Here is a 57,671-nt window from a genome sequence, read left to right on the forward strand (position 1 = left end):
TGACGCCAGGGGCCCGACGCGCGCGGTGGAGAGCGTCGTACCGCCCGCCGCAGCGAGCGCGGGGCCGCCAGATGTTGCAATCCGACCGAGGAAGGCCGATAGCTGTGGCTGAACGCACGACACGTCGACGGGGATACCGCGAGGGTCTCGGCGGCGAAATGCTCGCCGAATTCCTGGGTACCTTCGTACTCATTCTCCTGGGCGTCGGTTCGGTGGCCCTGACGGTCACCGGCCTGCCCGGGTCCGGGCGCCAGACAGACCCCTTCGGCGCCGCCGACTGGATCATCATCTGCTGGGGCTGGGGTCTCGGAGTGGTCTTCGGCGTCTATGTCGCCGGTGGCGTGAGCGGCGCGCACCTGAACCCGGCGGTCACGCTGGCCTTCGCCGTCCGGCGCGCGCTGGGCTGGCGGAAGGTGGGTCCGTACTGGCTCGCCCAGGTGATGGGAGCCTTCGTGGCCGCCGCACTGGTGTACGCGTCGTACCGGTGGGCGATCGACTTCTTCAACCAGAAGGAGGGGCTGGCCCGGGACGAGTCGCTTCCCACCTTCTCGATCTTCGCCACCTTCCCCGCCGAGTACTTCGGGGACTCCTGGTGGGGTCCGCTGCTCGACCAGATCGTCGGCACCGGCATTCTGCTCCTCCTGATCTGCGCGGTCACCGACAGCCGGAACATGGCACCACTGGCCAACCTCGCCCCCTACATCACCGGTCTCATCGTCGTGGCGATCGGAATGACCTTCGGGACGAACGCCGGGTACGCGATCAATCCCGCCCGCGACTTCGGGCCCCGGCTGTTCGCGTACTTCGAGGGCTGGGGCGACATCGCGTTGCCGGGCACCTTCGACTGGTACAGCGGCTACTGGTGGATCCCCATCGTCGGACCGCTCATCGGCGGAGTCATCGGCATGTTGGTCTACGACCTGATCATCAGCCCGTTGGTCAAGGTGCGGAGCGGCCCGGAGCAGGAGGGCCGCGTCCCCGACAGGCCGACGGCGGAGGGCTGACCCCGGCGGCCCGGGAGCGGTCACGCAAGGAAACCGGTCCGATCGCGGACCTCAACACCAGGAGAAGGGACGGCAGCGATGCCGGAGTTCATCGGCGCGGTGGATCAGGGGACCACCAGCACCCGTTTCATGATCTTCGATCACGCAGGTAACGAGGTGGCCCGGCACCAGCTTGAGCACGACCAGATCCTGCCGCGGTCGGGGTGGGTCGAACACGACCCCGTGGAGATCTGGGAACGCACCAACACGGTGATCCAGAACGCCATCCGGACCGGTGGCCTGAAGGCGTCGGACCTCAGGGCGATCGGGATCACCAACCAGCGGGAGACCACGGTGGTCTGGGACCCGCGCACGGGACGCCCGTACTACAACGCCATCGTCTGGCAGGACACCCGCACGGACAGCATCGCCGCAGCCCTGGAGCGCGACGGTCACGGGGAGGTCATCCGGCACAAGACGGGCCTGCCGCCCGCCACCTACTTCTCCGGCGGCAAGATCAAGTGGCTGCTCGAGAACGTGGACGGGCTCCGCCAGGAAGCCGAGGCGGGCAACGCCCTGTTCGGGAACACGGACGCGTGGGTGCTGTGGAACCTCACCGGCGGGCCGAACGGCGGTGTGCACGCCACCGACGTCACCAACGCCAGCCGCACGATGCTGATGAACCTGGAAACGCTGGACTGGGACGACGAGCTGCTGGGCATCTTCGGGATCCCGCGCGCGATGCTGCCGAGCATCCACCCCTCGTCGGACGCGGAGTCCTACGGCACCGCCCGTACGTCACGGCCGCTGAACGCCGCCATTCCGATCACCGGTGTCCTCGGCGACCAGCAGGCGGCCACGGTCGGCCAGGTCTGCTTCGCGCCGGGCGAGGCCAAGAACACCTATGGCACCGGCAACTTCCTCGTCCTCAACACCGGGACGGAGCTGGTGCGTTCGCGCAGCGGCCTGCTGACCACCGTGGCCTACCAGTTCGGCGGGAGCCCGGTCGTCTACGCGCTGGAGGGCTCCATCGCCGTCACCGGCGCGGCCGTGCAGTGGCTGCGCGACCAGCTGAAGATCATCAGCACCGCTGCGGAGAGCGAGCCACTGGCCCGGTCGGTGAAGGACAACGGCGGGATGTACTTCGTACCCGCCTTCTCCGGGCTGTTCGCACCCTACTGGCGCTCCGACGCGCGAGGCGCGATGGTGGGCCTGGCCCGCTACAACACCAACGCGCACATCGCGCGCGCCACCCTGGAGGCCATCTGCTACCAGAGCCGCGACGTGGTGGACGCGATGGAACAGGACTCGGGCGTGCACCTGGACGTGCTCAGGGTCGACGGCGGCGTGACCGCCAACGACCTGTGCATGCAGATCCAGGCAGACGTGCTGGGCGTGCCGGTGAGCCGCCCGGTGGTCGCCGAGACCACGGCGCTCGGCGCGGCCTACGCGGCAGGGCTCGCCACCGGCTTCTGGAGCGACACCGACGAGCTGCGCTCCCACTGGCAGGAGTCGAAGCGCTGGGAACCGAAATGGAGCGAGGAGCAGCGCCAGGAGGGGTACGAGGGATGGAAGCGGGCCGTGGAGCGCACCCTGGACTGGGTGAAGGTGAAGACCGACTGATTGCGCGGTGACGCCTGCTTCGCTCGGTCCGTGAGCCGTCGGCCGACGGCTCACGGACCGAGAACCGTCGGCCGACGACGCCGTGGGCGGCACCGGGGACCTTGGCCCCCGGCGCCGCCCACGGCGTTTCGACGCACCGGGCGGGCCGCGGTCCGCGTCCGCGTTCCATCCGTGGTGCAGGACACCGGGCACACGGCGCGTCACCGACGGCACAATGGGTGCATGCCGATACCCAGCCGCGCTGCCCTCGTCGAGCACCTCGTCCGCACACGTATCGCGGGCGACGTCGCCACCCCCCGCGACAACAACCTCTCCCACTACCGCCAGCTCGCCAACGGCAACCGCCATTTCTGGCTGGGGCTGGAGCTCGGTGACCGCTGGCTCGACGAGCAGGACGTGCTGGCCGTGATGGCCGAGAGATGCGGGGTGATCGACGATCCCGAGCACCGGCAGGGGCAGGACACCATCGACCCGGAACTGACGGTCGACGCCCTCGACCGGATGGCCGCCCGGCTCCGGAAGGCGGCGGCGGACGGGGAACGCGTGCTGTTCGCGACCGGGCACCCGGGCGGGCTGCTCGACGTGCACCGGCAGACCGCGAACGCCCTGCGGGCCGCCGGCTGCGAGATCGTACGCATCCCGGGCGGCCTGATGGCGGACGAGGGCATGGTCTTCCAGTTCGCGGACGTCGCCGTACTGGAACGCGGTGCGACCCTCTGGCACACGCACTCACCTGCCCCGATGGCCGCCGTCCTGGACGGCCTGGAGCGCGAGGGCCGGCCGCAGCCCGACCTGGTCGTGGCCGACCACGGCTGGGCCGGGTGCGCGGGACAGCGCGGGATCGACTCGATCGGCTACGCCGACTGCAACGACCCCGCGCTGTTCCTGGGCGAGGCGGAGGGCACCCTCCAGGTCACCGTGCCGCTGGACGACCACGTCACCGACCCGCGCTACTACGACCCGATGACCGACTACCTGCTGGACGCCGCCGGGCTGCTCCCCTCCGTCGAACGGGAGTGAGCGTGCGGGCCCTCGCGCCGGCGCGCGCGGACGGTCGGTGACCGGCGGCCGTCGCCGGATGGTGACGGCCACCGGGCCCACCACCGCGTCCCGCCCTTCCGGAGCCGCGCCGGACAGGGGCGGGTGTGCGTGACCGGGCGTCCTGGCCCGGCTCAGCCGCCGGAACGTGTTGCCGCGCGCTGGGCGCGTCCCGGTGTCGGATCCAGGTACACGCGCTGGATCGACGGGTACCGCTCCCGCAGTTGCTGCTCCGCCTCCTCGCACGCCCACTCGACCTGTGCGGCCGTCGACGCGTCCCGGAAGTCGATCTTCGCGGCGACCAGCAGCTCCGAGGGGCCCTGGATCAGCGTGGTCAGCTCCAGCACCTCGACGATGTGCGGCACGGAGAGCAGCTCCTCGCGCACCCCGGCCCTCATCTCCGCCGGGAGGGGCCTGCCGATCAGCAGCTGGGCGTTGGACCTGCAGAGCACCCACGCCACGTACACCAGCAGCACGCCGATGAGGACCGAGGCGATGCCGTCGTAGACCCCCGAACCGGAGAGCTGCCCGCCCAGCAGGCCGCCGGCGGCCAGCAGCAGCCCGGCCAGGGCCGCCGAGTCCTCCATCACCACGGCCTTGACCGCCGTGTCGGGGGTGCGGCGCAGGTAGCGCGGCGCGGGCATCCGGAGCCTTGCGGCGTCGCCGCGCACCTGGCGCACACCCGTACGCAGCGAGAAGCCCTCCAGCAGGAAGGCGACCGCGAGCACGAGGTACGAGACGAGCGGATCGCCCAGCTCCTCGCCCCTCAGCAGGGTGTGGATGCCGTCGTACAGGGAGAACACCGCGCCGCCCACGAAGGTCGCGACGGCCGCGAGCATCGCCCAGACGTACCGCTCCGGGCCGTAACCCAGCGGGTGGTCCTCGTCGGGCGGCTTCTCGCTGCGCTTGAGCGCGGTGAGGAGCATGAGCTCGGTGACGGTGTCGGCCACCGAGTGCGCGGCCTCCGAGAGCATCGCGCTCGAACCGCTGATCAGCCCCGCCACCAGCTTCGCCACCGCGATCCCGAGGTTGGCGGCCGCCGCGACGACGACGGTGAACGTGGACTCGCCGCCCCCGCTCCGATCGTCACTCCTGGCGTCACTCATGAGGGGCAGTATGTCCGAATGTGCGGCTTCAGTCCCTCGGGACGCGGACCATGCCCTCCTGGATGACCGTGATGGCCAGCTTCCCGTCCGCCGCCCAGATCCTGGCCTGGCCGAGACCCCGCCCGCCGGACGCGGACGGCGACTCCTGGTCGTACAGCAGCCACTCGTCGGCCCGGAAGGGGCGGTGGAACCACATCGCGTGGTCCAGGCTGGCGCCCACCACGTCGCCGACCGACCAGCCGCCGCGCCCGTGGGCGAGCAGCACCGAGTCGAGCAGGGTCATGTCGGAGACGTACGTCGCCATGCAGACGTGCAGCAGCGGGTCGTCCGCCAGCTTGCCGTGGGTCCGGAACCAGACCTGGGAGCGTGGCTCGCGCGGTTCGCCGGCGGTGGCGAACGGCGGGGCGTCGACATACCGCAGGTCGACGGCGGCCCGGGCCTCCAGCAGCCTGTCCACCATGCGCGGGTCGGTGAAGCGGTCCGCGTACCGGGGCAGCATCTCCGCCGCCGTCGGCAGGGTCTCCGGGTCCGGGGCGTCGGGCATGACCGCCTGGTGGTCCATGCCCTCCTCGTACACCTGGAACGACGCCGAGAGGTGGAAGATCGGCTTGCCGTGCTGGACGGCGACGACCCGGCGGGTGGTGAACGACCGGCCGTCGCGGATCCGGTCCACGCTGTAGACGATCGGCGCGCCCGGGTCCCCGGGACGCAGGAAGTACGCGTGCAGGGAATGGGCGCCCCGGTCCTCGGGGACCGTGCGCCCGGCGGCGACCAGGGCCTGGGCCGCGACCTGGCCGCCGAAGACGCGGGGCACGACCGCCGAACGGCTCATGCCCCGGAAGATGTCCTGCTCGATCCGCTCGAGGTCGAGCAGATCGAGCAGGGAGTCAAGTGCTGCGCTCATGGAGGAGAAACGTAGCCGTTCTCAGAGGCCCATGGACTTGGCGATGATCGACTTCATGACCTCGCTGGTGCCGCCGTAGATGCGGTTGACCCGGTTGTCCGTGTAGAGACGGGCGATCGGGTACTCGTTCATGAAGCCGTAGCCGCCGTGCAGCTGGAGGCAGCGGTCGATCACGCGGTGCGCGACCTCGGTGCAGAACAGCTTCGCCGAGGCTGCCTCGGCGGGCGTGAGCTCACCGGCGTCCAGGGCCTCGATCGCGCGGTCGCAGACCGCCTCGGCCGCGTCCACCTCGGCCTTGCAGGCGGCCAGCTCGAACTTGGTGTTCTGGAAGGACGCGACGGTCTTGCCGAAGACGGTGCGGTCCTGCGTGTACTGCTGGGCGAAGCGCACGGCGGCGGCGGCCTGCGCGTACGCGCCGACGGCGATGCCCAGGCGCTCCTGGGGGAGGTTCTGGCCGAGGTAGGAGAAGCCCTTGTTCTCCTCGCCGAGGAGGTCGTCGACGGGCACCTTGACGTCCACGAAGGCCAGCTCGGCGGTGTCGGAGACCTTGAGGCCCAGCTTGTCGAGCTTGCGGCCGACCGAGTAGCCCTCGGACTTGGTGTCGACCACCAGGAGCGAGATGCCGTGGCGGCGGTCGTCGGCCTTGGGGGCGTCCGTGCGGGCGCAGACGATGACCTTGTCGGCGTGCACACCACCGGTGATGAAGGTCTTCGCGCCGTTGAGGACGTAGTGCGTGCCGTCCTCGGAGAGCTTGGCGGTCGTCTTCATGCCGGCCAGGTCGGAACCGGTGCCCGGCTCGGTCATGGCTATCGCGTACATGGACTTGCCGGAGACGAAGTCCGGCAGCCAGCGCTTCTTCTGCTCCTCGGTGGCGTACGCCTTGAGGTAGGGCAGGCAGAGCAGGACGTGCACGCCGGAGCCGCCGAAGGAGATGCCCGCCCGCGCGGTCTCCTCGTAGAGGACCGCCTCGAACTTGAAGGACTCCTCGCCCGCGCCGCCGTACTCCTCGGGCACCTCGATGCCGAAGATGCCCAGCTCGGCGAGCTTGTAGTAGAAGTCGCGAGGCGCCTGGCCCGCCGCGAACCACTCGTCGTAGACGGGGACGACCTCGGCCTCGATGAAGGCGCGGATGGTCTCCCGGAACGCCTCGTGGTCCTCGTTGTAAACCGTACGGCGCACGGGGTGCCTCCTGGTGTCAGCTTCGGCTTCGGTCGCAGTGGCTAAGCGCTTGCTCAGTCCTGGTCAAAAGTTACCCGGCGGTCACGGTGGCTGTCCAGGGTGATGCTGAGCACGCCCGCCGCCCGTCCCGGTCTCCGGGCCGTAGGGCAACGACCGGCGGGCCCGGCTGCGCCGGCCGGGCTCTTGGCGGGAGAACCCGGCGTTAGGAAGGCGGAGTTCGAGGAGGCCGGTGGCGGGATCGGCGCGGTCGCGCACGAGGGGACCGGCGAGGTGCTGTCCGGGGGCGCGGGCCGCCGCGCCCCCGGACAGGGAGGTGAGGGCTGGTTCCTGACCCTCACCGGTGATTCGGAGCCGGTCCGTCCCCGGATTGGTGGTGCGTCCGAAGGTGGCGGAGAGTGTCGACGCGGAGCGCTGTGTCACCCCGATGGCGGCAGGTGGCGGGCGGGCGCACAGTGAAACGAGGGGCCGGTGAGAAACGGGCCGGCCTGTCGTACCAACCCTCTGCGAGGCAGTCATGGCTGACATGGACGGGAACACGGGACAGGGCGGACGCGGCACGACCACCATCTCCGACAACGTCGTCTCCACCATCGCGGGCATCGCCATCCGCGACACGGACGGCGTGCACGCGGTCGGCAAAGGGGCGTCGAAGGCGCTGGGAGCCGTCACCGGCCGGGTGTCCGGGTCCTCCGCGGCGGGACGCTCCGTCAAGGTGGAGGTGGGCGAGAAGCAGACGGCGATCGACGTCGACATCAAGGTGGAGTACGGCGTGCCGATCCACGAACTCGCCGACCGGGTCAGGACCAACGTGACGGACGCGGTCGAGACCATGACCGGTCTGGACGTCGTCGAGATCAACATCAACGTCTTCGACGTCCACATTCCTGGCGACGACAGCGACGAGGACGACGACGGCGGCGGCCGGTCGTCCGCCCGCGTGCAGTGAGCCCGCGCCGGGTCCGGGGCCCGGCGCCGGCCGCCTGTCACCGGGGGCGTGACAGGCGCGCCGCCTACTGGGGCTTGAAGGAGCGGATCTGGTAGCTCCCCTGGAGGTTGCCGCCCTGCCCGGCGAGCGTGGAACCGACGCGCGAGTTGAAGTTGGTCTGCGTGTAGTACTGCACCCGGTGCTCGGTCTTGTTCCACACCGACAGGACGTTCCGCCCCTCGCGGATGAACGAGCAGTTGTCGGCGGTGTTCCGCATCTCGCGGGCCGTCCACTGGCAGCGGGTCCCCTCGCCGTTCCAGCCGTCGAAGGCGCAGAAGTAGCCGTGCGTGCACCGGGTGAACGCGGCGGCCGGAGCGGCGGGCCTGGTCTGTCCGGCGGCCGTGCGCGCGTCGGCGTCCGTGGCCGAGACTGGGCTCGTACCCAGTCCGAAGGCCAGGACGATCGCGGTGGCGGCAAGTGCGGTGATGCGGTTCACGGTGAAGACCTTTCGCTGTTCGTCGGCGGGGCGATGCCCGTGATCAAAAGCAGCGTGGCACCCCGATGACCTGCGTAGACAGGTCCGAAAGGGGGGCGCGCGAGGTCAGCGCGACGGGTGTGAACGCGCCTGTGCGCACCGGCGTGCGGCCCGCGTCCGGCGACGGAGGGCCGCGCCGCCGCGGGAGCGACGCGGCGGGCGACTGCCCGCCGCCGTCACCGGCTCTCCGCGCCCGGCCGGGTCGGTCCTGCCGTCACCGTGAGCCGCGCCTCCTGGGTGCGGTCCGACGACGGGCCCGTCCCGATCGCGAACTCGGCGGGCTCCACGGCCCATTGACCCGACTGTGTGAACGAGGCCAGGGTTCGGGCATCCACCTGGAAGGTGACATCGGTGCTCCCGCCGGGCTCCAGTTCCACCTGTGCGAAACCGCGCAGTTCGCGCACCCGGGGCCACGAGGTCCCGCCGAGCACCCGGCGTACGTAGAGCTGGACCGTCTCCCGCACCGGTCGCGTGCCGGTGTTGGCGACGCGGACCACACAGCTCACCGGTGCCGGTCCGTCGAACCGGTCCACCGCCAGGGACGGAGGCGACAGCCGGGGCGCGCCGTACTCGACCGTCGTGCAGGACAGCCCGTGGCCGAAGGGATGACGGGCCGTGGCGGGCTGGTCGACGTACCCCCGGTAGCCGTGGTCCTTCCCGTTGTAGAAGACGGGCAGTTGGGCCGCCGAGCGTGGCACGGACACGGGCAGCCGCCCCTGCGGCTGGGCCGCACCGAACAGCACGTCCGCGACCGCCCTCCCGCCCCACGGACCCGGATACCAGGCACTCAGTACCGCGGCCGCCGTGCCGGACAGGTCCGGCAGGGCGTGGGGGCGGCCCTGGACGATCACCACGACCACCGGGGTCCCGGTCGCGGAGACGGCGTCCACCAGGGCCGACTGAGCTGCGGGCAGGGCGAGTTCGGCGAGGTCGACGCCCTCGCCGCACGTCATCTCCACGGGGTTCCCGGAGGCGACGACGGCTGCCCCGTTGGCGTCGAAACGGGTTCCTGACTCGCGTGCGCTCGATCCGCCGAGGACCAGCACGGCCACATCGGAGGCGGAGGCGAGCGCCACCGCCTCGGGCAGGCCCGACAGATCCCCGCCCACGAGGCCGCAGCCGCGGGCGTACGTGACGTCGGTGCCCTCCGGCGCGGCGGCCCGAATGCCGGCGAGCACACTGCTGCCCGTGCCGGGCCGTTGCGGCGCGGTGTAGTCGCCGATCTGCTGTGGCACGGAATCGGCGTTCGGCCCGATGACCGCGACGGTCCCGATACGCCGGCCCGCGAGCGGCAGCGTCACCCCGTCGTGTTCGAGGAGGGTGACGGACTGGCGGGCGATGCGCTCGCTCAGCCGCTCCATGCGTGCCCGGTCCGGCTTCCGCGCCCCGGCCCGCCCGGCGGTGTACGGGTGCTCGAAGAGGCCGAGGCGGAACTTCAGCGCGAGGACGCGTCCCACCGCGGTGTCGAGCGTGGACTCCTCGACGAGACCGCGCCGGACCGCCTCCGCCAGCCGGGGGTAGCAGTCGTCCCACAGGCTCAGGTCGGTCCCCGCCCGCAGCGCCAGCGCACCGGCCGCCGCCGGGTCACCCGCCATCCGCACCAGGCGGTCGACCGCGAGCCCGTCGGCCATCACCAGGCCGCCGTAGCCCCACTGCTCCCGGAGGATCCCCGTCAGCAGATGGTGGTTCGCCGCGCACGGCACGCCGTCGAACTCGTTGTAGGCGGCCATGAGGCCCGCGGCCCCGGCCCGTACGCCCGCCAGTGCCGCCACGAGGTGGATCTCGTGCAGTTCCCTCGTACCCAGCTCGGTGGCCGCGCTGTTGCGGCCCCCGACCGTGGCGCCCTGCCCGGCGAAGTGCTTGAGGACGACGGCCGCGCGGTCCGGCCCGATGCGCTCCCCGGCCGGGCCCTGCACGCCGCGTACGAGTGCCTCGGTGAACCGCGCCGCGAGGTACGGGTCCTCGCCGTAGCACTCCTCCGCGCGACCCCAGCGCGGATCCCGCACCAGGTCGAGCGCCGAGACCAGCGCGACATGGCCGCCCCGTGCCCGGAGTTCGGCGGCCGCGAGGGCGGCCGCCTCCTCGTACAGCTCCGGGTTCCAGGTGGCGCCGACCGCCAGGTTCACCGGCAGCACGGTCCCGTCCAGGGCCTGCAGGCCGTGCGGCATCTCCTCGACCAGCAGGACGGGGATGCCGAGCCGGGTGTTCTCGACGACGTGCCGCTGTACGGCGTCGGACACCCGCGCCCCGTCCGAGGCGCCGATACCCGTCTCCGCCGTCACGCCGGACCACGGATCTGCGCGCTGGAGTCCGTACAGCGCGCCCATCCCGTCGTAGGCCTCCACCTCCGTCCGGAACGCGTCCGTCAGCCGATGGCCGGACGGGGTGTGCTCGTACGCGTCCCAGCCGTACATCCGCTGGTTGACCTGGCCCACCTTCTCGGTGAGCGTCATCCGTGACAGCAGATCGCGGACCCGGTCGGCGACGGGCATCCCCGGATCGCGGAACAGTGGCTCGGACATGGGACGGCTCACCTCGAAGGGTCGGGAAGGGCGTGGACGGTCAGCGCAGTTCGAGTACGCGCACCCCGTACGGGGCCAGGGTCACGTCCCGCACCGGGTCCCCGCCGGTCAGCTCGCGCAGCTGACCGTCCGCCGCCGGGCGCACGGTCAGCTCCTCGCCGGACTGGCTCACCAGCCACACGAATCGCGTGCCGTCCTCGCGGACCAGGGTGTCGGCGCTGACGTACGGGGTGTCGACGGTCACCGGGCGGGCGGCGCCCGCGAGTTCCGCCAGAGCCGCGTACAGCCGGTGCGTCCGCTCCGGATTGGCGCGGGCGGTGCGCGCCGCCATGTGCTCCAGCGGATACGTGGCCAGGACCGTGCGGCCCGCGCCCGTCTCGTACCGCAGCAGTGCCGGGCGGCCGTGCGCGTCGGTGGCGACGACCCGGGCGCCGTCGGCGACGACGGGCAGATAGGCGCGGCTGTCCTCGTTGCCCGCGACCGGGAAGGTCAGCACCTCGCCCGCCGCTATCGAACCGAAGTCCTCGGTGAACGTCATCTCCAGGACGTCGTCCTCGATCGGCTCCGCGACCCCGTACGATAGCTGGAGCTCCACCCCGAACAGCCCGTCCAGGTCGTGGAACCACGGGCCACGGGTCGTCGGGTACTCGCCCGAGCAGAACGACAGATAGACCGTCGCCCCCTCCTTGGCCCTGCGCTCCAGCGCGCGGCGGGTGCGGGTCGTCAGCTGACGGGTCGAGGGCAGCAGGTACAGCGAGGCGTCGTCCGGCAGCCCGTCCGCCTCCCGGGCGAACGCCACCGGCAGATCGGCACCCCGCGCCGCCACGTAGCCCTGGTGCAGCGAGGTGAAGATCAGCGGGCGGTCGGCGGGCCTGCTGTAGGGGTAGCCCCGTTCCAGGAACGCCGGCACGACGAGGGCCGCGTCCGCGTCGGTGCGGCGGCAGCGCGGGAAGTCGACCTGCTCCAGGACCTTCGCGAAGGAGGCCAGTTCGCGCAGCGGCTCCTTGGGGCGGCCCGCGCTGTCGGTGATCCCGAAGTGCATCTCGAAGGGGTGGTGGTCGTACGGCGACTGCTCCCACAGGTCGTCGTAGTCCGTGTTGTTCCAGGCCATCCAGCCGGTCGCCCCGCCGAGCAGCGAGTTGTGCAGGGTCTGCCGGTAGAAGATCCCGGCGTTCGCCGCCGAGACGACGTCGGTGGAGAGCCCGAACTCCTCCAGGACGACCGGCTGACCCGTCACGGCGGCCAGCTCGCACTCGAACGCGGCCCGGTAGTGCTGGCGCGGCCGGTCCGTGTCCGAGCGGTAGACGTGCGGCCCCACGAAGTCGACGTACTCGGCGGTCTCCCGCAGCGAGAAACCGTTGTCGCGGCCTGTCACCTCGATGCCCCAGGCCCCGTCGCCGAGCGACACCGGCTGGGTGCCGCCCGCCGCGCGCACGGCGTCGCACATGAACTGCGCCCAGGCGGTGACGACATCGCTGGACGGAGGGTCGACCTGGTAGACACGGCCGTAGCCGGGCATCTCGTTGGTGATCAGCCAGCCGGTGACCGCCGGGTGGTCCTTGAAGCGGCGGGTCATCTGGGAGACGAACCACGCCTGCCGGCCGACGAGCCACACGTCCTCGTAGAGGTCCCGGTCACCACGCCAGGCCGGGTCCCAGTTCTCGCCCGACATGTGGCCGACGATGAAGGTGGGAACCGTGCCCATGCCCAGCTCGTGGTGGGCGTCCAGGAAGTCGCGGAAACGGTCGCAGAGTTCCTCGTCGACGCGGCCCGGCTCCGGGTGGAAGTCGGGCCAGTAGAAGAACGACCGCGTCATGTTAAGGCCGTGCTCCCTGAGCACGCCCAGCTCCTCGCGCACCGTCTTCGGCTCGTAGTTCCGCCACATCAGCGGACCACCGGTGCGGGACCAGAAGTTGGCCCCGAGCCACGGGAGCACGGCGGAGTCGTGGGTGAGCTGGGCGCTGTGGCGTCGCATGGTTCTACAGGTCCTCTTCGGTGTGCGGGGGGTGCCGTGGTGGTGCGGCGGTTCAGGTCGGGGACGGCAGGGGGCCGGTCGATTCGCGTACGACCAGACGGGGGCGGCCGTCGAGCACGGGCGGAGGTACGTCCTCGCCGCAGCCGACGAGCAGGGTGCGGGCGGCGGCCGCGCCGACGCGCTGCACCTGCTGGTCGACGGTGGTGAGCCGGGGGTGGACCCAGCGGCCGAGCGAGAGGTTGTCGTACCCGACCACCGACAGGTCGCCGGGCACCCGGAGACCGGCGCGCTGGGCGGTGCCGATGCCGCAGACCGCCATGGAGTCGTTGGGGAAGACGAGGGCGGTCGGCCGGTCGGGCAGGGCGAGCAGTTCCTCGGTGACGTCGACGGCCGCCTGCTCGGTGAAGTCGCTGTGCCGTACGGCGACGGGGCGCAGACCGGCATCGGCCAGAGCCTCCTCGAAGGCGCTCAACCGGAGCCGGGTGTGCAGCAGTTCGGCCGGCCCGGCGACGTACGCGACGCGCCGGTGCCCGAGCTCCAGCAGATGGGCGACCGCCTCCCGGACACCCGCCCCCTGCTGCCCGAGGCCCACCAGGGGCACGGGCGACTCGGCGTCGGGGGCGCCCAGCAGGACGGCCGGCAGCCCGAGGCCGCGCAGCAGGTCCGGGCGCGGGTCGTCGGCGCGGGCGTCGGTCAGGACGGCGCCGTCTATGCGGCCCTCCGCGACCAGGCGTTCGTACAGCGCGTTCTCCTGCGCCATGTCGGCGACCAGGTGGAGCAGCAGACCGTAACCGCGTGGAGCGAGTTCGCCCTCCAGGCCCGTGATCAGCTCACTGAAGTGCGGGTCGGAGCCCAGCACATCGGTGGGCCGCCGGACGACGAGCGCGATCGTCCGTGTCCTGGCCCTGCGCAGCGCGGTCGCGGATGCGCTGGGGGACCAGCCGAGTTCCGTGGCCGCGTCCATGACCCGGCGGCGGGTGGCCTCCGAGATCCGGCCGGTGCCGTTGACGGCCTGGGACACCGCCGCGGTGGACACCCCCGCTGCCGCCGCCACGGCCTTGATCGTGGGGCGTACGACGGTACGACCCTCCAGACGTTTGTTCACATCTTCACCGCCCCGCTGACGAGAGCCTGCTGCATCCGCTTCTGGAGCACGGTGTAGACCACCCAGACCGGGACCAGGGTCAGCACCGTGCCCGCCGTAAGGATGCCGTAGTCCGTTCCCGTCAGGGACTTGAGCGTGGGCAGAGCGACCTGCACGGTCCGCAGGTCAGGGTCGGGGCCGATGATGACGAGCGAGTAGAGGTACTCGTTCCAGAAGGTCAGGAAGTTCAGCAGCAGGATCGTCGCGATCCCCGGCATGCACATCGGTGTGTAGACGTGCCGCAGGACGGCGAAGGTGGAAGCGCCGTCCATGCGCGCCGCCTCCTCCATCTCGCGGGGGATCGTCCGCATGAACTGCACGAGGATGACGACGGACAGCGGCATCGCCGTCGCCGGCAGGAACAGCACCATGAACGCGCGGGTGTGGAAGAGACCGGTGGCGGCGGCGAGCAGGAACGTCGGGAAGAGCGCGGCGAACGTCGGGATCAGGAAGCCCAGCGAGAACACCCGCTCGACCAGGGCCCCGAGCCGCCCCTCGGTACGGGCGATGGCGAAGGCCGCCGGTATGGCGAGCGCCAGGGTGAGGACCAGCGCCAGGGCGGTCACGAGCATCGAGTTGAGGACGGCCGGGCCGAGGTGCGCGGAGGAGAACGACTCGGTGAAGTTGGCCGTGGAGAAGGAGGTGGGGAGGGAGAACGGGCTGCCGAAGATCTGGTCGTTCGTCTTGAACGCCGAGACCAGCAGGTAGTAGAGGGGGACGACCAGCAGCACCATGTACAGCCAGGCGAAGATGTGCGCCGGCAGCCAGGACCTTCCGAACTTCATGGGACCAGCTCCGATCAGTAGTTCTGGCGGAAGACGCGACGGATGGTCAGCAGCCCGGCCAGGCCGACCAGGAAGAGGACCACTCCGACGGTCTGGCTGTAGCCGAGGTCGGCCGCGATGAACGCCTTCTGGTACACGAGGAAGGACAACGTCGTCGACGAGCTTCCCGGGCCGCCCTGGGTCAGCAGCAGCACGTTCTGCGCCGAACCGAAGAGCGTCCACAGGAACTGGAGCATCGTCACGACGCCCACGAAGTCGCGTATGACGGGGAAGTGGATGCGCCACATGGCGCGCCAGTGCCCGGCTCCGTCGAGTTGCGCGGCCTCGCCGATCTCGTCCGGCACACTGCCGAGCCGGGCGGCGAACAGCACGGCGGTGAACCCGATGCCGCTCCACACGTCGAGGAGGATGAGGGAGGCGAGCGCGGTGGAGGGCGAGGCGAGCCAGGCGTCTGTCATCGAGCCGAGGCCCACGCCGTCCAGCGCGCCGTTGAGCAGGCCGTCCGGGGAGAGCACCGCGTAGAAGACCATCGCCTTGGCCGGGGTGGAGATCAGCCCGGGGATGAAGAGCAGGTAGCGCAGGACGCGGTGCCCCGGCGGCTTCTGCGCGACGTAGTACCCGAGCATGTACGCGCCGATGATCATCAGCGGTACGGCCACGACGAGCTGTACGGCGGTGTTGCGCACCGCCTCCCAGAAGACCGGGTCGTCGAACACGGCGCTGACGTTGCCGGTGCCGGCGAAGGACACCGGCTGGAGCATCCCGGGCCAGTGCAGCGCGGCGATGACGAAGATGGCGACCAGCGGGCCGACCATGAAGACCAGGTACCAGACCAGCGCGGGCACCGCGAGGATGACACCGCCCTGCGTACGGCGCTTCGTGGTGGCGGCGGTGGATGGCTGGGGGTCGGCCGGTCCGCGGACCGAGGCGCCGCCCGGGGCGGACGAGAGCATCGTCATGACAGGACTCGCAAAGGCTCGGGCGCGCGGATCAGGCCGTGCGGTAGGCGGATTCCAGGGCGGAGCGCACGGAGGCCGCGCTCGTCCCACGGGTGAAGGCGGTGCTGGTCGCGGTGATCAGCGGCTGGGTGGCGGTCGGCGGGACGTAGAGGTCGGGCAGGAGCGCCTGGCCGACCCGGCCGCCGAGCCGCTGCGCCTCGGCCACCAGCGGGAAGTCCCTGCTGACCGTGTCGGTCACGAGCGCCATGTCCCGGCCGCTCTCGGTGATGAAGCGGGACACCACGTCGGGGCGGTACATGAAGCGGAGGAACTTCTCGACCGAGGACAGCTTCTTGACCCCGTTGGGGCTGATCCAGAAGCCGATGAGTGTGTACGAGCGCAGGATCGTCGGCTTCTCGTGGGCGGCGCCCGGAGCGAGCGGCCAGCCCCCGATCTCGGTGTGCCCGGCGGCCTCGGCCGGCACCTTCGCCAGCGCGGAGGACATCGCGGACTGGATGGCCGCCGCCTCCGTGTTGTACTGCGTGGTCATCGTGTCGGAGGTCAGCCCCTGCGCCTTGTCGGCGAAGACACCGGCGTCCCGCAACGACACGAAGTAGTCGATGCCCGCGCGGGCGCCCCTGCTGCCGCTGAAGTCGCCGGTCGTGTAGACCTGCCGGGCCTCCTCGGGGGTGAGGAAGGTCTGGATGATCTGGGCGAGCAGCTTCTGCCCGGTCCAGTCGTTGCCGCCGACGGTGACGGGCGCGATGCCCTTGGCCCGCAGCTTCCGGGCGGCACCGATGAGCTGGTCCCCGGTGGTGGGCACGGAGTCGACGCCGGCCCGGTCGAGCAGGTGGGTGTTGAAGGCGACGGGCCAGTTGGTGGCGAAGTACGGGAAGGCGCGGAGCCTGCCCTTGTCGTCGGTCCACTCGGTCAGCGCGGCGGGCAGGACGCGTTCGCGCAGTCCCCAGTCATCGAGGTAGCCCTTGACGTCGACGGTGGCGCCGACGTCGGTCCAGGCCAGCGTCTTGTCGTACAGGTTGACCATGACCACGTCCGGCTCCTTACGGGCCAGTCGCGAGGTCTCGTAGACCTGGGGGAGGTCGTCGCCGTTGACGAGGTTCTTGACCCGGAGTCCCGGGTTCTCCTTCTCGAAGTCCTTCACGGCGGCGGTGTAGGTGGGCGAGCCGGGCGCGGTGGTCCCGAGCTGGGTGTGGACGAGCAGGGTGCCGGGGTCGGAATCGGCCGAGGCGAGCGTGGAGCAGCCGGACATTGCGGGCAGCGCGGTAGCGGCGGCGAGGCCGGAACCAGCGGCGATGAAACCGCGCCGACTCAGGGGTGAGCGCACAGCGGGATGTCTCCAACCAGGACGTTAACCGGAGTGGTTAATCGATGTACCAGCGGGTTGCGAGAAACCTAGGGGCGGTTCCGTGAATGGTCAACCCTCGATTGCGCATGCTGAAAAGGCGGACATTTCGCCTCGCTGGGGGTGGCGGTGCCGCAGCCTCCGGCAGTCCGCACGGGCTGCCGGTCGGCTCCCGTAGGCGCCGGGTGAGAGCGGCGGGGGCGGACTGGGGCAACCGGGAAACGCCCGAAGGGCGCGTCGGCGGCGCGCCCTTGGCGGTAGAGGGTTCAGGCGGAGAGGCGCCCGGTCTTGACGGCGGAGACGAAGGGAGCCCAGCTCTTGGCAGAGAGGAGCAGGGCGGGGCCGTGGGGTGACTTGGAGTCGCGGACGGGGACGCCGGAGGGGTGGCTGTCGAGTACCTCTACGCAGCTGCCTGATTCGGGGCCGCTGTAGGTGGACTTGCGCCAGCCGCTCGGGGCGGAACCGGCCGGGATGCTGCGCTCGGTCATGGTGTCCATATCCTTCGCAGTCGCGTCAGGGGCTGGTGCGGCCGGCGCTCACAGGGAGAGGTGCCCCGCTTTGACGGCGGAGACGAACGACGACCAGCCTGAAGCCGGAATCAGCAGGGTGGGGCCGCGGAGTGCCTTGGAGTCGCGGACCGGAATGCCGGTGGGGTGGCCGTCCAGGGCCTCTAGGCAGCTGCCGCCCTGGTTGTCGCTGTACGAGGACTTGCGCCAGCGGGTAGGCACGGAGGCGTCGGGGGCGATGTGTTCAGTCACGGTGTGCGTGCTCCTTCCTTCGCTGTCGCGGGGTCGGGCTGCAACACTCAGGGGGTGAAGTCCCCTGTCCTGACGGCGTAGATGAACGAGGTCCAGCCTGCGGCCGGTATGAGGAGGGTGGGGCCGTGGGGTGTTTTGGAGTCGCGGACGGGGACGCCGGAGGGGTGTCCGTCCAGGACCTCCACGCAACTGCCGCCCTCGCTGTTGCTGTGGGATGACTTCCGCCAGCCGTTCGGTGCAGTGACGATCGGGGTGACGTGGTCAGTCATGGTTGCCGTAGTCCTTTGCTGTTGCCCTCAATAGAGCCAGTGACTCCTTCAGCGGCAGTGCGTCGCTCAGGGCGAGATCGTAGCGGCCCTGCAACTCCTGCACGACAGGCAGGGAATCGTGCACCTTTCCCATGCGCAATCCCTCCCCGTATGCGACGGGCGGTTGATCCTCGAATGACATCAGCGTAAGCATGCCGTCCATCAAGGGGTGGAAGCCCAGGGTGAGCGGCATCACGTGTACTCGCACACGCTCCGTTTCGACCAATCGGACCATGTGTGAGATCTGTGCCGCCATGACCTCCGGTCCGCCCACCGCCCGGCGCAACACGGCCTCGTCGAGCAGTGCCCAAACGGCGGGGGTGAGTGGATCATTGAGGATCTTCCCCCGTTCGAGCCGTGTGACGATGAGCTTGTCACGCTCCTCTTCACCCATCGGAGGGAACGACGTGCCCAGAACCGCACGTGCGTACGCCTCCGTCTGGAGAATGCCGGGGACATACGACAACGCGAACTCGCGAATGAAAACCGCCTGTTGTTCGAGCAGACGTGCCGCCTCGAAGTAGTCGGCAACCGCTACATCGCTGTCCGGCAGGAAGCTGCTGAGCACATTTCCCGTGTTCAGGGCCTCGTCCAGCCGTCGCGCGTCCTCCTTCGACGGAATCCGGCGACCCGCCTCGATGTGCGCGATGTGCGAACGGGTCATGACCGCCGCGTCGGCCAGTTCCTGTTGGGTCAGCCCGGCCGCCAGACGCTGTTCCCTGAACCACTCCCCATAGCTGTTACTCAACGTCAACTCCCATGTGACGAAGCATTTGTCACCAACGAACCCCTGGCGAGCCTAGTCCGACCGCTCCCACTCTGTGAGTGGATCGCTACCCAGCGACAGATGACCAGGCCGGCCCATGGGCACGGCCGTGGGCATCCCCCCTCACCGCAACGGAGTTGACGACGTGCAGCACTGCATCATCCGGATCCTGGAGGCGCTGCTGCGTCTCCTGCAGCCTCCTCCGCCGGCGTACGGGATCCCCGCCCCTCCCGTCCTCGTGACCCCTGAGCCCGACACCCGCCCGGGACCCGCACCGGAGCGCGCGCTGTGGCTGGCGATGTACGGCATCGACCTCAGGCACTGCTCGAACCGTGGCCTGGAGAGGACCGCGTGACCGGGCGGGTATCCGGCTCGGCAAGGCTTCTGCCGTGGTCCGGCCCGGAGGGGAAGCCCTGCTACGTCCTCGGTGACGGGGCCGGATGCGTCTCCCGCGTCGCGGACAACGTCGAAGGCGTCCAGCTGGGGATGGCCGCCGAACTGCTGGACCATGTGGCCGACATGCTCGACGACCACCAGGTCACGTCGGCCCAACTGCGGTTCGTCGTGGCCCGCATGGCCGAGGCGCTGCGCGATGTGCACCGGATCGCGGAGAGCAGGGGTGCGCGCCTGGGGGCCGTACCGGGCCGTTAGCGGCGGGCTCCGTGTCCCGGGCCGGTTAACCCGGCCCGGACGTCGCATCCGACGGCGAGCGCGACACGGATCGGGTGGGGATCGTCACCTGGATTTCGTATCGACGGGAATCGAACGTCGTTACGCTGCACCGCAGTTGCCAAGAGGGCGGAGGTCTGCGGTGGGGGAGCCGACATTCGGAGTCCTGGGGCCTCTCCAGGTGAGGACGCACGGTGTTCCGGTACGGATCGGAGGGGCCAAACCCCGGGCCGTACTGGCGACTCTGCTGCTCCAGCCGAACGGCTTCGTCTCGCTGGATCTGCTGACGGAGGTCTTGTGGCCCGGTGGCGCACCTCGGTCCGCGGTCGCCAACGTGCGTACGTATGTGCGGACGCTGCGACAGCGGCTGCCCGCCGGAGCGGTCGACGGGCTGCGTACCGAGCCCTCCGGCTACTCGCTGGACGCCGTACCCGGCGAGGTGGACATGCTGCTCTTCGAGCAGCAGCTCGCGGCGGCCCGTGCCGCCCGCGACCGCGGTGAGGACGCCGCCGCACTGCGTGCCTACGAATCGGCCCTGGGGCTCTGGCGCGGCGGGGTCCTCCAGGACGTGCCCTCAAGCGTGGTGTGGGACCCGGCCATCACACGTCTGGAGGGGCTGCGCTCGGTCGCGGTCGACGAGTGCCTGGAGTTACGGCTTCGCCTCGGGGACTACGCCCACCTGGTCTCCGGCCTCCGGTCCCGGCTCGTCGAGAGTCCTCTGCGCGAGGACCTGTGGCAGATGCTCGTACACGCGCTGAACGACGCGGGGCGCAGCGCCGAGGCACGGTCCGCGTACGCCGAGGCGGAGCAGGTGATCGCCGCCGAGCTCGGGATCGAGCCGAGCGAACCGCTGCGGGCCGTCGGCGCCGAGGTCAACGGCTACGCAGACGGGCGCCGCGTGGCAACGGCCGCGCCTGTCTGCCAACTACCCATGGACATACCCGATTTCACCGGCCGTGCTGTCGAGGTCGCCGATCTGGAGGGGTTGCTGTCCACCGCCGGCCGGCAGCCCGTGGTCGCGGCCGTGTCGGGCCCGCCCGGCGCCGGGAAGTCCACGCTGGCCGTGCACGTCGCCCACCGGGTGCGCGACGCGTTCCCCGACGGGCAGCTCTTCGTCGACCTGGCCGGAACGAGCGAGTGCCCACGTGAGCCGGCGGACGTCCTGGCCGAGATGCTGCGTGGCCTGGGCGTCATCGACAGCGCGATACCCGGTGAACGGGGCGAACGCGCGGCGATGTTCCGCTCCCGGCTGGCCCAGCGGCGATTCCTCGTCGTGCTCGACGACGCCCTGGGCGGTGACCAGGTGAGCCCGCTGCTCCCGGGCACCGGAGGTTCGGCGGTGCTGGTCAGCTCGCGGCGCCGGATGCCCGGCCTGCCGGCGTACGCCTGCCCACTCGGGCTGATGCGGCACGACGACGCCCGCGCCCTGTTCGGTGCCATCGTCGGCGCTGACCGGCTGCGCGGGGAAGGGGCCGACGCCGACCGCGTCCTCGCCGAGTGCGGTTCACTGCCGCTGGCGGTGCGGATCGCGGCCGCCCGGCTCGTGAACCGGCCCGGCTGGAGCGTCGGCACACTCGCCGACTCGCTGCGCGACGAGCGCGGTCGCCTCGGGGCGGTACACCCAGGTGAGCTGGAGGTGCGGGCCGGTGCCGAACTCAGCTACCGCCACCTGCCCGAGCCCGCAGCCCACGCCTTCCGCACGTTCGGCGACCTGCCCGACGACGCGGTCCCGGGCTGGCTCGTCGACGTGGCGACCGGGCGGGGGAGTGAGACGGCGGGCGGTCTGGAGACCCTGCTGGACGAACACCTGGTCGAGGTCGTGGGGAGGGACCAACTCGGCCTGAACCGCTACCGCATGCATGATCTGCTGCGGTCCTACGCCCGGGAGCTGGCTCTGACGGACGACCAGGACGTCCGGCTGCGCCGGCGCCTCCACGTCATAGACGCGCTCGCCGCCCTCGCCCGCACCGCCAACGCCGCCATGCCCACCCGCTTCCTCGGGGTGCTGGGCGAGCCCGACGAGCGGGGCCTGCCGGAGGGACCGGCGCACGCTGTCGCCCGTACGGTGCGCGCCCGGCCCGTGGACTGGTTCGAGAGTGAGCACCGCAACCTCGTCGCAGCCGTCGACGCGGCCGTCCGGCTCGGGCGGACCGGCCGGGCCGCCGACCTCGCGATCGAACTGGCGGGCTTCTTCGACATGCGCGGCTACTACGGGGACTGGCTGCGGACCCACCGGCTCGTGCTCGACGCCATGCCGCATCACGACGACGTCAGGGCGGCGGCCCTGCTGCGCAACCTCGGCCAGCTCCATCTCTACCAGGACCGGTACGCGGACGCGCTCGCCTCCTTCGACCGGGCCAGGGCGCTCTTCGCCGAGCTCGGTCATCCGACGGGGGAGGCGGTCGCCGCGGTGGGATCCGGCTCGGTCCACCGCGTCATGGGCGATCTCGACACCGCGCTCGGGACGTTCACCGCCGCGCTTCGGGACTTCACCGAGGTCGGCGACCGGCACGGCGAAGCGGTGGCACGCAACGCGATCGCATCCGTCTGGCTGGAACGCAAGGACCCGGAGGCGGCGGCCGGCTGGCTGCGCGGGGCCCTGGAGCTGTCCCGGGCCGACGGGGACCGGCACCGCGAGGCTCAGGTGCGCCGCAGGGTCGCCGTACTGCACGAACTGCGCGGCGAACCGCAGTCGGCGCGCGGCGAACTGGAGCGCGCCCTCGGCATCTTCGACGAGCTGGCCGACCTGCACTGCGCCGCATACGTGCAGCAGAGCGTCGCCGAACTCTGCTTGCGGCAGGGCGACGCCGGTGAGGCGTCGGCCCTGTTGATCGGAGCACTCGCCGTGCAGCAGCAGCTCGGGGACCGCCGGGCCGAGGCCCGGGTCGCCGGCCTCCTCGGCGAGTTGCACGACGCGACCGGCCGCAAGCAGACCGCGCGGCACTACTTCCACCGCTCCCTCGCGACCTGGCGCCGCCTGGGCCTGCCCGACGAAGCCGGACTGGTGGACGGCAAACTCCGCTCGATGCGCTGAGCGGTGCCGACGGGGACGGGTGCGGGTGCGACCGCCGTCGCACCCGCACCCGGCACGGGGGTCACCGGGCGCCGGTCGGTCCTCCCGCCGGCGCCCGGTGGTGGGTCAGCATCTGTTCTTGCTGACCTGGTTGCGCTTGAGGTAGTCGCTCCACGTGACACCCTGGACGACCGCGACGACGACCGCCCCGTTGAGCTTCTGCTCGTAGTGCAGGTGCGGGGTGATGTCGTAGAGGGCGGACGTGTTGCCGACCTCGCCGATCTTCTGTCCCACCTTCACCGTGTCGCCCGCTTTAACCGAGCGCGTCTTCAGATGGGCGTACCGCGTCTGCCAGCCACCCCCGTGACCGATGACTATCGTGTTCCCGTATCCGGCGCCGGTCGAGTAGTAGGAGTCGAGGACCGTGCCACCGGCACTCGCGAACACCCGTCGACCCAGGTCGTCCGGGGTGCCGTTCGCGTCGTAGTGGTTCCAGTCGATCGAGTGCTTGGGGCTGTGCCCGGACCAGTTGCTGCCGAGCCACGTCTGGTTGCACTCGAAGGGCATCTTGAACGCGGGCCGCGCGGCGACGGCGGCTTCCGGCGAGTCCACGACCGGCGCCGCGGCGGCGACCGGAGCGGTGAGCACGGCGGCCGCGAACGCGCTGGTGGTGATCAGCGACCGGCGGACATTCCTCTGCATGGTTCTCCCCTTGTCGTCGGGTGACACGGGGATTCAAGGGGGCGGGCATACACGGCGGATACATTCCGCCCGCCGACCCGCACACCTGCGCCTCGACGAACACCCTCCGGGACCTGACGGCCGGGGATCGACCGGAGCGCCCCCGCCATCGGGAAGGCGGCGGGGGAGCAGGGGGTCAGGAGTCGATCACGGCGGCGACACCTTCGATCTCCACCAGTTGGTCGGCGTATCCGAGGACGGTGACGCCGAGCAACGTGCTCGGGACGTCGTGGTCGCCGAACGCGTCCCGGACCACCTCCCAGGCGGTCACCAGGTCCTCCTGCCGCGCGGAGGCCACCAGTACGCGCGTGCTCACGACGTCCTGCAGGCCGGCCCCCGCCGCGGCGAGCGCGATCCGCATGTTCTCGAGAGCCTTCGCCGCCTGGCCGGCGTAGTCACCGACGGCCGCCGTGGACCCGTCCTCGTTCAGCGGGCACGCCCCGGCGAGGAAGACCAACCGGGCCTCGGCGGGGGCGGTGGCCGCGTAGGCGTACTCGGCCACGTCGGACAGGGCGGTGGAACGGATGAGTGTGACGGCACGGGGCATGGCATCCAAGTCCTCACGGCTGGGTGGGAACTCGATTCCTAGCAGAGTGCCGCAACGGTTTCCCCTCATTTCCCCGCCCACCGCGAATGACTAGGCTGCCGGGATGGGGGACATGTACGCGCTCGACCTCGCTCTGAACCTTCGTGCCACGACACCCGGCGCTGTCGTGGACGAGCTGGGACGTCATCTCGGCGTCGCTACCGGTACGGGCGCCGGGCTGCCGGAGGGGACGGCGGGCGTCGAGACGGGAGAACCGACCGAACCGGCCGACGTGTTCCCCCTCCTCGCCGAGCGCGGACCGGCGGCGCGCATCGGAGGCCTGCTGGTGGGCGAGCTGCACCGAACAGCCCACGGATGGGCTCTCACCGCGCGCCAGGAAGTGCACGCAGAATCTCTCCCCGACCTGGACCCGCTCCTCGCGCGGCTGGCACAGCACTCCAGCTCCGAGGGCGTCATCGGGCAGATCCGCTTCTACGAGGACCACGTACCGGACCTGCTGATCAGTGAGGCGGGGACTCTGTTCCGGATGTCCCTCAAGCCTGACGGGAGCGGCGCCGCCCGGGCGTATCCGCCCCTGTAGGTACGAGGGTTGCCCCCGGCCCGGCCAAGCGCGGTGCCCGGCCGGCCGACCCGGGGCACAGAGGGTCGTGGCCGTGAATCCCGTGCCCGTGACGGCCCGGGTGGCCGGGAACAGACGTCGACATGGGCGACTCCTCAGGTCGGGCGTGCTGGTGTGGCCGGGCGTGTGCCGGCGCCCGCGGCTCACCTTCCCCCAGGAGCGGAAACGGGACGCCCGACGTCGTGGTCCACGGTGAACGCCCGGTGAGCGGCCCTTCATGGCGGCCGACGTCGCCGGGCACCGAACATCCAGTGGACGCGAACTCTGTTGATCGGATTAGATGAGCGGCCGGTCTTGTCAACGCGACGCGCGCACAGGACCGCGGCTGCACGGGGGCAACAGTCAGTGGCGTGAAAGAGCCCTCCGCTCAGGCCGCATCGTCCCCATCTGGAACTGGAGAAACATCCCCATGAGCTTCGGCGATCCCAACAACCCGTACAGCCAGCAGCCTCCGCAAGGTCAGCCCGGGTACCCGCAGCAGGCGCCGCAGGGCGTGCCCCCTCAGTACGGCCATCCGCAGCAGCAGTACGGGGCCTACCCGCCGGCCGGGATGCCCGGCATGCCGGGGGCAGGGCTGCCGCCGCTGGCCCACTGGGGGCAGCGCGTCGGCGGGTACCTGCTCGACATGCTGATCATCGTCGGCCCGATGTACGCGCTCGGCTTCATCGACCTCGCCGGCAGCGACGACCCGGCGAACGCCGAGCCCGGGCCCTTCTTCCTGATCGGCGTGATCTACACCATCGGCATGGCCATCTACCAGCTCTACCTGGAGGGCAAGACCGGTCAGTCGATCGGCAAGAAGGTCGTCGGCATCAGCGTGCACAAGGAGGCCGACGGCCGGACGCTGGGCTTCGGCATGGCGCTCGTCCGTAAGCTCGCTCACCTCCTGGACAGCGTCGCCTGCTACATCGGATGGCTGTGGCCGCTGTGGGACGAGAAGAAGCAGACCTTCGCCGACAAGGTGTGCAGCACCGTCGTCATCAAGGTCAACAAGGGCTGAACCGCGCCCCCGGGGCCGGTCGGCGGGAGCCCGGGGACACGTATCACCGTAGGCCTGTGGCCCGGAGGCGGGCGGGTACCGGCTGACAGCCGGGCCCGGCCCGTCGGCCGGCCCGAGGATCATGCCACCTGAGTACCTTCCGCTCGACGCTCTGAGTACGCCGACCGGTGTGGCGCTCCGGGATCGGGCGTTGGATCGAGGCATGAAGGAAACAGCGCCACTGCCCGAGCCCGTGACCGCAGAGGCCACGGATCGCACCCGCTTCCGGTCCATCCTGTCCGCCGTCCTCTTCCTGCCCGCGGCACTGGTGGTCGGGGTGCTGACCCTTTCCTCCGAAACGGCCGGCCGCTGTCTGACCTACGGCGAGGCGTGCGGCTCACCGCTTCCCGGATGGCTGTTCACGTGCGGCATCAGTCTGGGTGCCGTTGCCTGTGTCGTCGTGCTGGTGGCGTTGGAGGCGCGGGTGCGCCGAATCGCGCTCGCCGTGCAGCTCCTTGCGGAAGTGACGGCGCTGACGGTGATCCTCAGCCATTCGTGAGTCGTCGGCCGCCCTCTCGGTGTGCGCGCCGGAACGGCTGGCCGCCGGGGGCTCTGTGGCGACTCCGAGCAGTCCGCCTGGCGGCGGTCCTGCACCCCCGGCCTTCATGCCCATGTCCGTGGCCACGGAGGCCGGGTGTCGTTCATCGCGGGAGACCACGGGCACCGTCCGGGCCCGACGGGCCCGTGGCGCGCGGGGCCTGGGTCACGCCTTCGTGCGGGTGCGTCCCAGACGGAGGGCGGACACGAGGAAGAAGACGCCGCCGAGGAAGGCGTAGCCGGCCAAACTGCTCAGGGAGGCTCCGTCCTTGCCCGCCTGGGCGGCGAACGAGGCGCCGGCGAGGGTGGAGATGAAGCCGCTGGCGATCATCGCCCACTGACCGCCGAGCCGGCGCCGGGCGGCGCCGACGACGAGCTGGACGATGCCCGCGGTGACGGCCCAGGCGCCCCAGACCCGCAGGACGGCGGGGATGCCGGATGTGGCGGCGAAGGCCAGACCGGCGGCGGTGAGGGCGCTGAGCGCGACGTTCACGTACAGGCCGCGCACCGCTTGGCCGTTCACCCGGGCGGACCTGATGTCGATGATCGCGCACGCCAGGTCGAACAAGGGGTAGATCACCAGCAACGTGGCGGTGGGCGCGCCCAGGGTGTCGGCGGTCGTGAACAGAACGGCGGCCCACACCGCGGCGAACGCGAAGCGCAGGAAGTACAGCTTGCGCAGGGCGGCGGGAACGCTGACAGGGGCGGTTCCGACGAGAGTGTCCACGGAAGTTCCTTTCGGGCGGAGCGTGTTGAAGTCGGTCGGCTGGGTCGTGCGGGGCTCGCACCGCTTGCTCGGCCGGACGCGTAGCCGTGCCGGAGCGACCGGCCACCACGGGGTGGGGCATCGGCCTGTTCGGTGTGTGCGCTGATCCCGACGCTCGTGCAGCGCTCGCAGCCGGGCGTGGGCTGCACGGGCATCGGCAGGACGAGACCTGAGGGAGAACGTTCGGTCTCGTGCTGTATTCAAAGGGGCGCGATCGGCGCTGTCAAGACCGAACGTTCTCCCTCGTCGGTGAGGTAGTCTGATTCTCATGAGTGAGGGCACGGGAGGCAGCAGGTCGGCTGCGCGAGCGCGACTGCTCGGCACGGCGGCCGAACTCTTCTACGCGGAGGGGATCCACTCCGTCGGCGTCGACCGGATCATCGCGGAGGCGCAGGTGACCCGCGCCACGCTGTACCGGCATTTCGCGGGCAAGGAAGAGCTCGTCCTCGCTTACCTCGACCAGGCCGACCGGGGACTCCGGGCGGGGGCCGATGCGGCCCGGGCAGGCGAGTCGTCCTCGGTCGAAGAGGTCCGCGCGGTCGGTCGGTTCATCACCGAAGGCATTCAGAGCACCGGGTTCCGCGGCTGTGCCTTCCTCAACGCGGCAGCCGAATACCCCGACCCCGCCCACCCCATTCACCGAGCGGTCCTGGCCCACCGCCAGTGGTTCCTGGACACCGTCACCGAGCTGCTGGGGCGGGTCGGCGACGCTCCGGCCGCCGAAGCCGGGCGGCACTTCGTCATGCTCCGGGACGGCGCCATGGCCGCGGGCTGCCTCTTCGACCCGAAACTGATCTCCGAGACCTTCCTGCTGGGCGTCGAAGGAATTCTGCGAGCACGCGGCGCCTGAGCCGGCCCGGGTGTGTGCCGCCAAGTTGCTCTATCTTTCACGCCGTTGACTCACGGATTCCGGACTCCGGACCCGCGCCTCGCAGGCGGAAGTCGGTAAGGCCGCGCAGTCGACCCGGACATGCGTGCCGCAACGCTTCCCGAGACGAGCACGACCGTGCCACCGACCGAGCTGCGGCCGATCTCTGCTCGGGCGCCGAGCGTAGCTCCCTGTTCCGCGGCGACGGAGGCGCGGTGTTGACCGCAGAGGCCATCGGAATCGGCTGAGAAGCGACCCCGAGGTGTACGCGACTGCGCTAACCGGGAATGGTGGCCGGTTTGGTTCGAAAGTTGATTCCGAATGTGAAAGCCGGAGCGAGAGTCGTTCCATGGCTGTTATTCAGGTCTGCCCACCGTTCAGGTGTTCGCGAGTCAGGCGGCGACGGTGAGCGGACGCCCTTGAGGTGCATGAATCGTTAATCTGTTCTGCTGTCAATGCGTTGCTGACTATGGCTCGTTGGGTCTCGCTGAAGCTGCGCGGACTGTCCCCGGGAAACGTCGAGTCCATTACCTTGCTGTTCCCGAAGACTATGAATGGGGCTCAGATGGCGAAGTGGCAGAGGTACGACGGGCCCGAGGACTGGGAGATCGCCAACGCTGTCGAAGACGGCGTGCGACGGGCTCATAATCTGCCTCCTCGGAAAAGCGAGTTTCCGGGATGCCTGAAGATGGGCGCCATCGGGTGTGGCGTGATCACTCTGTTGTGGATCGTGGGGAGCACGGCCTTCTTCATTGCCTTCGGTCCCAAGTGATGCGGCTTCAGGAGCGCCTGTTCCCCGCCCCCGCCGCCCCCGCGCGAGGTTTTGTGCCGAACTCCTCGACTCGCACATCGAGCACGAAGAGCCGGGAACGGCGATCATCGCCGCCTCCGACCGTTCTCCGTGTTCCAGCAGGCGGATGGCCGGCGGGCTCCGGTGTGACCACCGGTCGACGGCTTCCAGGTCGGGTACCTGGACTCAGGGGCCGCCGAGGTGGTCGCCCTCTCCCGGCAGCCTTCTTGGTACGCCTCGGACCGCCGCCCTGCAGGAATCTCGCACCACACAACCGATGACCCGACACATCAGCTGTCAGGCGCAGGGCCCGACATCACTCGATCGAGTTCAGCGGTCCGACGCGCGTCGCGCTCGTTGAACCCCGAACAGTGGAGCGTCGCCCATTCTGCGTCGGCGTACCCCTGCCGACTTCAGCAGCTGACTGCCGTAACCCGTGCCGGCGTCGTCCGTCGCCCCGGCGGTGGCGTCTGCCGTGGTCGTCCCGAACGTGGGGCACGGGTCGCCGGACATGCCGGTGGGGGCGGGATTCAGGGACCGGCCGGCGCGCGGTCGCGCAGCGCGAACCACAGCTCCGTCCGCACGTCCATGTCGTCCAGGTCCGCGTCCAGCAGCGCCGCGCACCGGGCGATGCGCTGGCGGACCGTGTTGCGGTGGATCCGCAGGGCCACCGCTGTGCGGTCCCAGTTGCCGTGGAGGCCCAGCCAACACCGCAGGGTTTCGGCCAGGGGTTCGGTGAGGGGGGCCAGCAGGGTGCGGGCGTGGGCCTCGGCGCGGTCGGCAGGGATCAGGTCGGCCAGGCCTCCGGCGCCGGGTCGGTGCGTGGCCAGAGGGGTGCGGGTCGCCTCGGCGTGGCCGAGGGCGCGGGATGCCTGGCCCTCGGCGTCGGGCAGGGCGGTCACCGGGACGGATCCGGAGACGCCGAGGGTCCAGCCGGGCTGCGGGGCCACCGCCTCGTGAGGGCCGGGGAGCAGGATGCGTACGGTCTCGCGGTCCACGTCCGTCAGGGCCGAGCCCAGTGCCGCGCCGAGTGCCCCGGCGTTCAGCGGGTCGGCCGGGGCGCCGTCGGCGCGGCGGGCGTGCACCACCGTCCAGGGGTCGCCGTCGCCCAGCAGCGGGGCCACGTCCTCGGGGGCCGCGCCCAGCAGGAGCCGCACGAGTGCCGCCGAGCGGCCCGCCGTGTCGGCGCCCTGGTGCGGGGCGGTGAGCAGGGAGAGCAGCACGACGGCGATCCCGGCCACGGTGTGGTCACCGGTGTCGCGGCGGGGTGTCGCCAGGGCGAGGGCCATCCCCTGCCCGCCGCCGAGCGCGTACGCGAACAGATGGGTGCCGTCCCGGGTGTCGGTGGCCGACGACGGGCTCGGCGTCCGGCCGGGCACCGGGCCCGTGCCGGCCGTGGGCGCGGCTGGGGCCACCACCCGGGCCAGCCGTGCCAGTGCCGTCCGCACGTCCGGTGCCGGACGCCCGCCCGCCGTGTGCAGCACCCCGCCGTCCGCCGTGAGGAGCGCGACCCGGCCGTCCAGCTGTACGGCGAGCTGGCGCAGCACCGCGGGCACCGGGTCGGGGCGGGCCGCCGCCGTCGCCAGGGCCTGCTGGGCGCGGGTCACCCTGCGCAGCTCACGGTGCCGCGCCTGCGCCATCAGCTGCCACACGGCCCGGGCGATCGCGGTGAAGCGGGTCCCGGGGGGCACCTCCACCAGGGGCAGCCCGTGCCGGTCGCACGCCTCCACCAGGTCGGACGGCACCGTGTCGTGCACCGGCGCCAACCCGAAGCCGAGCGCCGCGGCCCCCGCCTGCACGAGCCGGGCCACATAGGTGTCCGCGTCCGTGCGCTGCACCCCGGCGGTCAGCAGCAGCTCACCGCCGAGCAGATACGGATACGGGTCGGCCATCTCCGAGGTGTGCACCCACAGCAGGTCCGCCTGCTCCGGCCCCGCGATACGGCGCAGCCCGAGCTCCTCCCTGCCGAGCAGTTCGGTCAGGGGGATGGGAGGGGCGGGAGGCCCGGCGGGGGAGTCCGGCATGGACGATCCATCCACTCGATGGGGTAAGGATGGAGGAAACGTACACTTCAGCGTCGGCTTTCGGCCACCTACCGTCTTCCTCACCACACCCCACCCTGAGTGCGAACGAGACGGAGGAAAGCCCATGGCTGTCGACTACGCGGTGATCGTGGTCTATCTGGTCGGCATGCTCGCCATGGGCTGGTGGGGCATGCGCCGCGCCAGGTCCAAGAGCGAGTTCCTGGTCGCCGGACGGCGGCTCGGCCCCTGGATGTACTCCGGCACCATGGCCGCGATCGTCCTCGGCGGTGCCTCGACGATCGGCGGAGTGGGTCTCGGATACCAGTACGGGCTCTCCGGCGCATGGATGGTCTTCACGATCGGCCTCGGGCTGCTCGCCCTGTCCGTCTTCTTCTCCGCCCGCATCGCCCGGCTGAAGGTCTACACCGTCTCCGAGATGCTCGACCTGCGCTACGGCGGCCGGGCAGGGGTCATCTCCGGTGTCGTCATGTGGGCGTACACGCTGATGCTCGCGGTCACCTCGACCATCGCCTACGCCACCATCTTCGACGTCCTGTTCGACGTGAACCGGACCGTCGCGATCATCCTCGGTGGCACGATCGTCGTCGCGTACTCGACGCTCGGCGGCATGTGGTCGATCACGATCACCGACATGGTGCAGTTCGTCGTCAAGACGATCGGCGTCCTGCTCCTGCTCCTGCCGATCGCCGTCGTCAAGGCCGGCGGCTTCAGCGAGATGAAGGCGAAGCTGCCCACGGAGTACTTCGACCCGCTGGGCATAGGCGGCGAGACGATCTTCACGTACGTCCTGATCTACACCTTCGGCATGCTGATCGGCCAGGACATCTGGCAGCGCGTGTTCACCGCCCGCAGCGACAGCACGGCCCGCTGGGGCGGGACCGTCGCCGGTACCTACTGTCTGGTGTACGCGCTCGCCGGCGCCGTCATCGGTACGGCGGCCAAGGTGATGTACCCGAAGCTGCCCAGCGCGGACGCGGCCTTCGCGACGATCGTGAAGGACGAACTGCCCGTCGGCGTACGCGGACTGGTGCTGGCCGCCGCGCTCGCCGCGGTGATGTCCACCTCCTCGGGTGCGCTGATCGCCTGCGCGACCGTGGCCAACAACGACATCTGGTCGCGGCTGCGGGGCGTGGTCGCCAAGGAAGGCGAGGGGGAGCGGGACGAGGTGAAGGGCAACCGCGTCTTCATCCTCCTCATGGGCGTCGCCGTCATCGTGATCGCCATCGCGCTCAACAACGTCGTCGAGGCGCTGACCGTCGCCTACAACCTGCTGGTCGGCGGGCTGCTGGTGCCGATCCTCGGCGGTCTGCTCTGGCGCCGGGGCACGGCGGCGGGTGCCCTGGCCGCCGTGGCGGTCGGTGGTGCGTCGGTGATCGGGCTGATGGCGGGATACGGAATCCTCGCCAACGAGCCGGTCTGCTACGGGCTGATCGCCTCGCTCGCCGTGTACGTCGTCGTCTCGCTGGCGACGAGGCCGACCGACCCCGCCGTGCTGACCGCGTGGCGCGAGCGCCTCGCCGGGCGGGGGGCCGAAGATCCGGCCGCCCCTGAGCCGGTCACCGTCTGACCGTCCGCACCCGGCCCGGGCCGCACCGTGGTCCGGCTGCCCGACCGGACGACGATCCGGCCCCTGACACACTGATTACCGTACGAACGCCCACAAGGCGTGCACGGTTCGACGAAAGGCACCCGCACCCATGAGCAGCAACGAGACGCCGCGCGGCCCGATCGACTCCTCGCGCGTGCCCCGGTACGCCGGGCCCGCGACCTTCGCACGGCTGCCGCGGCTCGACGAGGTCGGCACCGCCGACGTCGCCGTCGTCGGCGTGCCTTTCGACTCCGGTGTCTCCTACCGTCCGGGTGCCCGCTTCGGCGGCAACGCCATCCGTGAGGCCTCGCGGCTCCTGCGCCCCTACAACCCGGCGCAGGACGCCTCGCCCTTCGCCCTCGCCCAGGTCGCCGACGCCGGCGACATCGCCGCGAACCCCTTCAACATCAACGAGGCCGTCGAGACCGTGGAGGCCGCCGCCGACGACCTGCTCTCCACCGGCGCCCGGCTGATGACACTCGGCGGGGACCACACCATCGCGCTGCCCCTGCTGCGCTCCGTCGCCAAGAAGCACGGCCCCGTCGCCCTGCTCCACTTCGACGCCCACCTGGACACCTGGGACACCTACTTCGGCGCCGAGTACACCCACGGCACCCCGTTCCGCCGCGCCGTCGAGGAGGGCATCCTCGACACCGAGGCGCTGTCCCACGTCGGCACCCGAGGCCCGCTGTACGGCAAGCAGGACCTCACCGACGACGCCAAGATGGGCTTCGGCATCGTCACCTCCGCCGACGTCATGCGGCGCGGCGTCGACGAGATCACGGACCAGCTGCGGCAGCGCATCGGCGACCGGCCGCTCTACATCTCCATCGACATCGACGTGCTCGACCCGGCGCACGCCCCCGGCACCGGCACCCCAGAGGCCGGCGGCCTCACCTCGCGCGAGCTCCTGGAGATCCTGCGCGGGCTGTCCTCCTGCCACCTGGTCTCGGCCGACCTGGTCGAGGTCGCCCCGGCGTACGACCACGCGGAGATCACCTCCGTCGCCGCCTCGCACACGGCGTACGAGCTGACGACGATCATGTCGCGCCAGATCGCGGAAGGCCGTACCAAGTGAGTCACGACCACGACGACCGGCCGCGGCTCACCGCCGCGCAGGCCGAGGCGGCCCTGCGGCCCCCGGCCGGCCGCAACGGCGGCGATCTGGTCGTCGAGACCCTCCAGGGCCTCGGCGCCACCACCGTCTTCGGTCTGCCCGGCCAGCACGCGCTCGGCATGTTCGACGCGCTGCGCCGCTCCTCGCTCTCGTACGTCGGACTGCGCGTCGAGAACAACGCGGGCTTCGCCGCCGACGCCTACGGCCGGATCACCGGTGAGGTGGCGCCCCTGCTCCTGTCCACCGGTCCCGGCGCCCTGACCTCCCTGGCCGCGCTCCAGGAGGCGGCCGCGGCGTCGGCGCCCGTGCTGGCGATCTCCAGCCAGATCCCCACCGCCGGGCTGGGCGGCGGACGCCACGGCTATCTGCACGAGCTCCGCGACCAGAAGGCGTCCTTCCGCGACATCGTGAAGTCCGTGCACACCGTGCGCACGGCCTCGCAGATCCCCTCCGCGATCGCCGCGGCCTGGGAGTCGGCGCTGACCGCTCCGCACGGCCCGGTCTGGGTGGAGATCCCGCAGGACGTGCTGCTCGCCGAGACGGTCCTGCCCGTCGTCAGCGCCCTCGACGCCACCCCGCGCGAGCTGTACCCGCGGCCGGAGCTGACCCTCGTGGCCGCGCACCTCCTGTCGAACGCCGAACGTCCGGCGATCATCGCGGGCGGCGGAGTCGTCCGGTCCGACGCGGCCGGCAAGCTGCGCGCGCTCGCCGAGAAGATCGACGCCCCGGTCGTCACCACCTTCGGCGGCAAGGGCGCCTTCCCCTGGGAGCACCCGCTGTCCCTCCGGTCCTGGCTGGAGGACCGGTACACCACGGACTTCCTGGAGTCGGCGGACGTGCTGCTCGTCGTCGGCTCCGGGCTCGGGGAGCTCTCCTCGAACTACCACACGTTCGCCCCGCGCGGCCGGGTCGTCCAGATCGAGGCCGACGCCGGGAAGCTGGAGTCCAACCACCCCGCGCTCGGCATCCACTCCGACGCCCGTGAGGCTCTCGCCGACCTCCTGGACGCGGTGGAGCCCCGTGAGGACGAGGGGGCGGCGCACCGGGTACGGGCGCTGCTGGAGAAGGTCCACGACCGGATCGAGGCCCAGGACCTCACCCTGGAGCAGCAGGTGCTCGCCTCGGTCCGCGAGGCACTGCCCGACACCTCGCCCAGCTTCTGGGACATGACGATCCTGGCCTACTGGGCGTGGTCCGCCTTCGACGCCCGCCATCCGAACACCATGCACTCGGCACAGGGCGCGGGCGGTCTCGGATACGGCTTCCCCGCAGCGATCGGCGCCGCGGCGGCCGACCGGACCAGGCCGGTGCTCGCGGTCTCGGGGGACGGCGGCGCGATGTACTCGATCGCCGAGCTCGCCACCGCCCGGCAGTACGACCTGCCCGTCACCTGGCTGATCGTCGACGACGGGGGCTACGGCATCCTCCGCGAGTACATGACGGGCGCCTTCGGAGAGGCCACGGCGACCGAGCTCTCCCGCCCGGACTTCGTCGCCCTCGCCGAGTCCTTCGGCGTTCCCGCGGTCCGGACGTCGCCGGAGTCCCTGGCCGCGGACCTCGGCAGGGCCCTCGCGGCCCCCGGCCCGTCGGTGGTGGTGCTTCCCGCGCTGCTGAGGATGTTCGAGCCGACGCATCTCTGAGCGCGGCCCCTCGACCGCGGCCCCCTCCGGGGCCGGACCGGCTTTTGGCCCTGCCCCGGCGAGGGGAACGGCGTGGCGTCGGTCACGGCGCCCGGCCCGGAGGCCAGGCGCCCCGGGGCCCGGCACCGGGGGGCGCATCCGGCTGTGTTCCAGGCCATAGGTCGGTTTGTACCCGTTCGTGCATCATGTCCGAGCGCTCCGTCGGGGCGACCAGCGATACGGTGCGGAGGACGGCATGACTCACCAGCGAGTGCCCCGGTACTCACGCGCCTTCCGGGCCGCCCTGATCGGCGGCGTTCTCGTCCCGACTGCCCTGGCGGCGTCGCCCGCCACCGCTGCCCCTGCCCCGGCGCCTGCCGTCTCCTGCGACTCGGACCGCGCGGGGCTCGCCGCGAAGCTGTCCGGAGACATCACCGCAGCCCTCGAGGGGCACAGGTCCACCACCGCCCTCGCGGTGCAGGATCACCGGACGCACACCAGCTGCACGCTGCGGCCCACCCAGCAGGTGGACTCGGCGAGCGTGGTCAAGGTCACGGTCCTCGCCGCGCTGCTCTGGGACGCGCAGAAGGCGAAACGGCCGCTCACCCCGCACGAGCTCGAGCTCTCCACCGCCATGATCACCAAGTCGGACAACGACGCGACCACTGAGCTCTGGGACCAGCTGGGCCCTGCGAAGGTCAAGGGATTCCTCAAGGCGGCGGGTATGACCCGTACGGCGCTGGACGAAAAGGGCGCATGGGGGCTCACGCAGATCACCGCCCACGACGAACAGCGTCTGCTGACTCTGGTGACGGCCAGGAACAAGGTCCTCGACGACCGTTCGCGGGCCTTCGTCCTGGAGCGGATGCGCGAGGTCGTGCCGGAACAGCGCTGGGGCGTTCCGGCCGGCGCCCCGGGCGACGCGACCGTACAGCTGAAGAACGGCTGGCTGGAGCGGTCCACCCACGGCTGGCGGGTGCACAGTGTCGGCGCGTTCAGCGGCAAGGGCCACGACTACGTGATCACCGTGCTGACGCAGGACAACAGGACGATGGAGGACGGCATCGACACCATTCAGGCCGTCTCCAGGGCCGTCCACAAGGACATCGGGCCCGATCGCCCCGCGCACGGCTGATCCCGGTCACCGCTGCCGGCCGGCCCGGGTCCTAGGACCACCCGCCCCCTGCCTCCGCCCATCGGCCGAGAATTGTTGCGGAAGGATGAAATCCGCTGCTGACCGCGTTGGTGAGATGCGGTAGGTCAGGCGGGGCAACGGGGCGAAATCAGGAGGCACGGGTGGCGGGCGCGGAGAAACAGGGCGTGGAGGAACAAGGGCGCTCGCGTCGGGGCACGGCCGAACCGGGTGCCGCCGACCGGGGTGCCGGGCAGCAGGACGCCCCGGAGCAGGGCTGGGGCCGGAGGCTGACCGGGTACGCGTGGCGCTACCGGCGCAACGTCGTGCTGGCACTCGGATCCTCGCTCGCGGGCATGGGCGTGATGGCCCTCGTCCCGCTGATCACCAAGGTGATCATCGACGACGTCGTCGGCAGCCACACCCGCTCCCTCGGCGTGTGGACCGGCCTGCTCATCGGCGCGGCCGTCCTCGTCTACGTCGCCACCTTCATCCGCCGCTACTACGGCGGGCGGCTCGCCCTGGACGTGCAGCACGACCTGCGGACCGAGATGTACAGCACGCTCACCCGGCTCGACGGGAAGCGGCAGGACGAGCTCTCCACCGGTCAGGTCGTCGGACGGGCCACCAGCGACCTGCAGCTGATCCAGGGACTCCTCTTCATGCTCCCGATGACCATCGGGAACATCCTCCTCTTCCTCATCTCCCTGGTGATCATGGCGTGGCTCTCGCTGCCCCTGACCCTCGTCGCCCTCGCCGTCGCCCCCGCCCTGTGGTTCATCGCCCGCCGTTCCAAGACCCGCCTCTTCCCCGCCACCTGGTACGCCCAGAGCCAGGCCGCCGCAGTCGCCGGAGTGGTCGACGGCGCCGTCTCCGGGGTCCGGGTCGTCAAGGGGTTCGGCCAGGAGGAGCAGGAGACCGGCAAGCTCCGCGAGGTCAGCCGCAGGCTCTTCGCGGGCCGGCTGCGCACCATCCGGCTGAACTCCCGCTACACCCCGGCGCTCCAGGCCGTCCCCGCGCTCGGCCAGGTCGCGATGCTGGCGCTCGGTGGCTGGCTCGCCACCCGGGGCGAGATCACGCTGGGTACGTTCGTCGCCTTCTCCACCTACCTCGCCCAGCTCGTCGGGCCGGTCCGGATGCTCGCCATGGTCCTCACCGTCGGCCAGCAGGCCAGGGCCGGTGTGGAGCGTGTCCTGGAGCTGATCGACACCGAGCCGTCCATGCGGGACGGCAGCAAGAAGCTCCCGGCCGACGCGCCCGCACGCGTGGAGTTCGACGACGTCCGCTTCGGCTACGACGACGAGCGGCCGGTCCTGGACGGCTTCTCCCTCACCATCGAGCCGGGCGAGACGGTCGCCGTCGTCGGTGCCTCCGGCAGCGGCAAGTCCACCGTCTCACTCCTGCTGCCCCGCTTCTACGACGTCTCGCACGGCGCCGTCCTGGTCGGTGGCCACGACGTCCGTGAGCTCACGCAGGACTCGCTGCGGGCCGCCATCGGGCTCGTACCGGAGGACAGCTTCCTCTTCTCCGAGTCCGTGGGCGCCAACATCGCGTACGGATACCCGGGCGCCACCCAGGAAGAGATCGAGCGGGCCGCGCGGGCCGCCCAGGCGCACGGCTTCATCTCCGACCTGCCCGACGGCTACGACACCAAGGTCGGCGAGCACGGGCTCACCCTCTCCGGCGGCCAGCGCCAGCGCGTCGCGCTCGCCCGCGCACTCCTCACCGACCCCCGCCTGCTGCTCCTCGACGACGCCACCTCCGCCGTCGACGCCCGGGTCGAGCACGAGATCCACGAGGTCCTGGCGCAGGTCATGGAGGACCGTACGACCCTGCTGATAGCCCACCGCCGGTCCACGCTCGGCCTCGCCGACCGCATCGCCGTCCTCGACCGGGGGCGGCTCGCCGACATCGGCACGCACGCGGAGCTGGAGCGCCGCTCGGCGCTCTACCGACGGCTGCTCACCGACCCGGACGAGCTGGGCGGCACCTCTCCCGGACACCGGCCGTCGGCGATCGCGGAGCCCGAGGACGACTTCGCCCTCCAGGAGGAGCTGGACGCGGAGTTCGACGCCGAGCGCGGTGTGACCCCCGGGCTGTGGATCCGCAAGGAGGAGCAGCGCGACGCGGCGGCGGCCGGGATGCCCGCCACCCCCGAACTCCTGGCCCAGGTCGACGCACTGCCGCCGGCCACCGACGTCCCCGCCATCGACGAGGCGAGCGCCGTGCGCCCGGAGAAGTCGTACGGCCTGCGCCGGCTGCTGCACGGCTTCGGGGCCGCGCTGCTGGCGAGCCTGGCGCTGGTCGCCGTCGACGCGGGCATGGGCCTGCTCCTGCCCGTGCTGATCCGGCACGGCATCGACGACGGCGTCACGAAGATGGCGCTCGGCGCCGTCTGGGCGGCGGCCGGATTCGGGCTGCTCGCGGTGCTCGTGCAGTGGGTGGCCCAGATCGGTGAGACCCGGATGACGGGCCGCACCGGCGAACGCGTGCTCTACTCCCTGCGCCTCAAGATCTTCGCGCAGCTCCAGCGGCTCGGCCTCGACTACTACGAGCGCGAGCTGACCGGCCGGATCATGACCCGGATGACGACGGACGTGGACGCGCTGTCCACGTTCCTGCAGACCGGCCTGGTCACCGCCTTCGTCTCCCTCGTCACGTTCTTCGGCATCACGGTCGTCCTGCTCGTCCTCGACGTCCAGCTGGCCTTGGTCGTCTTCGCGACACTGCCGGTGCTGATCGTCGGCACGTTCTTCTTCCGCCGTAAGAGCGTGAAGGCGTACGAGCTCGCCCGGACACGCATCAGCGTCGTCAACGCCGACCTCCAGGAGTCCGTCTCCGGACTGCGCATCGTCCAGGCGTTCCGGCGCGAGCGCGACGGCGCCGAGCGGTTCGCGGCGCGCAGCGACCACTACCGCCAGGCCAGGGTGCGCGGGCAGTGGCTGATCTCGGTCTACTTCCCCTTCGTCCAGCTGCTGGCCTCGGTCGCGGCGGCAGCCGTGCTGATCGTCGGCGCCGGCCGGGTCGACAACGGCACGCTGACGACGGGCGCGCTGGTCGCCTACCTGCTCTACATCGACCTGTTCTTCGCCCCCGTGCAGCAGCTCTCCCAGGTCTTCGACGGCTACCAGCAGGCCAGCGTCTCCCTCGGCCGGATCCAGGAACTCCTGCGGGAGCCGACCTCCACGGCCGACCACGAGAAGCCGCAGGACGTGACCTCGCTCCGCGGGGAGATCGCGTTCGAGGACGTGTCGTTCGCGTACGCCGGCGAGGAGGAGGCACTCACCGGGATCGATCTGCGGATCCCGGCCGGCCAGACGGTCGCCTTCGTCGGCGAGACGGGCGCCGGCAAGTCCACACTGGTCAAGCTCGTCGCCCGCTTCTACGACCCGACGAGCGGACGGGTCACCGCGGACGGTACGGATCTGCGCCGTCTCGACAGGACGGCGTACCGGCACCGGCTCGGAGTCGTACCGCAGGAGGCGTACCTCTTCGAGGGGACGGTCCGTGACGCCATCGCGTACGGACTCCCGGAGGCCACCGACGCCCAGGTGGAGGCGGCGGCCCGGGCGGTCGGCGCGCACGACATGATCGCCACCCTGGAGGACGGCTACCTGCACGAGGTCGCCGAACGCGGCCACAACCTCTCGGCCGGCCAGCGGCAGCTGATCGCGCTGGCCCGCGCCGAACTCGTCGACCCCGACGTCCTGCTGCTCGACGAGGCCACCGCTTCGCTCGACCTCGCCAGTGAGGCCCAGGTCAACCAGGCCACCGACCGGCTCGCGGGCAGGCGCACCACGCTGGTGGTCGCCCACCGGCTGACGACGGCGGCCCGCGCCGACCGGGTCGTGGTGATGGACCGGGGGAGGGTCGCCGAGGACGGTACGCATGACGAGCTGCTGGCCAGGGAAGGCGCCTACGCGCGGCTGTGGCGCACCTTCATAGGCGAGGACATGGGCGAGGACACCCCGGCAGGCGTATGACCTCGTCCCGCAACTGAAAGCACCGCCCCCGCGTCGTACATCAATGCGTACGTGTGTTCAGCGGGGGGCGATGTGTTCGATGAAGCGGGCGGGACGGATGGGGTGGACGGTGTGGCGGGATCACTGAGGTCATCGGGACCGAGGGCATGGGGGAGACCGGGAGCGGGGCGGCGCACGGCGGCGGCCTTCCTCGTCCTGCCACTGATCGGGGCCCTCGGTCTGGTGCTGGGACCCACCGGGTCGGCCGCGGCGCAGGCCACGTCGGCGTGCTCCGGGCGGCTGGTCAAAACGGTGTCGTTCTCCACCGGTTCGCTGCGTGTCTACAAGAGCCGCGCCTACGCGTGCGCCGTCACCGTCGCCAAGAAGCCGGGCGCACGCCGGGCGATGCGGGTGTCGCTGCAGCCGCGCGGCGGCCGGGCGGTCGTCGACAGCGGCCGGTTCACCACGCTGGCCGGCCCGGTCACGGTGCACGCGCTGAACCGCTGTGTCCGCGCATCGGGTTCCATGGGAGGTTCCTCCGGCTCCACGGGATGGATCCTGTGCTGACACGCCGATGGGTCTGGCGTGACAGGTGTTACCCCCGCTAGGTTCACGGCCACTGTCGTGAACAAGGGGAGATTGCATGCGCAAGACGCTCAGAGGCGTTCTGTCGCTCGCGGTGCTCATAGGCACAGTGAGTGCGACCGGCGCCTCGGCCGGTGCGGCCACCGCCGCGGTACCGGCCGAGAAGCAGAGCAGCGGCTCCGTCAGCAGCGGCGAAAGCAGCAGCGAGGACATCAAGGACCGCATCCTGGCCATCCCGGGAATGAGCCTGGTCGAGGAGAAGCCCTACCCCGGCTACCGCTTCTTCGTCCTCAACTACACCCAGCCGGTCGACCACAAGCGCCCGTCCAAGGGCACCTTCCAGCAGCGCATCACGCTGCTGCACAAGGACACGAACCGGCCGACGGTCTTCTACACCGGTGGCTACAACGTCTCCACGAACCCCAGCCGCAGTGAGCCGACGCAGATCATCGACGGCAACCAGGTCTCCCTGGAGTACCGGTTCTTCACTCCGTCCCGCCCCGCGCCCGCCGACTGGTCGAAGCTCGACATCTGGCAGGCCGCCAGCGACCAGCACCGGGTCTTCAAGGCGCTGAAGAAGATCTACTCGAAGAACTGGATCACCACCGGCGGCTCCAAGGGCGGCATGACCGCCACCTACTTCGAGCGCTTCTACCCCAAGGACATGGACGGCGTCGTCGCCTACGTCGCCCCCAACGACGTGGTGAACAAGGAGGATTCGGCGTACGACCGGTTCTTCGCACGCGTCGGCACCAAGGAGTGCCGGGACCGGCTGGCCGGCGTCCAGCGTGAGGCCCTCGTCCGCCGGGAGCCGCTGGAGAAGAAGTTCGAGGCGTACGCCGCCGAGAACGGCCTGACCTTCGACACCGTCGGCACGCTCGACAAGGCGTACGAGGCCGTCGTCATGGACTACGTCTGGGCGTACTGGCAGTACAGCATGGTCGCCGACTGCGACTCCGTCCCGGCCGACGCCCCGAACGCCACCGACCAGGAGATCTGGGACTCCGTCGACGGCATCTCGGGCTTCTCCGCCTACGCCGACCAGGACCTCGGGACCTACACGCCGTACTACTACCAGGCGGGTACCCAGCTCGGTTCGCCCGACATCGAGCAGCCCTGGCTCGGGAATCTGAGCCGTTACGGCTACCAGCCGCCGCGCAGCTTCGTGCCGCGCTCGATCCCGATGAAGTTCCAGCCCTCGGTCATGCGGGACGTGGACAACTGGGTGAAGAACAACGCCCGGCACATGCTGTACGTCTACGGAGAGAACGACCCCTGGGGCGCCGAGCCCTTCCGCCTCGGCAAGGGCGCCCGGGACAGCCACGTCTACACGGTGCCGGGCGGCAACCACGGCTCCAAGATCGCCGGCCTCGTGGCCGACGAGAAGGCGAACGCCACCGCGGCCGTGCTGCGCTGGGCAGGGGTCGCGCCCGCGACGGTGGAGGCCGATCCGGCGAAGGCCAAGCCCCTCGCGAAGTTCGACGCACGCCTGGACGTACGGGACGACGAACTGAAGCGGAACCGCACACTGCGGCCGTAGCCGGCACCGCAGCGGAACGGGCCGTGTCCGCCGGGTGTGTCGTCCACACCCCGCGGACACGGCCCACAGGTCTTTCCCCGCCCGGCCGCGGGGCCGGCCAGGGCCCCTCGTTCGGATCGTGCCGGGCTCGCCTGCCCGGCACCGTCCTAGCTCCGGTACGACAGCCCGTATCCGACGGGGTACAGCGCCTGGTCGGGGGCGTCCGCCCGCTGCACCGGGACCGGCAGCCTGCCCTCCGGCCTGGCCCGCCCCGCGATCACACGGGCGGCTGCCCGCAGTTCGACGTCCGTCCAGGAGTACGCGGCCAGGCTCGCGGCGTAACCCGTGCCGGCCAGTTGGGCGATGTCGTACGGATTGCGGATCGCGACCGTGATCACCGGGACGCCGGTCGCCGCGAGTGCGCCGACCAGGGTGCGCTGCGAGCTGGACGCCGAGACGTTGTACGTACCGACGATCACCGCGTCCTTCCCCTCCGCGGCGGCCACGGCCTCGGCGATCTTCGCCTGGGAGGGGGCCGTGCCGGTGGACAGCGCGGTCGCCGTGAACCCCAGCTCCCCGAACGCCCCGGCGAGCGTGGTGGTCGGAGGGCCGGTCGTGCCGGAGGGCGAAGCCGGGTCCGCCCCGACCACCAGGAGATTCCTGTGGGACCGGCGGGAGAGCGGCAGCAGCGAACCCGTGTTGGCCAGCAGCGTGGTGGTCCGCTCGGCGATCCGGTCGGCGGCGGCGAGATGCGACCGGACACCGACGGTGCGGTCGACGCCCCGCCGGGTGACGTACGGGTCGCGGAACAGCCCGAGCCTCGTCTTGAGCCGCAGGATGCGCAGGATCGATTCCTCGATGCGTGCCTCGCTGATCTCACCGCTCTTCACGGCGTTCAGGACGGCGGTCCAGGCGACCTCGAGGTCCGGCGGGTTGAGCAGCTGGTCGACGCCCGCCAGCAGTGCGAGGACGGGGACGCGTTCGTCGCCGTACTTCGTGCGGACACCCTCCATGCCCAGGGCGTCCGTGACCACGACTCCGTCGTAGCCGAGCTCCTCCCGCAGGATGCCGGTGAGGATCGGGCGGGACAGGGTCGCCGGGTCCTCCGACGGGTCCAGGGCGGGCACCACGATGTGCGCCGTCATGATCGAGTCGATGCCGGCGGCGACGGCCGCCCGGAACGGCGGGGCGTCGAGCTCCGCCCACTGCTCACGGGTGTGGTGGATGACGGGCAGGCCGGTGTGGCTGTCGGTGCTGGTGTCCCCGTGGCCGGGGAAGTGCTTGGCCGTGGAGGCGATCCCGGCGCTCTGATACCCCTTCACCTGCGCGGAGACCATCCCGGCGACCGAGTCCGGATCGGAGCCGAAGGAGCGTACGCCGATCACGGGATTGGCCGGGTTGACGTTGACGTCCGCGTCCGGGGCGTAGTTCTGGTTGATGCCCAGCGCCGCGAGTTCGGCCCCGGCGATCCTGCCCGCCGTGCGCGCGTCGGAGCGTGAACCGCCCGCGCCCAGCGCCATCGCGCCCGGCAGCAGCGTCGCGGGCTCGCCGACGCGGCACACGATGCCGTGCTCCTGGTCGGTGGAGACGAGGAGCGGAAGCGGCGTGGGGCCGGCGAGCCCGGCCCGCTGGATGCCGTTGGAGAGGGCGGCGATCTGCTGCGGGTCGCGGGTGTTGTGCGCCCAGGCGAAGTAGATGATGCCGCCCACGTGGTACGTGGAGATCAGCTCCGCGGCGTCACGTACCCCGATCTCGGCGAGGTTGGCGTCGATGTCCGCCTGGTCCGGCTCGGTGGCGGAGTGGCCGTACACCCGCATCACGAAGAGCTGGCCGACCTTCTCCTCCAGGCTCATCCGGGCGATGAGCCGCTTGAGACGGCTGTCCGTGGAGGTGCCGGTCACGGCTGCCTGCGCGGCGCCGGGCAGAGCGCCGACGCCGGTCGCCGCAGCCGCGGCGGTTGCCGCGGTGGCGGTGAGGAGGGTGCGTCTGGAGGTGCGGTGGTGCACGTGAGCCCCTTCCGGTGCTGAAAGAAACTTCCAAGAAGGTACGGATATATGGAAAGTAACTACCAGTCAAGGGTGCCGTCGAAAACGGTGTGCCACGCGGAAGGGCGGGCGGGGCCCCGGCGAGTCACCACCCGCCGTGCGCCGGAGCGCTGAGGGCTACTGCTTCGGCGCGCCGAGCCGCAGCAGGTGCTCCCGCCCCGCCGCCAGCAGCTCGGGCAGTTCGGCGGCCCCGGCGTACCACCGCTTCTCGTACTCCCAGCAGACCCAGCCGTCGGCGGCCGGCGTGTCCAGGCACTCCTTCAGCGGCAGCACCCCGGCGCCGAGGGCCAGCGGCGTGGTGTCCTCGGCCGAGGCGATGTCCTTCACCTGTACGTATCCGAGGTGCGGGGCCAGAACCGCGTGGCTCGCCACGGGGTCCTCACCGGCCAGCCAGGTGTGCATGACGTCCCAGATCGCGCCGATCTGCCCGTGCCCGACGGTCCCCACCACGCGGGCGACATCCGCTCCGGCGCGGTGCGAGTCGTGCGTCTCCAGCAGGATCCGCACGCCCATGTCCGCGGCGTACGGGGCGGCGGCCCCCAGCCGTCGCGCGGCGATCGCGTCGGCCTCCGCGGGGTCCAGGTCCCCGCCGCCCGGGAAGACGCGGACGTAGGCCGCACCCAGGTCGTGCGCCAGCTCCACCAGCTCGGCGAGCGCCGCGAGCACCGGTGCGTCCTCGCCCTCGGCGGCGACCCTCACATATCCGGCGACGGTCAGGATCTCGACCCCGCCGCGCTTGAACTCATCCGCCACAAAAGCCCGTTCGGTCCGGGTGAGGCCGGGGTGGACCGGCTCCTCCGGATGGGCGCGCAGCTCCACCCCCTCGTAGCCGTTCGCGGAGGCGAGCCGCACCACGTCGGCGACCGGCATCCCCGGCACTCCGAGGGTCGAGAAAGCGAGCTTCACGCTGTGTCCTTCCGCTGGGGTCCGGCACGGGAACGGCCCGGTGCCACCCCGGCTCCTGCCCGTCGCTCCGGCCGTCACTCCTGCGTGACGGCCGGTGAGCGAGCCCTCAGCCCGTGCCCCGCAGCAGTCGCTCCAGGCTACCCAGGAGCTGCAACGCGTCCTCACGCCGTTCGCCGTCCAGGGCCCTCGTGCCGCCCTCCGCCGGATGCGTGGCGAGGACGCGCAGGGCGGCCGCCGCCTGCCGGGCGAACATCGCCAGCAGGTCCAGCTCACGGACACCCGACCGGGCCTGCGGGGAGGGGTCCAGCACCTCCAGGACCCCGAGGACGCGCGCGTCGCTGATCAGGGGGGCGGCCATCAGGGCGTCGGGTACGTAGGCGGTGGACTCCGCCAGCGAACGGTCGAAGGACGAGTCCTGACTCAGATCGTCCACCACCATCGGCTCGCCCGAGGTCGCCACCCAGCCGGCGATGCCGCGTCCCGCCGGGAACCTGCGGCCCACCAGGAACTCCTCGCCCTCCCCGGAGACCGCCTGGAAGACCAGTTCGTCCGCCTCCTCGTCCAGCAGGAACACGGAGCTGGCGGCGGCACCGAAGATCGCACGCGCCACGTCCACGACCGACTGCAGCAACTCGTGACGGGCGTCGTCACCCGGGGCGGGGACGGCGAAGGGCGCCGGGGAAAGCGTGGCATCAGTTCTCGGAGTCGTCACTGGTATCTCCTGCCGCTGTGGAAGGACGCGGACCGGCGTGCACGTTGGCCGCGGACAGATAGAGGGCGTTCTTGAGCTGGAAGGCCGTCATGCTGGGGTGTCCGGAGAGAACACGGGCGCAGAGCCCGGCGACGTACGGGGTGGCGAAGCTGTTGCCGGTGGTGCGGATCGTCCTGCCGCCCAGCCAGGGCACGGACACGTTCTGCCCCGGCCCGAAGAACTCCACCGGGGGATCGGGGTTGTACAGGTGGAGCTCGGCGTCCTCCTGGTGGCTGCCCACGGAGATCACCGACGCGAACCGCCAGGGGAAGCTCTCCACCGGGGTGTTGTGGGCCGACGCGACGATGACCGTACGGCCGAAGTAGGCGCGGTCCGCGAGGCCGTGCAACTCGGGGGCGAAGCGGGTCCGGGTGGTCGACAGGCTCAGGTTGACCACGTCGAAACGCTGCTCCACCGCCCAGCGGAGCCCGGCCATCAGGACGTCACCGGTACCGGAGAACCGCTCACCGAGGACCCGGACGCTGTGGATCTCGCAGTCGGGGGCCGTGCGGCGGATGATCCCCGCGCACGCGGTCCCGTGCCCGCAGGTGTCGCCGGTCCCGGTCGGCTCGACCGTGATCGTCCCGCTCGCCGGATCCTTGACCACCACCCAGGAGCTCTCCACCGGCCCGACCAGCGGATGGTCCCGCTCCACGCCGGAGTCCACCACGCACACCCGCACACCGCGCCCGGTCGCCTGTCGCGCGGGCAGACCGCCCGGAGGCCCCTCGTCCGCGGGGACCGGTACGTCGTCGGGACCGCGCCCCCGCAGACTCCAGGTGAGTCCCTGTCCCGGTACCGTGCCTGTTCCGACGGTTCCCATCGGTCAGCTCCTCTCCGTCGTGGTGACCATGGCCTCGTCCGGCACGCAGCCCGCGGCCCGGCGGGCCCCCGGCAGATGCCCCTTGCTCACGAAGTGCTCCCGCGCCGCACGCGCCGACGCCAGCGCGGCAGTCCGCCGCCCCAGCGCGGACAGCGTGCGGGCCCGGTCCAGCTCGGCGGTCGCCCGGACCAGCGGGGAGTCCGTGAGCAGCGACGCCCGCACGGCCCGGTCCGCGTGGCCGGCCGCCGCCGCCGGGCGCCCGTCGGCGGCGGCCATCCGGCCCCGCAGCCCGTTCAGGTCGACGGCGTCCGCCGGGCTCAGCTCCGACGCCTCCCCGAGGCCCGCGATCCAGGACGCCGCCCGCCGGGTCCTGCCCTCGTCGAGTTCGATCCGGGCGGCGTCCAGCGCCACCGCCGTCCGCAGCCCGGCCGTGTCGGCGCGCCGGGCGGCCGCGTCGGCCCCGGCGAGCAGTTCCAGCGCGGCGCCGCCGTGTCCGAGCAGCGCCTCCACCGCGGCCCGGAACACGGGCAGGAACACCTCGGCCTCGGCGAACCGCAGCTTCCCGGCCAGCTCCTGGGCCTCGGCGAGGCAGGCGTACGCCTCGCGGGGCCGGTCCTGGAGCGCGTACAGCACCGCCAGGGGGCAGTTCAGGGTGAGCCGTACCGTCGGGCGGCCCTCCCCGTGCGCGGCCAGCAGGCCCCGGCAGCGGGCCACCGCCTCGGGGGCGGGCACCGGGCCGCGCCACAGGGAGATGCCGATCGCTCCCAGGGCGCCGGCCCGTTCCGGTTCGGCACCGGCCAGGACCGCCTGTTCCAGGGCGCGCGCCTGATCGCGTTCCGCCTCCTCGTGCCGGCCGGCCTGCTGGAGGTGCTGGGCGAGCCTCAGGTGGGACCTGGCCCGGCCGACCGCGTCGCCCGCCGCTTCGAAGACCGGCAGCACCGCCCGTGCCGTGGCCGGGAGCCCCGCGCCCGGACCCGCGGGGTCCAGTACGGCGAGCGCCAGTCCGGCGTGCGCGGACTCGACCGGCGCGGCGTCCATGTCGCGCACCCGGCGCAGCAGACCGGCCCCGCTCGCGGTCTGCCCGAGTGCCACCCGGACCTCACCGAGCCTGCGCACCGAACCGGCGTCATCCGGGTCGAGACCGACCGCCCGCTCCAGCAGGTCGTCGGCCCAGGCGAGGTCGGACCGGGACGCGGCCTGCGCCCCGGCGCGGCCCAGCGCGGCGGCGGCACGGCGGCGCAGCCGCACGGTCCGGTCGTCGAGCAGCCCGAGCTCGGTCCGGTAGCGGCAGGCGCGTTCGAGGTGGCCGCCGACGGCACCGTCCCCGGCCCGCAGCACCCCGGGCAGCTCGGCGGCCCAGGCGTGACGGTCCGCCTTGGCCCGCTTGGACAGCGACGCGTACGTCACCTCGTGCACCAGCCCGCTGCTGAACCGGTACGCCGCCGGCTCCCGGCCAGCCCCCGGCTCCACCAGCCGCCGCCCGGTCAGCGTCACGAGCACCTCCTCGATGCGTCCGAGACGGTGCGCCCGGTCGGCGGAGGAGACGTCCACCGCCGCGGGACCCCGCAGTTCCGCCAGCCGCGCGGAGGTCTCCAGCAGCAGGAGTTCGGCCGAGGTGAACTCCCGGCCTATCACGGCGGCAAGGCCCACCATGGTCCGCTCGGCCCGTGCCAGCGCCCCGATCCGGGCCCCGAGCAGGGCCTGCAGCGTGGGCGGCAGCCCGGATCCGGGGCCGTCCATGCGGCCGCCCACCAGAAGCTGTTCCAGATAGAGCGGATTGCCCTCGGCGCGGGACAGGAGGCGCTCGTCCACCGGCCCCGCGACGCCGTCGAGCCGGGTCAGCAGGGCCGCGAGCCGGACGCTCTCCTCGCGGGGCAGTCCCGTGAGCTGGAGGCAGTCCGCGGCGTCGGCCGTACCGTCCGGGCGGCCCGCGCAGACGATCAGCACTCCGGCCGGCCCCGAGCCGTCCGACAGCCGCTCCAGGGTGCGCGTCAGCAGGGGCGCCGCCTCATGGACGTCGTCGAGCACCAGCACGAAGGGCCGCTCCCGGGCCGCCCGGCCCAGCGCCGTCGCCAGTGCGGCGCACATGTCCTCGAACGGCGCGTTGGGCGTACCGTCGCGCAGCAGCCCCGCGGACAGCAGGGCCGTCGCGTCGTCGCCGGGGGCCAAAGACTCCTGGGGAACGGCGAGGGCAGGCAGGGCGCGCAGGGCGTCGGCGAGGGGCGTGAGCGTTCCCTGGGCGCCCTCTCCGCGGCACCGGCCGGCGCCGTAGGAGAGGGCTCCCGAGGCGGACCGCCGGGCCAGCCACTCCCGTATCAGCCGGGTCTTGCCGATGCCGGGCTCGCCGACGACACGCAGCAGTCCCGCCCGGCGCCCGCGCACGGTGTCCGACAGGGCCGCGTCCAGGGCGTCCTGCTCCGCACGGCGCCCGACGAAGGGCACGTCGAAGCGGCGCAGCAGCTCAGGGTCGTCCGCCCCCAGGGCCAGCAGCCGGTAGGCCTCCACGCTGTCCCGCTTGCCCTTCAGCCGGAGGGGGCCGGTCGGCTCGGCGGAGACCGTGGGTCCGGCGGCGAGCAGGGTGTCCGGCCCGAGGAGGATCTCGCCGGCGCCGGCGTGCTGTTCCAGGCGTGCGGCGATGTTCACGGTCTCTCCCGACACCAGCGCCTGACGGGCCGTAGCGTCATGGCCCGCCACCACCTGGCCGGTGTTGACCCCGACCCGGGTGGTGAGCGTGATGCCGAGCGTGGCGTGCAGTTCGTCGTTGAGCTCGGCCAGCGCCTCCCGCATACCGAGCGCCGCGGCCAGCGCCCGCCGGGCGTCGTCCTCCCGCACCACCGGCACACCGAACACCGCCATCACGGCGTCGCCGATGAACTTCTCCGGAGTGCCGCCCCGGGCCACGATCTGTGCACTCATCGCCTCGAAGTACCGCAGCGTCACCGTGCGCAGGGTCTCCGGGTCCAGTACGCCCGACAGGGCGGTGGAGCCGACGAGATCGCAGAACAGCACCGTCACCGGCTTGCGTTCGTCCTCCCCGGGAGCGACCGCTACGGCGCACGGCGTCCCGCAGGACGAGCAGAACCTGGCCTCCTCCGGCAGGTCCTGGCGGCACGTGGGGCAGTTCATGACGATCCCTCTCTCCTCGGGTGGGGCCGCGCCGCCGGGCGGGCGGGGCCGGTGCGTCGTCCCTGCCGGCCGCACCGGCCCGTACCGCCCGGCGGTGCTTCCGCGCGGAGCCCGTGGGCGGGCGGACGCGTGGAAGCGGCTCAGAACAGGGCGCCGCCGGCGATCTCGCCGTGTGCCTGGACCTCGGGTTCCACCGCGTCCAGCCGGCTCTTGATGTCGAGCAGCACGGTGAGCTCCTCCTGCGTGAGCTCGCTGAGCACGAGGCGCTGTTCGTCGGTGAGCATGTCCACCGGCAGTCCGGCCTCGTACAACGCGGCCGGCAGCTCCGGCTGTTCACCGCCTCCCGGTGCGCGGGGGGTGCCGTTGCCTTCGGATGGTCGGGTCATGGGGTGACTCCCGTCGGTGAGGAAGGTCCGGCTCCCCGCGGCAGCGGTGCCGCAGCGGGGCGCCCGAGCCGGACGAACAGCCTGGTGAGCGCGTCGAGGGAGTGCATGGCGCTGACCGTCACGTCGGACTGCCGGCCACGGGTCAGCGGCAGCCGGTCCAGCAGCGCGTACAGCTCGTCCAGGTGTCCCGTGTCCAGCGCCGCGTGCTCCCGCACCGTCCGCAGGGCGGCGTCCGGCAGACCCGTCGTGTCCGCGATGCGTGAGGTCAGGTCCGGGGCGGGCGCGTAACCCTCCAGCACCGCGATGTAGCCGAGCAGGGCCACCGGGTGGTGGTGCTCGATCCAGTAGTACTGGGAGCCGGCGAGGGCGGCGACGAGCGGCGAGGGCATCGGACCGAGCGCGTCACCGGGCGGCGAACCCGCCGCCCGGATGTCCTCCAGCAGCCAGGTGTCGTGGCCGCGCTCCTCCTGGATGTGCTCGCGCAGGTACGCCGCCAGCGGGCCGGCCAGCGGGTCGCCGCGGACGGCCAGCAGCGTGGCCCGTTCGACGGCGCGTTCCATCAGCGGGACGGAGGCCCGCACCACGGCGTGCATGGTGCACAGATAGCGCCGGTAGCGCGGCAGCAGTTCCTCGGCGCGCCACATGTACTCCATGGCGCCCAGCAGTTCCGCGTCCAGCAGCCGCAAGGTGACCCGCAGCCGTGCCGAGGGACTGGGCCCGGCGGCGCTCACCGGGAACCGCCCCCGGCGGGAGCGCGGGCCACGACGAGGGGCGCGTACGCGGCGCACCCGTGGTGCCGTACGACGCCCACCGGGCCCTCAGCAGCCCCGCGGTGCGCCGCGGTCAGGTCCAGCAGGGCCCCGACGGCCCCCGCCGCCACCGAACGGGCCTCGTCGGCGACGGCGCTCTCGGACCCCAGGGCCCGGCACCCGTCGCAGTAGGAGGCGCCGCGCGATGGGACGCCGGAGCGCGCGGCCAGGTGCGCGGGTCCGACCGTGCGGACCATGCGCAGCACCGGCGACTCCAGGGCACGTCGGCGCACGGCCGCCCAGTCGTCGGTGGCGATGTGCCCGAGGTACAGGTGGGAGGGGGCCGGCCGCAGGTCCACGGTGTCCTGGTTGCAGCAGGCGAGCACCGCCCCGTCGAAGGCGACCACGGGCCAGGCGGCCATGGCGCACGGGGACACCTCGCCCGCCCCGGGGCCGGTCCGGGCCGGCGCGGCCCAGGAGGCCGCCCGGCCGAACGGGCGGACCTCGTTGACGAGCGAGGGCACCTGACCGCCGAACTCCTCGTCGACGGCCCGGGTGATGTCCGCGAGATAGGGGTCGTCCGCTCCCGTGCCGGTGAGATGGAAACTCACCGCGACGCCCGCCTCCCGGACCCGGTGCACCGCACGGAACACGTCGGCCCGGGGGATCTCCCGTTCGTGCGGGGCGTCGAGACTGGCGGAGAAGTGGTCCACGCCCTCGATCGCCCGCATGACGGACGGCGGAACGCGCCCGGAACGGGCGAAGAACATGCCGCTGAGCAGCGCCGTACGCGACCCGGCGGCGCGGGCGCGGGCGCTCAGCTCCCCGACGAGCCCGGGCAGCAGCAGCGGTTCGCCGCCGGTCAGCATCACCACGTCGGGGCGGTTCTCCTCGGTGAACGACCCGACGAAGCGGACGAGATGGTTCGCGTCCGGCTCCTCCCGCGTCGTCGCGGAGGAGCCGGTCGAGCAGTGGGAACAGCTCAGGGGGCAGCGCCGGGTGAGGCCGAGCAGCAGGCCGGCGGCGGGGAACGGCCGCCGTCCGACGAGTTCGCCGAGTTCCATGCGGGGCCGCCTCCTTCTGGGGGCCGGGAGCGCGCCTGCCGAAGGGCTGTTTCCTGTGGACCCACCGGCGTGCGCGGAAGACCCCCAGGTTGTGACGTGGCGGTTCGGCGACGGTCCACGGATGCTTCGGAAGCGGTATGTGCCCAGCCCAGAGGGGTTCCCGTCTCGTCACGGAACCTGTGCCGCGGCGGGTGGAGCCGCGGTGAACTGGCCCGATACCGGAGCCATACCGCCGCCGAAGCGATCGCCAGGCGGCGCCTCCTAACTTTCTCGGCAACGGCAGGCAACAGCCGGCCCCACCGGAGACCCGGCACCTCAGGGTTCCGGAACCAGTGCAGTCACGAGTGGACGGAGACCACCATGTCCGAGAACACCAAGCCCGCCGCCGACGACACCAACGAGACCCCCGAGGTCGAGGCGCACTCCGTGCTGGACCTCCAGGAGACGGCCATCGACAAGGTCGTGGCGCCGGGCAACTGCGTCAGCCTGGTCAGCGTGGTCGAGAACGCCAACTGACCGGATGAACCAGGCCGGCGCCACGGAGGACCGAGGCTGACACCTCCCTGCGTGGCGCCCGGCCGGCCGGAGGAACCGGGGCGGCTCCGTTGCGACGGAGACCGCCCCTCGGCCGTGTGCGGCCCGTCCCACGCGACGGGCTCCGGCCCTCGCGGCGCAGGACATGTCCGGCCCCGGTCCGCGCGCCTTCCGTTACGACCCGACGACCAACGGGAGCTATCGATGACCACACCGCTGCGCGGGAACCGGGATTTCCGGCTGCTCTGGATGAGCGGTCTCTTCGCCGTTCTGGGCGGGCAGATGAGCGCACTCGCCCTCCCCCTGCTGGTGCTCAAGGAGACCGGCTCGGCGGTGCAGGCAGGAGCGGTCGGGACGGTGTCCGTGGGAGCCGTGCTGATCACGATGCTGCCCGGCGGTGTCGTGGCGGACCGCGTCGAACGCCGCCGGCTGATGAGGCTCTGCGACGTGGGCAGTCTGATCGTCGTCACCTCCCTCACCGTGGCCGTCTGGTTCGGGCACGCCCCGATGCCACTCGTCCTGCTGGTCGCCGCCGCGGGCGCCGTGCTCAGCAGCGTCTACGGGCCGGCCGTCTTCGGCCTGATGCGTGCCGTCGTCCCGCCCGGCCAGATGGGCACCGCCACCGCACGGCTCCAGGCACGCACCCAGACGGCCCGCCTGGTCGGACCGCTCGTCGGGGGCGCGCTGTTCGGCATCCACCCGGCCCTCCCCTTCGCCGCCGAGGCCCTGGGCCTGCTCCTGTCGACCCTCTGCGTGGCCCTCGTGCGCACCCGCTCCCGGGCCAAGGCCACCGCGGGCCCGGTGCTCAGCAGAAGCGAACTCACCGCGGGGCTGACGTTCCTGTGGCGGATCCCCTATCTGCGTACGGTCCTTCTCGTCTTCGGCCTGGGCATGAACTTCGCATTCGGGGCGATGACCTTCACCGCCCTCTCGGTGTTCTCCGAGGGGGGCCGGTCCGGCATCGGCGGCGGATTCGTCATCACCTGCGTCTCCGCGGGAGCGCTGGCCGGAGCACTGATCGCACCCCGGATCAGCCCCGACCGGTACGCCCGGTCGCTGATCCTCGCCACCTGCTGGAGCTGCGTGGCGGCGGCCGCGACGATGGCCTGGCTCACCGACCCGCTGGTGGCCGGAGCCATGTGCGCGCTCTGCATGTGCCTGTCGACGATCGCCAGCATCGGGTTCCTCTCGACGCTCCTCATCGTCACCCCCGAGGACCGCGTGGGCCGGGTGCAGAGCGGAGCGAGCTTCCTCTCCTCCATCGTCCAGCCGTTCGGACCGCTGGCCGGTGGCGCGCTGCTGACCGCCTTCGGCGCCCGCTGGGCCTTCTCCCTGACCGGCTGTGTGCTCGCCGTGTCCGCCCTCGTCGTCACCCTCGCGCCCTCGGCACGGAAGGTGGCGGCCCCGCAGCCGGCTGAGGAACCCGTGACACCACCAGCACCCGGCCCCACACCGGCCAAGGCGCAGCACGCCGCCCCGGGGGACTGATCCGCGGACCGGACACCGCGCAACACACCGCCACCGCCCGCACTCCCGGCGGGCCGCCACAGGAGAGGGCCGAGCGTGCCAGCCATCCAGGAAACCCAGCTCTACTGCCTCGCCGACCGTACGTACTTCGACGTCCCGGACCGGCTGCCGGACCAGGAGACCCGGTACCCGCTCGACAGCGCCCCGCCTCCCGCCGGCTGGCGGCGGGAGGCCGTGGGGCTGTGGACCTCGCTGGTACCCGAGAACCGCGAACCGGCCGAGCAGGGCTGGAAGATCCACGTGTCCACGGTCCCCGACGAGGCCGAGGCCACCCTGCGGGACACCGCCCGCATCTGCCTCCGCCACGGTGTGCCGTTCAAGTTCCTGCGCAGCGAGAAGGCGCTGCTGCTGATGGCGGACAAGCACATGAACCGCAGCGGCGCGGGCAAGTTCATCGCGGTCTACCCGCCCGACGAGGCGGTGTTCCTGACGCTGGCCGACGAACTGTCCCGCGCACTGGCGGGGCGCAGCGGCCCCTACGTACTCAGCGACCTGCGGATCGGCGACGGCCCCGTCCACACCCGCTACGGCGCCTACGTGCCCCGATGGTGCCAGGACGCCGAGGGCCGACGGGTGCTCGCCCTGCGTGACCCGTCAGGGACGCTGGTGCCGGACGAGCGTGGTGTGGTCTTCCGGCTGCCCGAGTGGGTCGAGGTCCCCGCAGCCCTGCGGCCCCACCTCGCGGCGCGTGCCGCAGCCCGTGACGACGGCTTCCCCTACGCCGTGACCGAGGCCCTCCAGTTCTCGAACGCCGGCGGGATCTACCTGGCCAGGCACCGGGACACGGGTCGGCGGGTGGTGCTGCGCGAGGCGCGTCCGCACTGCGGGCTCGACGGCGCGGGCGATGACGCCGTCACCCGTCTGCACCGCGAACACCGGGCGCTGACCGCGCTGGCAGGTCTGGACTGCGTGCCGGAGGTGTACGGGGTACGAACCGTCTGGGAGCACCACTTCCTGATCGAGGAGCACATCGAGGGCTCCACGCTGCTGGAGGAGATCGTCGCCCGCTTCGCGCTCGTCCGGGGGACGGGCTCGGCATCCGAACTCGCCGCCTACACCGAGTGGACCGACCTGGTGGTGGCGGGACTCTCCCGCGCACTGGAGGCCATCCACGGGCGCGGTCTGCGCTTCGGTGACCTGCACCCCTCCAACGTCATCGTCCGTCCCGACGGGCGGGTCGCCCTCGTCGACTTCGAGTACGCCACCGCGCTGGACGACGAGGACGTCCCCCTGGCCGGAGCACCGGGTCTCCAGGCGCCCCCCGGCACCCGCGGCGAGGAGGCCGACGCCTACGCGCTCTGGGCGACCTGGCTCAACATGCTGATGCCGCTCATGGAGATGGCCGGGCACGAGCGGGCGAAGGCCCTCACCCTGGAAGGCTGGGCCCGCCGGCGGTACGGCCTCGCCGCCGACGCGGGGCCGCGACGGCCCGCGCTCCTCCGGGACACGGACGCCTCCCAGCGCCGCGAGGCGGAGGTCGCCGCACTGTTCGAGGGAGCCGCACCCGACTGGGCGGAGCTCCGTGCCCGGCTGCTGGCCGGCATCCACGCCGGGGCCACCCCCGGGCGGACCGACCGGCTCTTCCCGGGTGACCCCCAGCTCTTCGCCACCGGCGGGACCGGCCTCGCGCACGGCGCCGCCGGCGTCCTGTACGCCCTGCACCGGGTGGGCGCCCCCGTCCCGGAGGAGTGGACCGACTGGCTCGCCGAGGCCGCGCTCCGCGGTGACCCCGCCCGGGCGGGCGGCCTCTTCGACGGACTTCCGGGCACGGCTCTGGTCCTCTCGCTCCTCGGCCGCACCGGCCAGGGCCGGGAGCTGTGGGAGCGGGCAGAGTCCCAGGCACCACCGGCCCGTTCGGCGGACCTGCTCACCGGCCTCGCCGGAACCGGACTGGCGGCCCTGCGCATGGCACGTACGAGCGGCCCGACGCCGGACGACCGGCTCGTCGGCACCGCCGTCGGCGCGGCACGCGACCTGGACCGTCTGGTGCGGGGCGAACCGGTGGACGGTGTGCGCCTCCCGGAATCGGCGGGGCTGCTGTGCGGACTCAGCGGTGCCGCCCTCCTGCACATGGAACTGCACGCGCTGACCGGCGAGGCGTGGCTGCGCGAGGCCGCCCGCACCGCCCTGGCCCGCGACGCCGCCCACCTCGTCACCCTGCCCGGAGGCACGGTCCAGGTGAAGGACGGCCGGCGCCATCTGCTCTACCTGGACCAGGGCAGCTCGGGCGTCGCGCTGGCGTACCAGGCCTACACGGCCCGGTACGGGGAGGACTCGCCCGACGGCCTGATCCCCGGCGTACGCAGGGGCTGTGTCACCGAGTTCGTCCGTGAACCGGGGCTGTTCACCGGACGCGCGGGCCTGGCCGCGGCCGCCGCGCAGCTCACCCCCGGCATCCGGACGGCACCCGACGTCCTGGCCTCCGTACGCAACCTCACCTGGCACCTCGTCGCCGACGAGGACCGGCTGCTCGTCCCGGGCGCGACCCTGCGGCGCTTCTCCGCCGACCTCGCCACCGGGGCGGCGGGGCTGCTGCTCGCCCTGCACTTCCTGTCGGAGGGCCGGGACACGACGGGCGGCGACGCGGCCGGGGGAGCACCCCCCGGCCTGCTGGACCTGCTCACTCCCGGCTGAGGAGCCGCGGCGCGCCGCCCCCGAGAGGACGCACCGGCTCCCGTGGCTCCCGGATCCCCCCGGGAGCGCCGGGGTCCTCGACGGGGCGCAGGCTCTCGCGGGCGTACAGACAGAGCAGCCGCGGCACCTCGTACAGCGCCGCGTGCGCGGTGACCTCACCGGTGGGGGAGGTCACCGCACCGCTGTCGATGAGCGCCTCCACCGCGCGGATCGTTCCCCGCTCGTCGCGCTCCAGGACCGCCATCGCCCGGTCCAGCGTGAATCCGCCGTCCCGTCCGAGCCCCGCGAGCCGTGCGAGGACCCCCCGGTCGCGGGTGTTCAGGTCCCGCCAGCCCGCGGCGAGACGGGAGCGTACGGACACGTCTCCGGCGACCAGCTCGTCCAGGGCGGCGGCCGGGTCGTCGAGCCGGTCCGCGTACTCCGCCAGCGGAAGGTGCCGCAGCACCGCCAGCCGCATCCCGCTCACCGCCACCGCCAACGGCAGGGCCCCGCAGGCCCGCACGATGCGCAGCGCCGCCGGCGGGTCCGTCCGCAGCCGCGCCTCGCCGATCAGCGTCGCCAGCAGCTCCAGCGCCTCGTCGTCCTCCGGCGCGGCCAGCGCCTCCCGGTGTGCGGCCTCCAGCCCGGCCAGCTGACCGCGGGCGGTGAGAACGACCGAACACCGTCCGGACCGGGGCAGCAGCCCGCGCACCGACGCCTCGTCCGCCACGTCGTCCAGCACGATCAGCGCCCGGTGCCGCGACAGCCAGTCCTGCCAGACGTTCTCGGCCTGTGCCGGATCCGGCCGGCCCGGCCCGACCACGTCGCACAGCCGTCCCAGCTCGTCCAGCATGTCGTTGCGGCTGCGGGCCGTCCCGTCCTCCCGCCGTGCCCGGACGTGAACCCGCCCGTCGGGGAACCGGTCGGCGAGCAGATGGGCCGCGCGGACGGCCAGCGCCGACTTCCCCACCCCGGCGGGACCGGAGACGATCAGCACGGCTCCGTCCGGGGCGCCCGACACGTCGAGCAGCCGCCCCAGTTCGCCGTCCCGGCCGGTGAAGTGCCGGCTGTCAGCGGGGAGCGACACACCGCACGCGGCGTTGCGGGGAGCTAGCGGCCGGGAGGCCCGGCCCTCGCCG

The 57,671-nt window shown here is 71.9% G+C and carries 48 protein-coding genes (1 of these 48 running past the window's edge); 21 read left to right on the plus strand and 27 right to left on the minus strand.

Features of this window, described 5'->3' with window-relative positions:
* The first annotated feature begins 158 nt into the window (after positions 1–158).
* The 3 genes from JOC24_RS11965 to JOC24_RS11975 all read left to right on the plus strand — a co-directional run bounded on the left by JOC24_RS11965 (position 159) and on the right by JOC24_RS11975 (position 3,626).
* Positions 159–1,004, plus strand: coding sequence for an MIP/aquaporin family protein (locus JOC24_RS11965; protein WP_205020457.1), 846 nt, complete (start codon positions 159–161; stop codon positions 1,002–1,004).
* 78 nt (positions 1,005–1,082) lie between these two features.
* Positions 1,083–2,606, plus strand: a complete 1,524-nt coding sequence (gene glpK / locus JOC24_RS11970) for a glycerol kinase GlpK (protein ID WP_205020198.1) — start codon at positions 1,083–1,085, stop codon at positions 2,604–2,606.
* Positions 2,607–2,828: 222 nt separating this feature from the next.
* Positions 2,829–3,626 carry a phosphatase gene (locus JOC24_RS11975; protein ID WP_205020199.1) on the plus strand — a complete coding sequence of 266 codons (798 nt, stop codon included), beginning with the start codon at positions 2,829–2,831 and terminating at the stop codon, positions 3,624–3,626.
* 152 nt (positions 3,627–3,778) lie between these two features.
* Here the strand turns inward: JOC24_RS11975 and JOC24_RS11980 are convergent, their stop codons facing one another.
* The 3 genes from JOC24_RS11980 to JOC24_RS11990 are packed head-to-tail and all read right to left on the minus strand — an operon-like array spanning position 3,779 to position 6,833.
* On the minus strand, positions 3,779–4,750 hold the full coding sequence (locus JOC24_RS11980; protein WP_205020200.1) for a cation diffusion facilitator family transporter: 972 nt from the start codon (positions 4,748–4,750) through the stop codon (positions 3,779–3,781).
* 28 nt (positions 4,751–4,778) lie between these two features.
* Positions 4,779–5,654 carry an acyl-CoA thioesterase gene (locus JOC24_RS11985; protein ID WP_205020201.1) on the minus strand — a complete coding sequence of 292 codons (876 nt, stop codon included), beginning with the start codon at positions 5,652–5,654 and terminating at the stop codon, positions 4,779–4,781.
* 21 nt (positions 5,655–5,675) lie between these two features.
* Complete coding sequence (locus tag JOC24_RS11990; protein WP_031092198.1) at positions 5,676–6,833, minus strand: acyl-CoA dehydrogenase family protein; 1,158 nt, start codon at positions 6,831–6,833, stop codon at positions 5,676–5,678.
* Between the two features lie 514 nt (positions 6,834–7,347).
* Here JOC24_RS11990 and JOC24_RS11995 point away from each other — a divergent pair.
* Positions 7,348–7,779: an Asp23/Gls24 family envelope stress response protein gene (locus tag JOC24_RS11995; protein ID WP_205020202.1), complete on the plus strand. Its 432-nt coding sequence runs from the start codon at positions 7,348–7,350 to the stop codon at positions 7,777–7,779.
* 64 nt (positions 7,780–7,843) lie between these two features.
* Here the strand turns inward: JOC24_RS11995 and JOC24_RS12000 are convergent, their stop codons facing one another.
* The 11 genes from JOC24_RS12000 to JOC24_RS12050 all read right to left on the minus strand — a co-directional run bounded on the left by JOC24_RS12000 (position 7,844) and on the right by JOC24_RS12050 (position 18,834).
* A complete protein-coding gene (locus JOC24_RS12000) occupies positions 7,844–8,254 on the minus strand; it encodes a peptidase inhibitor family I36 protein (RefSeq protein ID WP_205020203.1) in 411 nt (136 codons plus the stop codon).
* 215 nt (positions 8,255–8,469) lie between these two features.
* Positions 8,470–10,815: a glycoside hydrolase family 3 N-terminal domain-containing protein gene (locus tag JOC24_RS12005; protein ID WP_205020204.1), complete on the minus strand. Its 2,346-nt coding sequence runs from the start codon at positions 10,813–10,815 to the stop codon at positions 8,470–8,472.
* A gap of 40 nt (positions 10,816–10,855) precedes the next feature.
* Complete coding sequence (locus JOC24_RS12010; protein ID WP_205020205.1) at positions 10,856–12,790, minus strand: glycoside hydrolase 5 family protein; 1,935 nt, start codon at positions 12,788–12,790, stop codon at positions 10,856–10,858.
* 52 nt (positions 12,791–12,842) lie between these two features.
* Positions 12,843–13,895 (minus strand): LacI family DNA-binding transcriptional regulator, encoded by a 1,053-nt coding sequence (locus JOC24_RS12015; RefSeq protein ID WP_205020206.1) that lies wholly within the window; start codon positions 13,893–13,895, stop codon positions 12,843–12,845.
* Positions 13,892–14,719: a carbohydrate ABC transporter permease gene (locus tag JOC24_RS12020; RefSeq protein WP_205020207.1), complete on the minus strand. Its 828-nt coding sequence runs from the start codon at positions 14,717–14,719 to the stop codon at positions 13,892–13,894. The genes JOC24_RS12015 and JOC24_RS12020 overlap by 4 nt, the downstream gene beginning before the upstream one ends.
* Before the next feature lie 14 nt (positions 14,720–14,733).
* Positions 14,734–15,678: a carbohydrate ABC transporter permease gene (locus tag JOC24_RS12025; RefSeq protein ID WP_205020208.1), complete on the minus strand. Its 945-nt coding sequence runs from the start codon at positions 15,676–15,678 to the stop codon at positions 14,734–14,736.
* A gap of 31 nt (positions 15,679–15,709) precedes the next feature.
* A complete protein-coding gene (locus JOC24_RS12030; protein WP_205020209.1) occupies positions 15,710–17,002 on the minus strand; it encodes an ABC transporter substrate-binding protein in 1,293 nt (430 codons plus the stop codon).
* A gap of 284 nt (positions 17,003–17,286) precedes the next feature.
* Positions 17,287–17,508 (minus strand): DUF397 domain-containing protein, encoded by a 222-nt coding sequence (locus JOC24_RS12035; protein WP_205020210.1) that lies wholly within the window; start codon positions 17,506–17,508, stop codon positions 17,287–17,289.
* A gap of 48 nt (positions 17,509–17,556) precedes the next feature.
* A complete protein-coding gene (locus tag JOC24_RS12040) occupies positions 17,557–17,778 on the minus strand; it encodes a DUF397 domain-containing protein (protein ID WP_205020211.1) in 222 nt (73 codons plus the stop codon).
* Between the two features lie 47 nt (positions 17,779–17,825).
* Positions 17,826–18,047, minus strand: coding sequence for a DUF397 domain-containing protein (locus JOC24_RS12045; RefSeq protein ID WP_205020212.1), 222 nt, complete (start codon positions 18,045–18,047; stop codon positions 17,826–17,828).
* Entirely contained in the window at positions 18,040–18,834 is a 795-nt protein-coding gene (locus JOC24_RS12050; RefSeq protein WP_205020213.1) for a helix-turn-helix domain-containing protein, read from the minus strand. The genes JOC24_RS12045 and JOC24_RS12050 overlap by 8 nt, the downstream gene beginning before the upstream one ends.
* 163 nt (positions 18,835–18,997) lie before the next feature.
* Here JOC24_RS12050 and JOC24_RS12055 point away from each other — a divergent pair, with 163 nt between their 5' ends.
* From JOC24_RS12055 to JOC24_RS12065, 3 genes are all read left to right on the plus strand, one after another.
* The gene (locus JOC24_RS12055) at positions 18,998–19,207 is read left to right on the plus strand and encodes a hypothetical protein (protein WP_205020214.1); all 210 of its coding nucleotides are present in this window, start codon (positions 18,998–19,000) and stop codon (positions 19,205–19,207) included.
* A complete protein-coding gene (locus JOC24_RS12060; protein ID WP_205020215.1) occupies positions 19,204–19,503 on the plus strand; it encodes a hypothetical protein in 300 nt (99 codons plus the stop codon). Before JOC24_RS12055 ends, JOC24_RS12060 begins: the two co-directional genes overlap by 4 nt.
* A 160-nt stretch (positions 19,504–19,663) precedes the next feature.
* On the plus strand, positions 19,664–22,555 hold the full coding sequence (locus JOC24_RS12065) for an AfsR/SARP family transcriptional regulator (RefSeq protein WP_205020216.1): 2,892 nt from the start codon (positions 19,664–19,666) through the stop codon (positions 22,553–22,555).
* Between the two features lie 105 nt (positions 22,556–22,660).
* Here JOC24_RS12065 and JOC24_RS12070 read toward each other — a convergent pair whose 3' ends face one another.
* Both JOC24_RS12070 and JOC24_RS12075 read right to left on the minus strand, forming a co-directional pair.
* On the minus strand, positions 22,661–23,236 hold the full coding sequence (locus JOC24_RS12070) for a M23 family metallopeptidase (protein WP_205020217.1): 576 nt from the start codon (positions 23,234–23,236) through the stop codon (positions 22,661–22,663).
* 175 nt (positions 23,237–23,411) lie between these two features.
* On the minus strand, positions 23,412–23,822 hold the full coding sequence (locus JOC24_RS12075; RefSeq protein WP_205020218.1) for a RidA family protein: 411 nt from the start codon (positions 23,820–23,822) through the stop codon (positions 23,412–23,414).
* Positions 23,823–23,925: 103 nt separating this feature from the next.
* Here JOC24_RS12075 and JOC24_RS12080 point away from each other — a divergent pair, with 103 nt between their 5' ends.
* From JOC24_RS12080 to JOC24_RS12090, 3 genes are all read left to right on the plus strand, one after another.
* On the plus strand, positions 23,926–24,402 hold the full coding sequence (locus JOC24_RS12080) for a hypothetical protein (RefSeq protein WP_205020219.1): 477 nt from the start codon (positions 23,926–23,928) through the stop codon (positions 24,400–24,402).
* A gap of 448 nt (positions 24,403–24,850) precedes the next feature.
* Positions 24,851–25,441, plus strand: coding sequence for an RDD family protein (locus tag JOC24_RS12085; RefSeq protein ID WP_205020220.1), 591 nt, complete (start codon positions 24,851–24,853; stop codon positions 25,439–25,441).
* Positions 25,442–25,643: 202 nt separating this feature from the next.
* The gene (locus JOC24_RS12090; protein ID WP_205020221.1) at positions 25,644–25,979 is read left to right on the plus strand and encodes a hypothetical protein; all 336 of its coding nucleotides are present in this window, start codon (positions 25,644–25,646) and stop codon (positions 25,977–25,979) included.
* A 204-nt stretch (positions 25,980–26,183) separates the two neighbouring features.
* On the opposite strand, the gene JOC24_RS12095 is transcribed toward JOC24_RS12090, so the two are convergent.
* Positions 26,184–26,744: a hypothetical protein gene (locus JOC24_RS12095; RefSeq protein WP_205020222.1), complete on the minus strand. Its 561-nt coding sequence runs from the start codon at positions 26,742–26,744 to the stop codon at positions 26,184–26,186.
* A gap of 307 nt (positions 26,745–27,051) precedes the next feature.
* Between JOC24_RS12095 and JOC24_RS12100 the strand changes: the two genes are divergently transcribed.
* A complete protein-coding gene (locus tag JOC24_RS12100; RefSeq protein WP_205020223.1) occupies positions 27,052–27,633 on the plus strand; it encodes a TetR/AcrR family transcriptional regulator in 582 nt (193 codons plus the stop codon).
* A gap of 1,338 nt (positions 27,634–28,971) precedes the next feature.
* Here the strand turns inward: JOC24_RS12100 and JOC24_RS12105 are convergent.
* Positions 28,972–30,465, minus strand: coding sequence for a PucR family transcriptional regulator (locus JOC24_RS12105; RefSeq protein ID WP_205020224.1), 1,494 nt, complete (start codon positions 30,463–30,465; stop codon positions 28,972–28,974).
* Positions 30,466–30,589: 124 nt separating this feature from the next.
* Here JOC24_RS12105 and JOC24_RS12110 point away from each other — a divergent pair, with 124 nt between their 5' ends.
* From JOC24_RS12110 to JOC24_RS12140, 7 genes are all read left to right on the plus strand, one after another.
* Positions 30,590–32,053 (plus strand): sodium:solute symporter family protein, encoded by a 1,464-nt coding sequence (locus tag JOC24_RS12110; protein WP_205020225.1) that lies wholly within the window; start codon positions 30,590–30,592, stop codon positions 32,051–32,053.
* A gap of 130 nt (positions 32,054–32,183) precedes the next feature.
* Positions 32,184–33,152: an agmatinase gene (gene speB, locus JOC24_RS12115; RefSeq protein ID WP_205020226.1), complete on the plus strand. Its 969-nt coding sequence runs from the start codon at positions 32,184–32,186 to the stop codon at positions 33,150–33,152.
* Entirely contained in the window at positions 33,149–34,831 is a 1,683-nt protein-coding gene (locus tag JOC24_RS12120) for a thiamine pyrophosphate-binding protein (RefSeq protein WP_205020227.1), read from the plus strand. Before speB ends, JOC24_RS12120 begins: the two co-directional genes overlap by 4 nt.
* A gap of 235 nt (positions 34,832–35,066) precedes the next feature.
* On the plus strand, positions 35,067–35,945 hold the full coding sequence (locus tag JOC24_RS12125) for a serine hydrolase (protein WP_205020228.1): 879 nt from the start codon (positions 35,067–35,069) through the stop codon (positions 35,943–35,945).
* A 287-nt stretch (positions 35,946–36,232) separates the two neighbouring features.
* Positions 36,233–39,925, plus strand: coding sequence for an ABC transporter ATP-binding protein (locus JOC24_RS12130; RefSeq protein WP_205020458.1), 3,693 nt, complete (start codon positions 36,233–36,235; stop codon positions 39,923–39,925).
* A 111-nt stretch (positions 39,926–40,036) separates the two neighbouring features.
* Positions 40,037–40,471: a hypothetical protein gene (locus JOC24_RS12135; RefSeq protein WP_307792673.1), complete on the plus strand. Its 435-nt coding sequence runs from the start codon at positions 40,037–40,039 to the stop codon at positions 40,469–40,471.
* Positions 40,472–40,547: 76 nt separating this feature from the next.
* Positions 40,548–42,029 (plus strand): S28 family serine protease, encoded by a 1,482-nt coding sequence (locus JOC24_RS12140; protein ID WP_205020230.1) that lies wholly within the window; start codon positions 40,548–40,550, stop codon positions 42,027–42,029.
* Between the two features lie 146 nt (positions 42,030–42,175).
* On the opposite strand, the gene JOC24_RS12145 is transcribed toward JOC24_RS12140, so the two are convergent.
* The 8 genes from JOC24_RS12145 to JOC24_RS12180 form a co-directional block, all read right to left on the minus strand.
* Entirely contained in the window at positions 42,176–44,014 is a 1,839-nt protein-coding gene (locus JOC24_RS12145) for a glycoside hydrolase family 3 protein (RefSeq protein WP_205020231.1), read from the minus strand.
* 156 nt (positions 44,015–44,170) lie between these two features.
* Positions 44,171–44,959, minus strand: a complete 789-nt coding sequence (locus tag JOC24_RS12150) for a sugar phosphate isomerase/epimerase family protein (RefSeq protein ID WP_205020232.1) — start codon at positions 44,957–44,959, stop codon at positions 44,171–44,173.
* 106 nt (positions 44,960–45,065) lie between these two features.
* Positions 45,066–45,671: a GAF domain-containing protein gene (locus JOC24_RS12155; RefSeq protein WP_205020233.1), complete on the minus strand. Its 606-nt coding sequence runs from the start codon at positions 45,669–45,671 to the stop codon at positions 45,066–45,068.
* Complete coding sequence (locus tag JOC24_RS12160; protein ID WP_205020234.1) at positions 45,652–46,533, minus strand: S8 family peptidase; 882 nt, start codon at positions 46,531–46,533, stop codon at positions 45,652–45,654. The genes JOC24_RS12155 and JOC24_RS12160 overlap by 20 nt, the downstream gene beginning before the upstream one ends.
* Positions 46,534–46,536: 3 nt before the next feature.
* Positions 46,537–49,659, minus strand: coding sequence for an adenylate/guanylate cyclase domain-containing protein (locus JOC24_RS12165; RefSeq protein WP_205020235.1), 3,123 nt, complete (start codon positions 49,657–49,659; stop codon positions 46,537–46,539).
* Between the two features lie 140 nt (positions 49,660–49,799).
* Complete coding sequence (locus tag JOC24_RS12170; protein ID WP_205020236.1) at positions 49,800–50,045, minus strand: aroma-sacti cluster domain-containing protein; 246 nt, start codon at positions 50,043–50,045, stop codon at positions 49,800–49,802.
* Entirely contained in the window at positions 50,042–50,776 is a 735-nt protein-coding gene (locus JOC24_RS12175) for an iron-containing redox enzyme family protein (protein WP_307792674.1), read from the minus strand. Before JOC24_RS12175 ends, JOC24_RS12170 begins: the two co-directional genes overlap by 4 nt.
* Complete coding sequence (locus JOC24_RS12180) at positions 50,773–51,858, minus strand: radical SAM protein (protein WP_205020237.1); 1,086 nt, start codon at positions 51,856–51,858, stop codon at positions 50,773–50,775. The genes JOC24_RS12175 and JOC24_RS12180 overlap by 4 nt, the downstream gene beginning before the upstream one ends.
* A gap of 360 nt (positions 51,859–52,218) precedes the next feature.
* Here JOC24_RS12180 and JOC24_RS12185 point away from each other — a divergent pair, with 360 nt between their 5' ends.
* From JOC24_RS12185 to lanKC, 3 genes are all read left to right on the plus strand, one after another.
* Complete coding sequence (locus tag JOC24_RS12185; protein WP_205020238.1) at positions 52,219–52,374, plus strand: hypothetical protein; 156 nt, start codon at positions 52,219–52,221, stop codon at positions 52,372–52,374.
* Between the two features lie 222 nt (positions 52,375–52,596).
* Positions 52,597–53,880, plus strand: a complete 1,284-nt coding sequence (locus JOC24_RS12190) for an MFS transporter (protein ID WP_205020239.1) — start codon at positions 52,597–52,599, stop codon at positions 53,878–53,880.
* Between the two features lie 75 nt (positions 53,881–53,955).
* A complete protein-coding gene (gene lanKC / locus JOC24_RS12195) occupies positions 53,956–56,553 on the plus strand; it encodes a class III lanthionine synthetase LanKC (protein WP_205020240.1) in 2,598 nt (865 codons plus the stop codon).
* Here lanKC and JOC24_RS12200 read toward each other — a convergent pair.
* On the minus strand, positions 56,540–57,671 hold the 3' portion of the coding sequence (locus JOC24_RS12200) for an AfsR/SARP family transcriptional regulator (protein WP_205020241.1). Its footprint extends 776 nt past the window's final position; the window shows 1,132 of its 1,908 coding nt (coding positions 777–1,908); its start codon lies off the right edge, out of view; the stop codon is at positions 56,540–56,542. The genes lanKC and JOC24_RS12200 overlap by 14 nt on opposite strands.

Origin of the sequence: Streptomyces sp. HB132 (genome assembly GCF_016909575.1) — a bacterium.
Classification (GTDB): domain Bacteria; phylum Actinomycetota; class Actinomycetes; order Streptomycetales; family Streptomycetaceae; genus Streptomyces.

What these genes read in the sequence shown, in the direction of transcription:
- JOC24_RS12070 (WP_205020217.1), bottom strand. Translation starts at nt 23,236, where the DNA reads ATGCAGAGGAATGTCCGCCGGTCGCTGATCACCACCAGCGCGTTCGCG.
- JOC24_RS11975 (WP_205020199.1), top strand. Translation starts at nt 2,829, where the DNA reads ATGCCGATACCCAGCCGCGCTGCCCTCGTCGAGCACCTCGTCCGCACA.
- JOC24_RS12075 (WP_205020218.1), bottom strand. Translation starts at nt 23,822, where the DNA reads ATGCCCCGTGCCGTCACACTCATCCGTTCCACCGCCCTGTCCGACGTG.
- JOC24_RS12025 (WP_205020208.1), bottom strand. Translation starts at nt 15,678, where the DNA reads ATGACGATGCTCTCGTCCGCCCCGGGCGGCGCCTCGGTCCGCGGACCG.
- JOC24_RS12085 (WP_205020220.1), top strand. Translation starts at nt 24,851, where the DNA reads ATGAGCTTCGGCGATCCCAACAACCCGTACAGCCAGCAGCCTCCGCAA.
- JOC24_RS12165 (WP_205020235.1), bottom strand. Translation starts at nt 49,659, where the DNA reads ATGAACTGCCCCACGTGCCGCCAGGACCTGCCGGAGGAGGCCAGGTTC.
- JOC24_RS11965 (WP_205020457.1), top strand. Translation starts at nt 159, where the DNA reads ATGCTCGCCGAATTCCTGGGTACCTTCGTACTCATTCTCCTGGGCGTC.
- JOC24_RS12010 (WP_205020205.1), bottom strand. Translation starts at nt 12,790, where the DNA reads ATGCGACGCCACAGCGCCCAGCTCACCCACGACTCCGCCGTGCTCCCG.
- JOC24_RS12110 (WP_205020225.1), top strand. Translation starts at nt 30,590, where the DNA reads ATGGCTGTCGACTACGCGGTGATCGTGGTCTATCTGGTCGGCATGCTC.
- JOC24_RS11995 (WP_205020202.1), top strand. Translation starts at nt 7,348, where the DNA reads ATGGCTGACATGGACGGGAACACGGGACAGGGCGGACGCGGCACGACC.
- JOC24_RS12140 (WP_205020230.1), top strand. Translation starts at nt 40,548, where the DNA reads ATGCGCAAGACGCTCAGAGGCGTTCTGTCGCTCGCGGTGCTCATAGGC.
- JOC24_RS12125 (WP_205020228.1), top strand. Translation starts at nt 35,067, where the DNA reads ATGACTCACCAGCGAGTGCCCCGGTACTCACGCGCCTTCCGGGCCGCC.
- glpK (WP_205020198.1), top strand. Translation starts at nt 1,083, where the DNA reads ATGCCGGAGTTCATCGGCGCGGTGGATCAGGGGACCACCAGCACCCGT.
- JOC24_RS12160 (WP_205020234.1), bottom strand. Translation starts at nt 46,533, where the DNA reads ATGGGAACCGTCGGAACAGGCACGGTACCGGGACAGGGACTCACCTGG.
- JOC24_RS12020 (WP_205020207.1), bottom strand. Translation starts at nt 14,719, where the DNA reads ATGAAGTTCGGAAGGTCCTGGCTGCCGGCGCACATCTTCGCCTGGCTG.
- JOC24_RS12035 (WP_205020210.1), bottom strand. Translation starts at nt 17,508, where the DNA reads ATGACCGAGCGCAGCATCCCGGCCGGTTCCGCCCCGAGCGGCTGGCGC.
- JOC24_RS12180 (WP_205020237.1), bottom strand. Translation starts at nt 51,858, where the DNA reads ATGGAACTCGGCGAACTCGTCGGACGGCGGCCGTTCCCCGCCGCCGGC.
- JOC24_RS12105 (WP_205020224.1), bottom strand. Translation starts at nt 30,465, where the DNA reads ATGCCGGACTCCCCCGCCGGGCCTCCCGCCCCTCCCATCCCCCTGACC.
- JOC24_RS12185 (WP_205020238.1), top strand. Translation starts at nt 52,219, where the DNA reads ATGTCCGAGAACACCAAGCCCGCCGCCGACGACACCAACGAGACCCCC.
- JOC24_RS11985 (WP_205020201.1), bottom strand. Translation starts at nt 5,654, where the DNA reads ATGAGCGCAGCACTTGACTCCCTGCTCGATCTGCTCGACCTCGAGCGG.
- JOC24_RS12190 (WP_205020239.1), top strand. Translation starts at nt 52,597, where the DNA reads ATGACCACACCGCTGCGCGGGAACCGGGATTTCCGGCTGCTCTGGATG.
- JOC24_RS12100 (WP_205020223.1), top strand. Translation starts at nt 27,052, where the DNA reads ATGAGTGAGGGCACGGGAGGCAGCAGGTCGGCTGCGCGAGCGCGACTG.
- JOC24_RS12170 (WP_205020236.1), bottom strand. Translation starts at nt 50,045, where the DNA reads ATGACCCGACCATCCGAAGGCAACGGCACCCCCCGCGCACCGGGAGGC.
- JOC24_RS11980 (WP_205020200.1), bottom strand. Translation starts at nt 4,750, where the DNA reads ATGAGTGACGCCAGGAGTGACGATCGGAGCGGGGGCGGCGAGTCCACG.
- JOC24_RS12005 (WP_205020204.1), bottom strand. Translation starts at nt 10,815, where the DNA reads ATGTCCGAGCCACTGTTCCGCGATCCGGGGATGCCCGTCGCCGACCGG.
- JOC24_RS12080 (WP_205020219.1), top strand. Translation starts at nt 23,926, where the DNA reads ATGGGGGACATGTACGCGCTCGACCTCGCTCTGAACCTTCGTGCCACG.
- speB (WP_205020226.1), top strand. Translation starts at nt 32,184, where the DNA reads ATGAGCAGCAACGAGACGCCGCGCGGCCCGATCGACTCCTCGCGCGTG.
- JOC24_RS12045 (WP_205020212.1), bottom strand. Translation starts at nt 18,047, where the DNA reads ATGACTGACCACGTCACCCCGATCGTCACTGCACCGAACGGCTGGCGG.
- JOC24_RS12090 (WP_205020221.1), top strand. Translation starts at nt 25,644, where the DNA reads ATGAAGGAAACAGCGCCACTGCCCGAGCCCGTGACCGCAGAGGCCACG.